The following is a 57,032-nucleotide window of genomic DNA, read 5'->3' as shown; positions in this document are numbered from 1 at the left end:
TTAATCGCCAGTCAAAATTATCTTTAGACATACATATGACCTCCTAATTCCGCATCCGGATTTAGGAGGTCAGTACACTTTGAGAGTCCTTTTTAATATTATTTATAAGTTTTCTTCCGTTTTTTACTATAGTTCTGAAAGAATTTTAAGTGTATCCAGCACTTGTCCTTCTACTCGGTTATTAAGATCATTTAATTCTGAACCCATGACAACCACTATATATTCTTTACCATCTTTTTCAGCTAAAGTGGCCCAGCATAAACCGGCTCCATAGGTAGTACCAGATTTGCCACCAGTAATCTCAAAACCGTCTTGATAAAATTCCCGCAATTTTTTGAAAACAGTACTTTCCATATAAACACCTGAGGGATGGGCATTAGTTGCCGTCGATAAATAGTCTTTACGTTTAAAGATTGCTTCAAAATGACCATTTTTTAAAGCTTCTTTCAATAACATAGCGATTTCCTTAGCAGTAGTTACTTGACCTGCTTGATCCATGCCATCCACGCTTTTAAACTTAGTTTTTTTTAATTTTAATTCTTCAGCTTTTTCATTCATCCACTTAATAAAAGTCTTTTTGGATCCGGCTACATTAAGTGCTAATGAATTTGCACTTTCAGCTCCTGAAGGAAGCATGGTGCCATAGAGCAAATCACGAAAAGTGGTTGACTCATAAGGATAATAACCCGCCATAGCTGCGCCTTCTTCTATGGCCTGATAGTAACTGGCTTCATCCACTGGAGCATAGGCTGATAGATTATCGATATGTTCTAGTGCAACAAGTGTTGTCATAATTTTTACTAAGGAAGCAGGTTTACGAGAGACGTTGGCTTTTAAAGACAACTCGGTTTTGTCTTCTGTTAAATTATAAACATAAATACTTTTAGAATAGTAAGCCTCCAAAGCCAGGACTTGATATGGATACAAAAGATTTACAAGACTGATCAGTGTAAGTATTATTATCGATTTTTTAAAAAAAGATAAATCTCGCATCCAAAACGCCCTCTCTATTTTATTATTTCTTTTTTAGAGTCTCATACTTTTCAAAGTCGGTCAAGTCAAGAACGGAAATTTCTATTTTAATTCAAAAACAGCCTAAACCAATATAAAGAGTAGAGCTGTTAGTTATTAATTTTTTTGAAATTTAACTTTGGCCTGAGCAATTTCTCTTTGAATAACTAGTCGCTCTTCATCAGATACTTTATCACAGGAACATCCTACTATATTGGTGGGTGTTTTAACATTCAATCCGGCCAAAGGACAATCCGTTACAGTGCAAGATGTCCACTTGTTCTTTCCGGCTTTAAAAGATTACCATTCTTTTTTAGGAGATAAATTAAACCTCCTACAATTATGAAAAGAATCATAAGGGTTTTAAAATTCATTAACAGAAATGAAAAGAACAACTTAATGAAAGAATTCTGATAAAACTATTGAATCTAATCCCATGCTTTTTTTAACTTATGCTGCCCTATTCACTACAATAGCCAGTGGGATTCCTAACTCTAATAATAGGATAGTTAAATAAAAACTTCTTTCAAATCTATTCCCATCTACTACATTTAAATCATATCAGCCTGCTCATCTAATAGATAGTCGTGTGACAAAGTTTCTTTTATATAGGAAGGTAAAAAATGCCTGGTAAATCAACGATGACCGTGGTAGGATTCGTTTAAAATTAGCCCTCTTTTTATCAATCGTCACGCCCGGCCAATTTCCGACCTTTTGATTAGATCCGGTGAGCAGATTAAAAAGTGTGGTCTTCCCACAGTTAAGATAAGCTAATAAGGTAATTTTACGCATGCTTCGCTCCTCCCGATAAAAGGGTTGTTTAAATTAATTCAGCTTCACTCTTACGAATCGAAAGTTGATAACCTCTCACTCGAATTTCGAGTGGATCTCCTAAAGGTGCCAATTTAACAAGCTCAATGATTGCATTTTTTGCAATTCCCATATCCCTAATGCACTTTCTAAATTAAGTTTCACTTTCTACTTTTATAAGCTTCGCTCTCGATTTGACTTTCAGCTGACTAAAAGCTACAAAATCTTCATTATCATAAGATAACATTTCGATCGTCACACTTTTAGCAAATTACAGACTGACTGCAAGACACATTCCTTATCAACATCACACTCTTATTTTATACTAAAACCATTCAATAAATAATAAAACAATGCGAAATGTAAAATTCGAGACAAAATGCTTGCATTTTCTGTTCATTCATGTTAAATTTAATTCGAATTCGAGATAACAAAATCGAATCTTATTAAATGCTTTGACTCTCTAAATTTAAAGGAGGAAATTTTATGAACAACTTATTAGGAATCCACCACGTGACAGCTATGACAAATAGCGCAGAAAGAAACTATGACTTTATGACAAAAACTTTAGGCTTACGTTTGGTTAAGAAAACAGTTAACCAAGATGATATCCATACTTATCACACTTTTTTTGCTGATGACCGTGGAAATGCTGGTACGGATGTAACTTTCTTTGATTTTCCTAACTTACCAGAAGGCGTTAAAGGAACAAACTCAATTTCCCGTATTGGTTTGCGTGTAAAATCTGATGAGGCTTTAGAATATTACTTAAAACGTTTTGAAGAAAAAAATGTTAAACATGAAGGTATTAAAGAATTATTCGGTAGCAAAGTATTAGCTTTTGAAGAAGAAGATGGCCAAGCCTATCAAATCTTCTCAGATGAAAATAATGAGGGTATCCCTGGAGGAATTCCTTGGAAAAACGGTCCTATTCCTGAAGAATTTGCTATTTACGGCCTTGGGCCTATTGAAATTACTGTCGGTTACTTTGAAGAATTCAAAGCTGCCTTAACAACTATCTATGAAATGCGTATTGTCGAAGAACATGACGATGTTGCACTCTTAGAAGTTGGTGAAGGCGGACACGGTGGTCAAGTTATTCTACGCAAAGACGTTGAAACTCCACAAGTGCAGCAAGGTTATGGACTTGTTCACCACGTATCCTTCCGAGTAGCCGATGACGAAGCGATTCAAGCTTGGGCAGATCGTTACCAAAAATTAGAAATTGGAAATTCTGGTTTGGTTGATCGCTATTACTTTAAGGCTTTATACGCTCGCATCGGTCACATTTTAATTGAAATCTCTACTGATGGACCTGGCTTTATGGGAGACGAATCTTATGAGAATCTGGGTGAAATCTTATCTTTACCACCATTCTTAGAAGGTCAAAGAGAATCAATCGAAAGTCAAGTTCGCCCATTTGATACTGTTTGGAAAGGGGAATAAATCATGGTTGATAAAATTCAAAGTATTCATCATATTAGTGCCATAGTGGGTAATGTGCAAGAAAACTACGATTTTTATACAAAAGTCCTCGGTTTAAAACTTGTTAAGCAAACTGTCAATTTTGATGACCCTTCTGTTTATCATACCTATTTTGCGAATTCGAAGGTTGATAATGGAACAATTATGACCTTCTTCCCATGGGATAATGACCATAAAGGGACAAAAGGCGGGGGGCAAGTCGGAAGAATTGCTTTTTCTATTCCTAAGGGCAGCCTCACAGCTTGGCAAAATCAATTAGAAAAACATGAGATTACTTATCATAAGAGTAATATGTTCTCTGCAGCCACTTTAGAATTTTCAGATCCTCATGATCTAGATATTGCTTTAGTCGAAGCTGAGACAAGCTCAGACAATAATGAAATTATCGGTTTCTATGGCTTGGTACTCCTATCTACCAACCCTCAAGGGACTCTTGACTTGTTAACACGTGAAATGGGGGCCAAATTGGTTGAAGAAGCTGACGAATACCTACACATCGAATTAAGCGGACCTGAAAAACACCGTGTGTTACTTTTAAAAAAGGCACAACCACTAGGACGTTTTGGCATAAGCACTGTTCATCATGTAGCCTGGTCAGTTGATCGATTGACTGACCTTCAAGCTTGGCATGACCATTTAAAAGAAGCGAATTATCATCTGACTCCTGTCAAAGATCGTAAATACTTTAAATCGATTTATTTAAGAGAAAAAGGTGGCATCATTTTCGAATTTGCTACTAAAGAACCTGGCTTCCAAGTAGATGAAGATTTCGATCATTTAGGTAGTCAATTAAAACTACCTGAACAGTTTGAGTCTAAGCGTTCAGAAATCGAGTCATCTTTACCTAAATTTATAGTGGATTAGGCGAGTAGATAATATGTTATCTTATAAAGTTACAGACTTATCACCTAAAGATCAGTATAAGGTTTTAATTGGTTCAGTCATCCCTAGACCTGTTACAATGATAGCCACACAAAATGACGATCAAAGCTTAAATTTAGCACCCTTTTCCTACTTTAATATGGTAGCTTACAATCCACCCATCCTCATGGTGTCCATTCAAAGAAAAGGTAAGATGAAGGATACCGCTCGAAACATCCTAGCTAATAAAGAAGCCGTTTTCCACATCGTAGACCAAGAAAATTTACAAGAAGTCAATTTGACAGCTAGCAATTTGCCAAAAAATAAGAGTGAATTGGATTTAACCCAATTCACTCTTGCTAGCAGTCAAACAATTCAAACGCCTGGTATAGCTGAGATGAAAGTAAGGTATGAAACAGTATTACACCAACACATCGAGATCCCATCATCAAATGGTAAAGAAGTTTCAGCTGACTTATTCTTGATGCGAGTAGTACATTTCCATCTTTCTGAGGAAGTTTACCAGAATTCTTATGTGCTTGCTGATCAGTTAAAACCGATCAGTCGTTTAGCGGGTAATGATTATGCAACTTTAGGACAGACCATTCAACTTGAAAGACCAAAGTAGGAGGTAATTATGGAATATATCTATCACGCAGCTGATAATGCTGAATACACTTTTGTCCTGTTACACGGTACAGGAGGAGACGAAACTAACCTTATTCCTTTAGCCAAAGAAATCTCATCTTCAGCTAATATTCTCTCTATAAGAGGAACTGTTAACGAAAATGGAGCCCTCCGTTATTTTAAACGGAAGGCCGAAGGTCTCTATGATTTAGAAGATCTAGCGGAAAGAAGTGATGAGCTTGTTGAATTCATCAAAAAGATGAGTAGTGAAAAAGGATTTGATTTAAGTAAAGTAATATTTATTGGCTTCTCAAACGGATCTAATATTGCTTTAAATATCTTAATTCACTATCCAGAAAGCTTTAATAAAGGAATTTTATTTGCCCCACTCTACCCTATGGCCATTGATCAGCAGAAAGATTTATCAAATCATCAACTCTTCTTATCCATGGGTGAGGCAGATCCAATCTGTAGTATGCAAGCAAACAATGACTTAATTAAAAAATTAACAAACATTCAAGCAGACCTATCCATTGAATGGGTACATACCCATCAAATTACGCCTCAAATTGTGCAAGATGCTAAAGATTGGGTGTCAAATTTAAAAGAGAATAATTAATTAATTTAAGCTCTACTTTCTTATGTCTAATTAGCATGAGACAGGTAGAGCTTTTTCCAATTCTTACGGGCTAATAAGTAAATAATTATTCCTTTTAAAGCAGTGGAAAGAGACATAGCAATCCAAACTCCAACCACACCATAATTAGGCATAAACAGCCAAGCAAATGGGATTCTCAACAAATTACAAACAGTATTCACAGTTGCAGGGGCTTGAGTATTTCCTAAACCGTTAAGGAAGCCACTTCCACCAATTTCAAAACTCATAAATAATTGGCTTAAACCAAAGACAAGTAAATAAACAGCTCCTAAAGCGATAGCTTGCTGGTCATCTGGTATAAATAGCTTGAAGAACTGCATTCTAAATACGATAAGAACTAAGGTCGCAAATGAACCAATGGCTAATAAGGAGCGAATGGTCGTTTGATAAATCCCTTCTACTCGTTCATAAAGTTTAGCTCCATAATTCTGCCCTACCATAGCCGTAATCGCTACTGCAAAACCTTCAGTGGTCATCCATGAAATGGATTCAATGTTTGACCCCACACTGGTAACAGCTAAAGGCATAGCGCCATAGGAAGCAACATAACGATTTAGTAACACACTGACTAAAGCGTGTGCATTCGACTGAATAGAAGGTGGTAGTCCTACTTTAATGATTTGCCCTAGATTCTTACTGTTAAATGACCACAAGTGGATGCGACTGCGGTAAAGTAAATCTCCTTGGCGATAAATAGCATAAAGATACAAAATAAGTACCATAAACTGAGCAAAAATAGTTGCCATAGCAGCCCCTTTAATCCCTAGGGCTGGAAGAGGCCCTAAGCCAAAAATTAAGATGGGATCTAAGATAATATTAATAACCAGTCCGAGAGTATTGACGGCAAAAGGTGTTTTACTATTACCTAAACTATTATAGGCTCCAGATATAACAGGGTTAATAAAAAATAAAAAAACACCCGAAGCAATCACAATCAAATATTCTTCAGTCAGTTGATTGACGTCATCTTCTAATTGGAAGAAATTAATAAAGGGATCTTTAAATAAAATTAAGAGGCCTCCAAAAGCAAGGCCCATTATAAGGGCTAACCAAAAACCATTGTTAATATAAGAGCGTGCTGTCTTTTCATCTCGTGCCCCATAGGCTTGTGCCGTCAGGACACTCATTCCAATTCGAGGGATCAACATCAAACTCGAAGCAATCCACAAAGCAAAGCCAACTTGTCCTGCTGCAGCTACAGCCTCAGTAGAGAGTCTTCCAATCCAGGCAATATCGGTTAAAGTGTAAGTCATTTGAATAAAAGCAGTTAACATTAAAGGCGTCGATAATTTCAACATTGTTTTAAATATCTTACCGTTTAATAAATCTAAATTTCTCATTGCTACTCCTCCATATCTCAATAAATAGTAACAAGTTGAAGCACTAATTACAATCACCAAAAACTTAGTGAAAGAAAAAGATCTTTCAATAAGTTTTAATGGCTTCATTTTATTCCTCTAAGGACGTTGGTAGTAGAAATCTTCGTATCCCACTGTTTTTGGCCCTTTTGATAAAGCACCCATCTTTTATCATACTTTTGATTGGTCTTTGCAATCATTTGTTCAATGTCTTTTTGTAATTCTTTTAAAAGGGGATTCTTGAATAATCTGTTCAATATTTCAAGATCACCGAGACGGTCGCTCTCAATCATCGCATGAGCCAAGCGATCACTTACTTGTGGATTATCCGGGGTCAAATGAGTCGTAACATAGGACATTGAGACGTCTTGGAAACCAAACTTTTCCATTGTTTGAGGCAATTCTTGCTCGTTTAATTTATACTTACCTAGTTGAAAAGTTTGGATACTATCATCTTGGCCGTTTGTTAAGACTTCAATCTGCTGCCAAAAGGTATTTTCATCTTCATTAAAAGAAAGCAAAGCCGGTGCTTGGTGAATGACCCCTTGAGCTTGACTGAGACAAAGACAGACTCCTCCGGATTTTAATAAATGATACTGTGTTTTAAAGAAAGTGTTTGTTTCAATGTGCTCAACCACTGTATTCGAAAGAATAACATCAAACTATTTTCCTCAAAAGGAAGCTTATAAATATCACCCTCTAAAAATTCAACTTCAGGAATATTTTCTTTAGCAAATTCTATAAAGTTGTGATCGCGGTCTAATCCAATTACATTGGCATTCGGGTACCAATCTTTTAATACCTGACATAAAGCACCCGGCCCACAACCTATTTCTAAAATTCTAAGAGGAAGTTTTTGATCGATATTAAAAATGGTTTGATAAGCATTGGCATTTTCCTTACTAAAACGTAGTTTACGACTAGAATAGAGCGTTTGAATTCCCTGTACTTGGTTAGACCAAAAATTTAACCTGTTCATTGTATCCCCCTCTTTTCGTTCCAACTTAACTTCAAACATGATATTTTGTGTTTTCAGTTTTTTTAACAGAGCCTATTATATCATTTATTAGTAATTTTTGATTAAATTTGCCCATCAAGGTCTTAAAATGGATGATAGGGTCATGTAAAACATCTTTTCCACTATTATTTTACGAATGTAAAAGACTTTCGCTAGACATATCAAGTGAAAATGCTAAATTTAAAACAGAAGGAGGCGACATTATGAGTCTTGGCCAACAACTCAAAACAGCACGCTTGCATGCAAATTTAACTCAAGAAGAAGTTGCAGAAAAAATTGGGGTTACTCGTCAATCCGTTTCAAATTGGGAAAACGAGAAAAATTACCCTGATATTCGGAGTGTCATAGACCTTAGCAATCTTTATCAAATCAGTCTGGATCAATTGATGAAAGGAGACGAAAAATTGATTAATCATTATCAAGAAAGTTCAAATGTAGTTCGTAGTAACAAACATTTATTTAAGATTATTTTAATTAGTTTAACTATCATCTTAGCACTATTCATACTCCATCACCTGATGCCTAACCATGTCGAGTGGCTACTTGCTATTTTTATTATAATGGCCATAACGGCAGGAATCATTATTCATGAAATCATTCAAAGAATATAGGAGGCGTAAAAATGAATGAAACTATCAAAATATTTATAATTGTAATTGTCGCTACCATTGCGCTGGCTTCTGGCAGCTTATTAGCTTACTTCATCTATAAAATGACTATTATTGATGCTAAGGCGCGAGGGTTAAAACATCCCAAATTTTGGGGTATTTTTAATATCGCTGGAAACAACTCTTCAAATATCTTACTCTATCTTATCGGCAGAAGGAAATTTCCTAAAGATAAACTCACTTCCTATGATCAACTCTTAATGAAGCAATATAAAAGAGAAGCTAGTATATCTCTTATTTGCCACCTTTGTGGGACGATTATCCTACTTATCTGCATTGTTTATTTCTATGCCTAACTAGTTCGCCTATCTTTATTAGAAAAAGTAGGGTTTTTGTTATTTTATTAATTAATAAAGTTTGGTAGGATAGATGTGATATAAAATTAAAGGAGATCTCTTTACATGAACTCAGTAAAAAATAAACTTCCAGGACTTCTTTTATGTTTCTTGATTGCTATTTTTGCTAGCCTTTTAGCTAGTGTATCGATTGGAAACTTTTCACTGGCGATTATTGGAGCACCCGTCTTTGCTATCTTAATAGGCATGATCATCAGTCTCATTCAGCCCCAATTAGCTAATCATGCCATTTTTCATCTCGGTATTCGCTTTTCAGCGAAAAACATCCTACAATGGGCAGTTGTTTTATTAGGTTTCTCCTTGAACCTCTCAATGATTATTAAAGTTGGTAGCAAAAGCTTACCTGTAATAGTTGCTACTATCTCGATTGCGCTACTGGTTGCTTGGTTCTTTCATAAGCAATTTAAGATGGAAACGAAATTAGCGACTTTAATTGGGGTCGGATCAGCTATTTGTGGAGGTTCTGCAATTGCAGCCACTGCTCCAGTTATTGAAGCAGATGATAAGCAAGTTGCTCAGGCTATTTCAATTATTTTTATTTTTAATGTACTGGCTGCTTTGATTTTCCCTACTTTAGGTTATAACTTAGGATTAGGAACAGAAGGTTTTGCTATCTTCGCAGGTTCTGCAGTTAATGACACTTCTTCAGTGACTGCCGCAGCAGCGACAGCAGAAAGCTTCTATCAAGTGGAAGGCATCCTATCTGCTGCAGTAACGGTCAAATTAACACGAACACTAGCCATTATTCCCATTACGATAGGTCTATCTTTGATGCAAGCTCGTAAGGAAAATGAACACGCAAAAGCCACTATTTTTCACTTACTTCCTACATTTATTCTCTATTTTATTTTAGCTGCCTTAGTCACTTCCATAGTGGACCTTCTTCCAACAAATGCATTTACCTATAGTTACGTCGAAAAGTTTATTCCCCTGATAAAAACTCTCGCTAAATTTTTTATCAGTATGGCTATGGCGGCTATCGGGTTAAACTCTCAATTAAGTGAACTAATTAGAGAAGGAAAGAAACCCATTTTACTTGGCCTCTCTTGTTGGATAGCTATCAGTCTCGTTTCACTAACCGTTCAAGCTCTAACCGCTACTTTTTATAGTAATCTTCCTTAATCAAAAACGGTTAACTAGTAGAATTATCTAGTTAACCGTTTTTTTCTATTTAATTAACTGCTTAATTTGAAAAGAACCATTTTTGATAGCCCTTATCAATCAATAGGCTCACGAGCATTTGAATAATCATAGAGATAAAAACTGTTAAGGGAATCCCCTTTAAAACACCCAAAAAAGCTTGGCCGTTTATGCCCGCTTCCATCCATACTCCAAGAAAGCCCATGACAAAAGAAAAGATCAAGGCGGGTGGGAATTGTCCCACTACGAATTTTAACCATTCTGGATGCTGGATACCTAGTAATTCATTGAATTGCTCAGACATTTTTGGTATATCAAGAAGATAAGCCCCAAGAATTACTGAAACGGGTAAAAGAACAGATAGTTTAACTAACATTTCAGGGAATACGACTTGCCCCTGCATGGCAGTCATAATTAAGGGCATGATAATTCCAAGATGAACGGGAAAAGCAAAGCGTTTAAATGTTTCAAAGTTTATCGAATGCAAAATAATGTCACCTTTCTAATTGTGTTTTTAACTTTTTTACTCTAACAAATACCTTAAGCCCTTTGCAAGTTGTTTTTAACGATTCACCACATACTTTGTCTTTAACACATCATTTTCTAGTTAAGTATGCTCAAAAAATAGAACAATTTTTGAAAAGATAATACTTCATTATTCATCCCTTAGCTCTATCCAATACCTTTGATCGACAGTGCCATCAGGATAAACTACTTCATTTTCTAAAACGCCACCATTTTTTTGAATGGATTTCGCGGACCCAATATTTTCTTTATTACAAATCATTAAAACCCTTTTTATACCGATTCGTTTACACTCTTTTAGTGCTAATCCTATCATTGCTGTGGCATAACCTTTGCGTCGCTCACTCGGTCGAATACCGTCTCCTATATGTCCACCCTTTAGTAAAAGATCATCATTTAAATAATGGCGAATATTCACTGCCCCTACCAAAACATTCCGATTGCGGTCGAGACAAAAAAAGGTCGAATCCGGTACACGGTCTGAGTGTACAGCTTCTTTATCTTCTATACTCTTAATATATCCTCCAAAATCATGTGGATCATGACGAAAGATGGCCGATGGCGAACCATCTGTTTGATTTTTTTCTATATCTTCTTTCCATTCTTCGATCATCTCCATTAATAGTAGCTGATGTTTTTTCTCTAACTTAACAAGTTCGATATTCATATTAGGCTTATCCCTTTCAAAGTGGTTTTATACTTTATAAATTTTGGCTTGCGTCCTAGCGATAACTGGTCCCATCTCTTCTTGTCGGATGGCTGATAAATCTATGACGGTTTGCCTAAGAAGTTCTTTTAAAGATTTAGCCATATGCTGAACTTCTTTTCTATCACAAATAATCTTATCCTCCCTTGGCCAATCACTCTCAAGTAAAATGTGATCTCCAGCTATTTGTTGAACATAGGCGCGTCCTTTTTTTGTATTTAACATCGTCGGATGAACAGATAGATAACCTCCTTGATCTCGATGTCTGGTTAATTGATCACTGGTTCCATTAAAGCGGTGTAAAATTGCCGTAATATTCTTAGCAGAATGACTTTCTATTAAGTCCAATACTTTTGAAGCTGATTGTACTGCGTGGATTGATAACACATAATGATTATTTAAACGCTCAGCTAATAGTGATAGAATGTTTGAGAAAACATAAATCTGTAAGTCCTCATCCGCTTTTTCCAATCCATTGGTCGAAAAATCTAAACCGACTTCTCCTATTAAAAGAGATTGGTCTAATTCCCCTTGAAAGATAGCTAACTCCTTATTCGCTTGTTCCTTAGACTTAATCCACCAAGGATGAAAACCTAAAGATAAATAAGGCAGAAACTTTTGATCACAATCCATTTTTTTGAGGCTATCCTTTAACTCAATAAAACCTGAGGGTGTGACAGTTTGAGCCACAATTTTAAGCTTTTCTTTAGCAATTGTTTCTAAAAATAACTGACGAGCCTGTTGGTCTTTTATAAAATCAAAGTGATAGTGACTATCTAATAAATTCATAGTCTCTCCTCTCCTTCTTACTTCGATTTACCAAACTTTATATTCTTCCTTCCCTGCCAAACGTCGGATCACTTTTCCTGCTAGCATCATTCCCATAATTGGTGGCATATAACTCATCGAACCTAAGGTTTGTGATTTTGTATTGCCAGTAGGATTTTCAACTTTGAAGGGTTGTTCATTAGAATAAAGAACCTCTAAATTTTTAATGTCTCTTCTACGGCACTCTAGACGTATAATCTTTGAAAGGGGACAATAAGAGGTCTTTTCTATTTTACTAAAGTTTAAGTAAGTCGGATCTAATTTATTCGCTGCCCCCATAGATGAAATTAAGGGCAATTTTTCTTTTTGACAAAAGGCTGCAATTTCTAATTTTTGAGAGATAGTATCAATACAATCAATTATATAATCCACTCCTGCTAGATCAGTTAAAATTTCCTCAATATTTTCTTTGGTTAGAAATATTTGACGGGCATCCACTTGGCAGTCCGGATTGATTTCAGCGATCATCGCTTTCATAACATCTGCTTTAACCTTACCCACGGTTGATGAAAAGGCTAAAGCTTGACGATTAATATTGCTTTCTTCAATAATATCTCCATCAATTATCGTTAAATAGCCTACTCCTCCTCGAGCTAACGCCTCAGCACAAGCAGAACCTACTCCGCCTAGCCCCAATACTACCACTCTTGATTGAGCTAACCGACTTAGGCCCTCTTCTTTTAAGAGCAGGCTCACCCTTGAGAGTCTTGTTGGTATTTTTGCTTCCATAACATCATCCTTAATCTTTTAAGTTTATTAGCTGCTTTTTTATTATAACACCATCGCTCTAATTAGATCTTATTAAAAGAGGTGGTCATAAAGATCACCTCTTTTAGGTCTATTAATTTTTACATTTGCTCTTTATGAAAACGACTTAGGAACAATTTAGTTCGCTCATGCTGGGGCTCATTAATCACTTGCTGGGCTAAGCCATCTTCCACAATTACACCTTTGTCCATAAAAACAACCCGACTAGAAACATCACGGGCAAAAGCCATTTCATGAGTCACTACTATCATTGTCAGACCCTCTCTTGCTAATTGGGTCATGGTATCTAATACCTCTCCTACCATTTCTGGGTCAAGCGCTGAAGTCGGCTCATCAAACAGTAATAATTCTGGATCCATTGATAAAGCCCGAGCAATAGCAACTCTTTGTTGTTGTCCACCTGACAATTGTTTAGGACGCGCATTGACATAAGGAGCCATGCCCACCTTAGTCAAGTTGGCCATAGCAATTTGCTCTGCTTCTTCTTTTGTCCGTCCCAAGATTTTAACTTGTCCAATGGTACAATTCTTCAAAACATTCATATTATTAAAAAGGTTAAACTGTTGGAAAACCATTCCCACTTCTGCTCGATAGTGATTCAAAGGGTAATGATTGGTCATCACTGACTTGCCTTTATAAATAATATCCCCTCCGCTCGGTTGCTCTAGAAGATTGAGACATCTCAGAAGGGTTGATTTTCCTGAACCTGAAGAGCCAATAATAGAGATGACCTCTCCTTGTTTCACGCTAAAATCAATGTCTTTTAAGACTAAGTTGTCCCCAAATTTTTTAGATAAGTGAGCAATCTCTAAGATTTTATTTTCATTAGTCATGTGTTTTCACCCCCTTGACCGCTTCTGTGGATGAAGACTGAACAACTGTATAAGAATGAGAACCTGACATCTTTCTCTCAATTAAATTTAAAATACGAGTGGTCGTAAACGTTAAAACAAAATAAATCACTGAGGTAATCAAGAAGGTCTGGAAAGTCTGATAGGTCGATCCTGCGACAGACTTGGAAACAAAGAACAATTCTGTCACTGCTATAACATTTAAAACGGAAGTATCTTTGATATTAATCACAAACTCATTTCCTAAAGTTGGTAGAATCGATAAGACAGCTTGCGGTAATACCACATGTCGCATGGTTTGTCCGTGGGTCATACCAATTGCTTTGGCTCCTTCATATTGACCTTTGTCAACCCCTTGAATACCTCCACGCATAACTTCGGAAAGATAAGCCCCCGTATTTATTGAAACAATAAATAAAGCTGCTGTCATTGAAGAAAGATCAATATCAAAGAAAAGTTTTAGACCATAAAAAATTAACATGGCTTGAACCATCATCGGTGTTCCTCTAAAAATTTCGATGTAGGTAACTAAAAGAAAATCAACTACTTTAAACAAATAATAAGAAGGGCGACCTTTTTGGAACAAGGCCTTCATTGAACGGATCACTGCAATCAAGAGTCCAATCACGGACCCCACAATGGTTGCAAACAGCGCAATGAATAGAGTGTTCAAGGCACCACGAATAAATTGATTACCGTAACTAGCCCACAAAGCCTGAACATCTTGCCAAAAGCTAAGGTTTTCTTGACCTTGATTGAGTTCTACCATTTCTTTCATCAATGCTATCCGTTCCTCTTCATCAATCTGACTTAAAGCTTGATTAATTGGTTCCACCAAAGGACTTCCTTTACGTAAACCAATCGCGATTCCTGTATCTACCTGACTCAGATCAAAGCCATTCTCTTTAGTAAATTTTACATAAGTTAAGTCGGTGTTAGCAGCTACAGCAGCCATGGCTCCTGGTTCTTCCGATAAATAAGCATCAATTTTACCTGATAGGACGGAAGAAATCATGGTTGGAAAAGAATCCAAAGCTGTCCCTTTCTGGACATTAGGTATTTGATCGATTAAGCCATAATGGAAGGTATTTAGCTGAGCGGTTACTTTAGCATTTGAAAAATCTTCGATGGATTGAGCATCGACAAAATCAGAATCTTTGCGAACTACCAGGACCATCTGACTTTCATAATAATTATCAGAAAAGTCAATTTCCTTCTTACGCTCTGGTGTGACCGACATGCCAGCAATGATAGCATCTACCTTACCAGAATTTAAAGCTGGAGGTAAACCATCCCACTCTAATTTTACAATTTCTAATTCCAAACCTAACTGTTGCGCTAACTCTTGTGCGATATGGACATCATAGCCATTGCCAAACTCTCCTTTAGAGTTAGAAATAGGGAGCGCTCCATTTACTAGAGAAGGTTGCGACCAGTTAAAAGGTGAATAATTAGCTTCCATTCCTACTTTTAAAACACCAGGATCTTCAAGTCCTTCTTGGATCTGTTCACTATTAATAGTTGATAACTTCTTGTCTTCAGCACCTACAATCATTTTAACAGGCAAAAGCAATATAAACATTAAGATTAAGACACTGAGCTTTTTAAACAGTCCTTGATTCTGTTCCATTCTGATCCTCCTCGTAATTTTTACTATAAAAAATAAATATACCTTTTATAGTAAATTTGGTCAAGTTTTGAATGTATAGACTATTATTAAAAATGTTGAATGTATAGACTATTATTAAAGCTTCTTAATGAGACAGATCGAAATGTTAATATTTTTTGTAATAGTATTTCTATTTTTTCTAAAAAAACAGATCAAAAAACTCCTTTGATTCATAATTACACATGTATAATGCTCTCTGCAAATTATACTGTCTTCATGATCTAAGGAGTTATTTGTTTATATTTAATTATTAAATTTAGGGGTTATTTTAAACTGGATCATCTTAGTTCCAATCAGCTAAAGATCCCATTGGATCCCATGGTTCTAATTCAATGACTGGTTGATTAAGAGCATCTAACCATTTTTGATCAAGGTATTTCTTATCAACAGTCACTTGATAGTTATACTCGTCAAACCATTGATCACTCATTGAGAAGATACCTTTATCGCCAGATTTTTCACCCCAACTGTTCTCAACCTTCCAATTGACTGGTTTACCATCAGCATCTAGGTCCACACCTACTAAAAGCATGGCGTGAGTTAATAAACTCTCCCCATAATCTAAGCGCTCAGCCTTATTTAATTGAGGCGCTTCAGCTAAGATAGCCTCATATTCGTATAAGTCTTTATCCATAATACCCAATTCACGATCACTCATCTTACCAACATCACAACCAAACCAAACTGGCTTGCCATCTTTGATTGAAGCAATTGCAGCTTCTTTAAGCACTTCAATTGGTGCATTAATATAAGTAATCGGGTGGCCTTCGGCTACAGAGGCTAAATATTTAACAGTGAACGCCCGTCCGAAAGGCTTATCTTCAGTCGGTGCGTTGATTACACTGACTTTACCTTCTAAATCCCAACCCACATACTTATTAAAGAAATCTTGTGGTGTGATGTCTTCAATACGGTGATATTTTCCATCCTTGTCGCGGTAACTGTAAGAGAACTTCTCTGGAACCTGTCCCAAGGCTTTAACTAAGATGTTATATATAACATACAGCATATCCTCTTTCATTGCTTTCAAATCTTCTTTTGAAGCCTTATTTTGATAAGCCGTTCTTAATTCTTTAGCAAAGGCTCTTAAACGTTTAGTAATGATTGCTACCATTTCATAAGTATTAGAAGAATGGTAAGTTTCTGGCATTACCGATTTAGGAACTGAACCATACTTTTGTAGTAAGGCTGTGAACATATCCCATTGTCCACCATCTTCGACCGGCGCTTGCAATAAATGTTGTACCACACGTGAATTTAAAGGTTCCTCTACCGTTTCAATGATAGAATCCAAGAAGAAGTTTGATTTTTCTAGCTTATCCCAGAAGAGGGTATAATTTTGCGAAAATTCAAAAGTTTCTAAATTTAACTCTTCCATTGTATTTACACGCGCACCGTTTAAGGCAGCAAACATCCAGCAACGACCGCTTTTCTTCTGATCGGTAATCTTGCCTCTTTTTGTTTCATCGGAGAAAACGAAGGTATGGTCTCTCACGGCCTCATTATTAAATGAAGATTGATTGAACCCAACTTTAGCTACCGCATTTTCTACTGCATGATTGATCGTTTCTGCTTGATATTTTGTTTTGAATGATTGTATTAATTCTTGATTGATTGTCATAGTCATTTCCTTTCTTTAAATAAGATTTTTTAGAGTCCATTCTAATAATAGAGAACTTCTTCATTTATTCTGGCTAGTCTTTAAATATTTTTCTAAAGAATAGCTTAAAAAATAATCACTACTATTCACACCACTTCCTTTAATAACTAATCATTTTAACTAATTAATAAGATATAGGACTGGCCTTCAAAGCTTAAATCCCTTAAGAATTTATATAGAATTAGCGATTAAATAGGCTTCTAAACTTACTATATAAAAACTCAGTGCCACCATTAAACTTAATTAATTATATAAAGCTACAGCCATTCCCTAATAATATTTTATAACAAAATTAGAGTACTTGCAATAAATTTTTAGGTTAACCTAAAATACCCTTCAGTCTATACCTTGCTAAGTCACAACATACTTTATGATCAGTCATCGAATATAGCTACAATTTAAAAATTCCAGCCAAAACCCCCCCACTTGATTAAAATGAACCTTAGATCAGATATATTGTACAAAAAGTGCTCCTGGATATCCACAATCGGGTCTTACTTGACATCTTAACCTATCACCAAAGAAAATTTAATTCTCAGTGGTCATTTTGCTGATATCATTATCAAAATCTTTATTGATAGTCGTTAAGTGAAGATTGCACCATTCTAACCATCCATTAGTCTTTTGATGAAAATAATTCAAATTTCCTGCTAAGACTTGCTCAAAATACATTGCAATTCCTTCGGTAAAGAGTAACCATAAAAAATAGTTTTCACCTTGCTCAAATTGGTCAAAATTACCATATTGTTGATGATAGACATGCCCTAATTCTTGAAAAATAAGTCCATACATACGGTCTTTACTCATCCAATCTCATTCGATCATTTTTTCAATTCCCACTAGAATATAAGTTCTTCTGTCCAGTTCTACCACCCAACCTGCCCCATTACATAAACCTAAATAAAGCATAATTGTAAAATCTAGCTCTTTGCCAAATGCTTGAATAACTTTTTTATTTAACCCCCCAGTTACTTGCCTAAATGAGTCTACTACTTTGAACCGCTTTTTGCTTTCTGAAAAAGTCCTTTTTTTAATGGGGAAATAATTGTTTAAAAGCTAAACTTCCCACCAACAAACACTCTTTTGGCGTCATCAGACAGTAAATCCTGATAGTTGGCTAACCATCTATCCATATATTCTTTCATAAACTGATTTGAAACTGCCCATTTACAAATAATGGATCAACTTCAGCAGTCACATTAATGATTTCCATACCAAGTCTCCTCTTATTACCTATGTCAGCATATCCTATAGATCGGATCATTGCCAAACAAAGACCAGGATAATTTAAGCTATTTACAATTAGTCATATTCAGCCAACTAGCAATTTCTTCAGCTATTTTTTCAGGTTGGTCTTGATAGATAGCATGACTCGCGTTTTCGATAATTTTCATGCTTATATTATCATTTAAATTTTTAGATCTTTTTAGCTTGGTCGGTAAAACCTCTTGAAGATCACTAATCAGAAGCAATGTAGGTGTTTTATATGCTTTACTAGTAATCGATAACTGAATCGAATGATTAAGACTCAAAAGATTCAAAACGCTCTCCTCGTTCATATATTTATAATTACCGCTAGATAGGATCTGTTTTGCATTGATCAGTTCATCTTCCAGTAATACTCCAAAATCTTCACTTGAGATAATCCCTCCATCAAGTAAAATGACGTTAGTAATATTACTTAAATGTGCAGCTAGAAAAGCAGCTATTTCACCCCCGATAGAATGCCCTATTATAACAGATGGTTTCTCCCCGATAGTATCCTTATAAAAGTTAATCAGGTCTTCTTTAGCTACTACATTGTCATTAAAGGCCTCTTCATGTCCGGGTAAATAGAGATAATTTACTCCTAAGCCTTTTTTAGACAATAATTTCAAAAAAATTTCACTCTCTTCCTTCATGCCACCAAAACCATTAATAAAATAGATACATTCTTCTAACATATTGCTCTCCTTAATCTTATCAAAAACAGATTGTTAAAGTGGTTAAATACATAAATTAATTATACAGCGATACTAAGACAACTTTCAAAGTGTTTTGAATGTTCCACAAACTTGCTCAATGGATAAAAATCATAAATTTATGGGGACTTTAACTCAACTTATAAACAAATAATAATAATTACATTTTAACATAGTAATAGTTGCTGTGTTTAGCTTGTTTATACCGTAGCTATTATCATTTATGTTGGTCTAGTAGCCTATTGATATACCAGTTATTCATCTTTGTACTCTTGTCGCAACAATCTTATTCTCTTTTGTACAATTTGGAGTCATTTCTTAATAAATTGTTGAAAATTTACCTTACTTTTACTTAGAATTTACTAAAAATTTACAATGCTCTGCTAACTTATATCTAGATGAATAAATCATCAATAAATTATAAAGAAGGATTGAGCCAATGAAAAAAACAGTAATTCTATCATTATGTGCTTCTGTATTAATGTCAGTATGTGCCCCTACAATGACTTCTGCTAAACAAGAAGAAGGTCAATGGTCGGAACTTCCAGTAGCAACCTTGGAAGAAGGCCGTGCGTTAACTGAAGATTTATCTCTTATTTCTAAAAACCGAGCAAAATATGTCTTCTTATTTATCGGAGATGGCATGGGAAATATCCCTGTTTCTGCGGCTGAATATTACTTAGGTCCAGATAATGGTGACGAAGGTAACGGTCAAGCAGTCGCTCAACCGTTAAATTTTGCTAAATTTCCTGTTGTTGGTCTGCAAAACCCAACCGATGCTGACCATTATGTTCCGGACTCTGCTGGTACTGCTACCGCATTTGGAAATGGCGTAAAGATTGATTCAAACGTCATTGGTCTAACACCTGGCTATACCGAACAAACAGAATCAATTGCTGAAAAAGCTCAAGCTCAGGGAAAAGCCGTTGGTATCCTATCGACAGTAACTTTAAATCATGCGACTCCTGCTGCCTTCTATTCAAACGTTGAACACCGTAGAAATTATTACGAAATTGGTGAACAAATGGCTGCTTCAAACTTTGAATATTTTGCAGGGGGTTCTCTTGGTAAGCGAACAGGTGCTGAAGATGATCAAAAAGACTTATACGAGGTATTAGAAGAAAAAGGATATATGGTAGCAGATACTCAAGAAGAATTCGATACTATTACTGCTGACACTGAGAAAGTTTATGCACCTGCATCTGTTCTTTCTGAATCAGATGGTTCTTCTATGAAATATGCGATTGATCGACAAGAAGGTGAACCTACATTAGCAGATATGGTCGCTAAAGGAATTGAAGTCCTAAGCGCTAACGAAGAAGGTTTCTTCATGATGACAGAATCTGGTAAGATTGACTGGGCAGAGCACGCTAATGATGCCGCAACAACTATTAAAGAAGTGATTGACTTTCAAGACTCTATCCAAGAAGCAATTGATTTCTACTATGAACATCCTGAAGAAACTTTAATCGTTGTAACTGCTGATCATCCTACCGGCGGTTTCACCATCGGAAACTCGGAAACAGGTTATAACTCTTACTTCCATTTACTAGACAATCAAAAAGTTTCTCAAGAACAATTTGATGTAATCTTTGCTAAGGCCAAAGAAGAAAATCCAGAAATGACTTTTGAAGATGCTGTTCCATTACTAGAAGAAAACTTCGGATTTATCTTTGACCTGGAAGCAGAAGAAGTTGTAAAGACTGCTGGCGAAGTCGAGAAAGCGGCTGAAGAAGGTGAAGAAGAAGCCAAAGACTTAATGTTAGTAACACCTTATGAATTAGCAGAATTACGTTATGCTTTCGAACAAACAATGAAACCATATGAAGAACGTAATCTGGGTCAAGCAGATATTATCAAAGGCTACCATGCATATGAACCATTATCAATCGCTGCTACACGTCTATTAGCACGTAAAGCTGGTTTAGCATTCACAACTGTTGACCACTCACCTGAGAAAGTTCCAGTTTTTGCAATCGGTGCTGGCGCTGCAATGTTTGAAGGTAATTTTGAAAATACAGATATTGCCTATAAGATTTTAGCAGCCATGGGATTATATGAAGGTGGCGATACTAAAATGGCTCCTTTAGAAGTAACAAAGAAGTTTTCTGGATCTATTAAGGAAAACGATAAAGAAGAAGCTTCTGAAGAAACAGTTGAAGTAGAAGAAGTTTCTGAAGAAAGTGTTGAAGAAAGTTCAGATTCTGAAACAAGTGAGGAAAGTTCTGAAGATTCATCGGCTGAAGAAAGCAGTAACTCTGAAGAAGAACCTGAAGAAGTAACTGAAAGCTCTGCTGAATAATTAATACATTAGTCACAAAAAGCACAGCTAAGATAAGTCTGTGCTTTTATTCTTTAAGGAGAATCTTATGCAACTTAAATCTATTTTAGCAAGTTTCCTTTTGTTTATTTCCCTACTCTCACCTTGTTCTCTTGTTAAAGCTGAAAGCTCAAGCATGAAAGAATTACCTTTCAGCGGATACTATCTAGCCCCTGAAGCAAGTAGTATTGAAGGATTGCTTTTTCAAGAAAACCAATTAATCATCTATATTAAAGATGAATCAAGGTATGCTCACCCTGTTTATGGACACGACCATGAAGATAACTATGATAATGAACAGCAAGATGTGGAAAAAGATATTAAATCAAACAAAGACCATCACGATGACACCATTGATCAAGAATTTATAGAATGGTTATTCGAATTTAATGCTTACCCTTATCCAGACCTTAAGAATTATTCTATATCTGTTCAAGAGAGATATAAGAAAGAAAATAATCTTCCAATTAACTTAAAAGAAGTTTATCTAGCCATTGTAGATCAGATAACACCTGAAATGACACAAAGAAATATCTTAGACTTGATTAATCAAACGATTCCTGACATTTCATATACACAAAAAAATGATTATAATTATTTCACTATTTCCTGCCCAACTATCACTGTAAATAACGATCATTGGACCGTCCAATTATTCGGTGAAGAAATTTTTTCTTTTGTGCAACAGTCTGGACAATTAATAGATAATCATGGAAATACTTATGAATACATTGACGGAATTAAACCCAACTAATTGCTGAAAGGTGTGAACTAATGAAAAGAATATTTATTACTTTATTAATTTTAACTGCCTTAACCCTTAATCTACTTTTTCCACACGCCACTTTCGCACAAGCAGAAGCTGATGTTAAAGAAACAAACCATATGAAAGTAGACGGTCATCACCAAGGACATCACATTAAGGCTAATTTTATCCCTGATAAAATTCTTAATCCTGACGATAGTCTATATGAAGCACCAGAAAAAATTGAAAAGTACGTTGGTATATATCAAGCACAAGCAACAGTTCCTAAATTGAATCTTAACTTAGATATCATTGTCTCAATCGAAGAAAGTGGCTTATTTAATATGGCCTACTATTTTACACAACGAGAAAAAGGAGAAAGTATACGTTTCTACGTAGATGAGAATGAAACAATTGAATCTATACCCGCTCCATATCAAGACCTCGTTATCTTGACAGGAGGTCTCAAAGAGTTTGAAGGTGGCTTAGGCTCAGGCTTAATTCGTAAAACGGTGTCACCGGTAGTACTATTAAATAATCAAGGCAAACCCGAAAGCTTATATCCTTATCAATCAATGGCATATGATCTGCGAGAAAATTATCAAAATGCTAGGGTTTATCAAGACCTTGGTCTTTATATAGTAAATGATGAAATTGTGATCGATGTAAACCATTTGATTGGTCTAGATGATGAACAAGAAAATAGAATCGCATTAAAAGCTACAAGTTTTAAAAATGAAGATGCTTTCCTAGTTGAAAAGAAAACATATGAAATTCTTCAAAAAGCTTTTGATCACTATCTTGATGATTATAATGATTTTAAGCTTCAATTTAAAAATAGTAATAACTTTGTTCAAGTCATTCAAGCAATGCATTTGAAGACCAACGCCAGTTTTCCTGCCGATACTAAATTTGAACTGATCGATCCTAGTCAAGTCAATAAAGATTCTGAAAGTGCCCATACATTTGCTTTGCTCATTAATGACCAAATCTTATATTTTTATGATGGACACAAATTATTTGTTGCAAATGAAATTGAAAATAATAATAGATGCTATTCTGCGAATGAATGGCAAACGAATTAATAGTTGAAGTCACCGAAAATTAAATTCTAAAATTTTCCATCCAGCCAAACCCTATTAAATAATCAACAACTACAAATAATCCCTTGTTAGATTGAGCAAATCGATTGAAGATAAATACCATCTTTGCTAATGTTTAAATAAAGGAGATGGTATGAATGTTTTTAGTTATGCAACATATAAAACCTAAAGTAGGCAAAACAGAAAGCATCATCAATAAATTATCGAATCGTGAAATCATAAATGATCAACCAGGTTTCATTAATTTATCAATCAGTAGAGGCATTGAAGAGGATTTAATTGTGGTTTTAGGCTCATGGAAATCACAAGAAGATTGGAAAAATTGGGAAAATTCAGAAGATCGAAAAAAATTAGACGATCCAGATGACAGTGAAATTGAATCGATGGAGTCACATAAATTAGAAATTCTAAAGGACGAAAAAATGCCTAAAAAATAATCCAAGTTATCTTAAATAATTCGATAGGATTAGGAAACAAAAGAGCAAGCAGCATGTGTGCTGTTTGCTCTTTATTTAGTTAATTGATTATAAACTATCTATCAAATCTAACATCTCACTATTTTCAGGGATATCTTTCATGGAATGACCGTAGTGAATATATCTCAACTCACCCTTTTTATCTACCAACATTTGAGCTGGCATCCGTCCCATCTTAAAAAGATTTACTTCTTGACCATACAATTTTAATACCGAATGGTTTGGATCAGGTAGACCATAAAATTCTAAGTCATTTTCATGCCAGTAGTCTGCGAATTTTTTATCGTTTTCAGGACCAATGACGACAATAGCGGTGTCTCTTTTTTCAAACTGATTATAATCTTTATGCAACTGCATCATGTGCTTGCGGCAGAAAGGTCATATAAAGCCTCTGTTTAATACAAGCATTACATTTTTACTTCCTCTGAAAGCTGAAAGCTTAACTGTCTTTCCTTCGAAATCTTCTAATTCAAAGTCTGGTGCCTTTTTATTGACTTCAATACTTGCCATAAAATTCATCTCTTTCCTTTCACTGATTAAACAATATACTATTTAAAAATCACTATCTTTCAGCTTTATTAAATCAATAAAGTGGTTTAATGATTAATCTTAAAGGATTAACTTTTTATATCCACTTTAATAAAACACTTTAAATAGTTGATACATACAACTTACCACTCATTGCTTAGTCATTTTAAATATTTACAAAGCTTATTGTTATAATGTTTTTGTTTAAAAATAAGAGACATGAATTTAATTTCATGTCTCTTATTTTTAATTTATATCAACACTTTTGACCTACTCATTAGCTTCAGTAAGAACTTTTTGAACAGCTGGATCTTCCTTAAGATGTTCTACCATACGCTTAACGTTTGGATAGTCTTTATACGTTTTTTCTAAATTCTTAGTCCAAGTTGCAAAAATGAATGCTAATGGATCAAGCACAGTACGTTTATTTTGGTAGAGGTGATTAGAATCACCAATAATATCATCAAGATGTTTGAAGTTCGCATCAATACGAGCAGGTGCTGCCGCACGAGCCATTTCAATTACATCTATGTCTTCAGATGTTGTATAACGCTGTGGGTTAAAGAACGGCCAGAATGATGGATGAATATCTGCAGAAAGGAATAGAGATGTTTCATCAAACTCAAAAACATTTTCTAACCCTTCATTAGGTCCTAAATCTTTTTCTGGAACGGAATTAGCAATGTATTGTAAAATTGCTCCTGCTTGAGTCATCGGACGATCGGCTCCAATTTCAAGAGCAGGAACCATTCCTAAAGGATTAATTTTACGATACTCAGGATCATTGTAATCCACACGAATGGTTTCATACTCAAGACCAGACCATTCTAAAGCGATCCAGCAAGCCAAGGAACAAGTACCAGGTGCATAGTATAATTTCAACATTTTATCAAACCTTTCTTTTTTTTATTGATTATATTATAGCATTAAAAAGTGTCATAGGAAATAATTGAGTGAATTCGATAGCATGCTTTTAAAATAAGAGTAAGCTAGTAACTAGCTAATTTTAAACAGCAGCTGTAACTCCTCCATCAATGACAAACTCAGATCCAGTTGAATATCTTGCTTCATCGGAAGCTAAGAATACAACTAAATTAGAAACTTCTTTAGGCTGAGCCACTCGGCGCATAGGAATAGTTTCTTTAAATTTATCAACCGCTTCCTTAACACCCGGTTGTTCTAACATTGGTGTGTGTACTACACCAGGATGGACAGAATTAACGGTTATATTATATGGAGATAACTCTCTCGCTGCTGATTTCGTCATTCCTCTAACCGCAAACTTAGTGTCTGTATATCCGATCGCCCCACCTACTAAACCATTCATAGAAGAAATGTTAATTATAGAACCATACTTTTGTTGCTTCATAATAGGTGTTACGGCTTTAATACCTAAAAAGACGGAAACTTGGTTGATATTCACAATTTTCATGTAATCGTCTAATGAAACATCTTCAATTTTCATATTATAAGTGATACCTGCATTATTAACGAGCGAGTCTATCCTGCCCCATTTATCCATTGTCGCATCAATTACCTTTTTCCAGTCACTTTCCTTGGTCACATCTTGTTTAACAAATAGAACATTTTGACCAAGTTCTTTAGCAACTTCATTCCCTTTTTCTTCATTAATATCAGTAATGACAACCTTAGCTCCTTCAGCTAAAGCGACCTCTGCATGCACTTTCCCCATCCCTTGAGCGCCGCCAGTAATAATTAAAACTTTACCTTCTAATCTTTCCATTTTGTTTCCTCCTAATATAATTTAATACTTCCTCCATCGACCATAAATGTTTGACCTGTGATGTAACGTGATTCATCACTTGCTAGAAAAACTGCGACTGGTGCGATATCTTTGTCAATATCACCAAATTTTTGGAGTGGAATACCTTGAACGACTTTTTCATAATATTCAGGGTTTTCAGCACGCCAAGCATCGACACCTTCAGAATAGGCTATAGGTGAAATGACATTCACATTGATACCATCTTTACCAAACTCATTCGCCATCACACGCGAAATCCCACGAATCGCTTCTTTGGCTGCTACATAAGCCCCTTGATGGTTATCACCCTTAATGGCTGCTCCTGAACCAAAATTAATGATATTTCCTTTAGTCTTTTTAAGATATGGAATAGCTAGTTGGCTCAAGAAAAAGGTAGCATAGAAACCAGACTCCATTGATAGAGCTAAATCTTCTTCTGTAATATCTAAGAAGCTCTTCATCCTTGAAGCATGAGCATTATTGACCAACACATCGATTTGATGATAGCGGTCAACAACCCCTTGAATGCACGTTTCTAAGGCTGATTTTTTAGTCAAATCAGTCTTGATAAAGAAGGTATTATATCCCTCCTCATTTAGAGAACGGCTTAAAGCCTCGCCTTTTTCTTGATTAAGATCGACGATTGCTACTTTTGCCCCTTCTCTAGCATAGGCGCGGACAATGGCTGAACCAATTCCACCAGCCCCGCCTGTTACTATTGCCACTTTATCTTTTAAGCGCTCCATTCTATTTCCCCCTTATAATTTATTTTTGAATCTGTAACATCTGCATATTTTAATCATACGCCACTTTAAGAAAATTGGCTAATAAAGCGACTCGTAAAAACGTCCTTAGGGTTGCTATAAATACATTTGTTAAAATTTTAAACAGTTAGGATAAAAAAATTTTAATCCTTTATATTTAAATTCCGTATAGGGCGGGTCATTCAGTTGAAGCATATCTTCTTGAAGCATTTCCTGTAATAAAGTGTTGATATATAAGTCACCGATCTCTGTAAGTTCTATAAAAGCTTGCAATTCTTTTTTAAAAGCATCTTGATAGCTATTCGGATCTTTTAAATAACTGATTACAAAATCTTTTTCTTCACGACTATATTCCATTTAACCCCCTCCTTCTCTATTAAAAGCATCCTCTTATCCATATTCGGTGGCAAACCAGACGGCTTATAAAAAACCTCCTGCTGATACAGGAAGTTTAAATAAGTCGCCCACTTAATCTTCATAAGATTTAAAGGGATCGTTTGAATTAGGTAATCGGTCTGGTGTAATGGTTAAGCCCATTTCTCTTTGTTCATGATTCAATTCTTTGATGAGGGATAAAATAACTAAAATAAGAATGAAAACAAAGGGTAAGGAAACGATTATTAAGACATTTTGAATAGCTAGTAAACCGCCAGACAATAGTAAGACAACCGCAATAATTGAAAGTGTAAATCCCCAAGTAATCTTAGTTCTATTATTAGGCTTGATATTACCTTCTTCCGACAACATGGCCAAAACAAAAGTCGCTGAGTCCGCTGACGTAATAAAAAATGAGACAACAAGAATAATCGCCACTAAAGAAAGAAGGCCGCTTAAAGGATAATAGTTAAAGGTTGCAAATAGCAACTGTTCGGGTTCAAAAGCTGTTAAGTCGGCTATATTCATTTGAACATTGGCTGCTAAAGTTCCAAAAGTAGAGAACCAAATAAAACTTAATAGCGTAGGAAGTAGAAGTACCACCGTTAAAAACTCACGTATGGTGCGTCCGCGCGAAATACGGGCTATAAAAATCCCCACGAAGGGCGACCATGAAGTCCACCATGCCCAATAAAACAAAGTCCAAGTATTAATCCACTCCCTCTTATCCCTATCAAAAGCGGCTGATCGAAAACTCATTTCAATAAAATTTTGTAAATAATTACCCAATGATTCTGTAAATGTGTTTAAAACACCGACAGTCGGGCCTACAATAGCGACAATGGCTAATAGACAGCCCGCTAAAAGCAGGTTTAAATTGGAAAGAATTTTAACCCCTTTTCCTAACCCTGAAATAGCAGAAAGTATAAATAAGATCGTTGTGATAATTATAATAATAATTTGGACACTATTAGAAATAGAGATATTAAACAAATAATTTAACCCACCATTAATTTGGGCTGCGCCAAAACCAATAGTAGTTGCGACCCCAATAACAGTGGCAACAATCGTTATTGTATCCACTACTGTTCCGATCCAGCCCGTTGCTTTATTTCCTAGTAAAGGTTTTAAAGTATGAGATAATAGGTAGTTTTCTTGCTTACGAAAACCAAAGTAAGCTAGGGCAAGTGCTACCACACCATAGATCGCCCAACCATGTATCCCCCAATGGAAAAAAGTAAAGCGAAAGGCATCCGCTAACGCTTCTTGACTTCCTGCTGGAGCAATCGGAGTCGAAATAGCAAAGTGTGACAAAGGTTCTGCCGCTCCGTAAAAAACAAGCCCAATTCCCATACCAGCGGAAAACATCATAGCTACCCAAGAAGTGGTCGAATATTCAGGTTTTGAGTCGGGTTCTCCTAAGCGAATCTGGCCTAAGGGACTAAGTATGAAATAAATACAAACTAATAATATTAGTGGAATGAGTAGAAGATAAAGCCAACCAAAATTGTTTGCCACCTGATCTTTTAAAATTTGTGTTCCAACACTTAATTCATTAGGAATAAAAATACCTAAAATAACTAATAAAAATGACGTTATAAGCGATGCATGATATACTGAAATTTCTTTTAACTTTTTCAAATTATTCCTCCTAAATTCATTTTAAAACAGGGCTTTTATACTATCAAAATTGACTTTGTTTGTAAAATTTACCCATTTTTCATCGTAAGACTTGTTGTTTTTGACAAGATTTTATATAGTTAATATTTATAAGTATTCAATAGAAAGGATGCCCTTATGACCAAAAAAATTATTGGTAAAATTACTAGTGCTTATTTTATCTTCACCATACTGACCACACTTTTTGTCCATTTAGGTTTAGAAATTAAAAAAAATGAATTGGTAACTTTCGATACTCCCATTCAAAGCTGGGTACGCGACCTTCAAAATCCCTTGATGGACAAAATCATGCTCTTTATTACCCACTCTTCAAGTGCCATACCAGTCTTAATTTTTTTCGCCATCATCCTTTTAATGCTTTTTAAAAAAAGAGCCTTTAATAAAATGCACTTCCTATTGATAGCTATTCCGGGAACTTTGGTTATTAATACAATTCTAAAGTTGATTTTCCAAAGAGACCGACCAGATTTGCTCAATCTTTTAGTTGAAGAAAACTTTTATTCTTTCCCATCTGGTCATGCTATGATTAGTTCTACCGCTGTCTTTGCCATAATGGTCTTATGTTGGCGTAGCAAGCACTTTTATAAAATTTTAACTTTAGGTTTAATTTATACTTTTCTAGTTGGTTATTCCCGCGTTTATCTAGGAGTACATTTCCCTTCGGATATTATAGGCGGCTGGATGATTAGTTTCGCTTGGGTGGTCTTAGCTCAAAAATTAATTTTAAACAAGAATGTGATTGAATAAAAAAGCCAGCTCAATTGTACTGACCCCTTAAACCCGAACAAGGTTTTAGGGGGTCGGTACATTGAGCAGGACTCTTTTTTTAATTAGCTTAAAATCTTAAAGATAAACACGTTAAGCTACCGTCAATTTTCTTAAATTCATCAGTATTTACTACTTTTACAGGATAACCTAAACTTTCAATATGTGCTTGTGTTTTAGGGTGACCTTCAGGAACCAGCACCGTCCCATTGATATAAAGACTGTTGATGGCATAGAGTTCTTCCGCTTCAACCACATATCGCTTATATTTTTGGAAATCCTCGACCTTATTCATCACCGAACTAACTAACATATTGTTATTTTCTAAATAAATAACAAAGTCTTTTAAGTGCAGTCCTTCTGTGACCGGCACCGTTGAAGAAGTATAGCCAAACTGGCGCACAATTTGGTCAAATTGTTTAGCCCCTTCTTGATTAGTTCGATCGGATAAGCCCACATAAAAATGCTTATCTACTAGCATCACATCTCCACCCTCCATAGTTCCGGGTGCCTCAATGTAAAAGATTTGATCTTCTTTATAGAAATCCTTAAGTACTTTTTTCATTTCATATTTTTCTCCATTACGCGATTCTTTGGGTGAATTAGTCACAATCGCAAACTCTGCCATAACCACAGCTGGATCTTCAACAAAACAAGAATCAGGGTATTCTTCTAAAGGCTCTAAAGCAGTGACTTTTACTCCTAATTCTTCCAATGCTTTGACATAGTTAGCGTGTTGCACCAAGGCATCTTCATAAACTGGTTGCTCTTTAGAGAACATTCCAGTCGTAATACCTTCTAACATTGATTGACTAGGTGTTCTAACGATGGCATGCGAAAATTTTAACATGTAATTCCTCCTGTTTTTTTAGTTATTGATGTGTTGGCACTATTGTATTTATTCAAGGACTTGTATTTATTTTATTTGTTCAATTAATTTGTTATCAATACTTAACAAATCAATTAGGACAATGTCTTCATGTTTGATTTCGTATAACTGATTTTCAGTCAAATCATCGATTGTTGAAGAAGAAAGAACAAATGATTCCTTGGTTTTTTCTATAATCCTACCTTGAAGTATAAAATCATTCTCGGTAGTTATAATTGATACTTGTTTATTCACTAAGATAGGCTCATTGATTGGGTCTTTTCCTTGAAATTGTTGTTCATAATCTTTGGTCAGTGAATATGGGTCGTAAAGATTAATTGATTTATTATAATCAATTATTTTTTTAAAATTTTTAAGATAGCAAGTTGAAGAAACGATATTGGATATAAATGCATTTTTCCTATATTGAAAACTCTCAATCATTCCATATTCATTAATTGAAATTAGAGTTGAGAAGTCGTCTTCAATTGCAATTAAGTATCCAAGTGAAAAATATTCTTCATTTTTGTTACTAAATTCAGAATAAATTTCTACTAATTGATTTGTTTTTAAAGTTAATTCTAATTCATTCATATAAATCAGCTCCTTAATTAGATTGCTAAATTCTCATGAAATTCACTCCCTTTTTTTAGTGTTTATAGGTGGGGTTAGTGAATGTCCGTTTGTAATCTTTCTATTATTTAGGCTTTTTAGTAAAACTTTGTAACCTATTGTCCTCCTATAAAATGAAAAAGTTCCAGCATAGGCTTTGGTTCTAGTAGGATACACTATTCCTCCAAAAACAAAGTGATGGTTTTCTAACAATGCATTATAATTCATAGCTTATCTCTTCAAATAAATCAGCTTGTTCCACTCCTGCTTTTGTCTTTTCATGCTCCTTTCTTTCAATAGATAATCTTTCAACTTTTTTCTCTAGACTCTTCCATTAATAAGTTGAACTGTCTTACACTTTCCTCTCGGAATATAGGAAGGGCAGATTATTTATCGATATATTTTACATTTCCACTGAAACTTTGCTTTAATCGAAAGGCTTCTCCTAAACGTTCACTATAGTCGAAAATGCTAATAGGTGTGTGTCTAATCGCATGCTTGATAGATAGTCTCCCAATTTTTATTTGTTCAATTTAAAGCTTTATTAAGCATCGGTATATTTAATTGGTTAAAAAGCTAGTGTCTTAAAACTATCCACCTGCAAGATGTTTGTATTTTCTTTTAATCGTTTAAGTATTGATTTATTGCCGATACCATTTAGCTCTTTGAACGATAAAATCAGCTTTGCAATCGCTCGATTCATTTTTTCCAATATTTTCACTCCAATTGATTTGTCTCATTAATTTTATCAAAAAAACGCTTTAAAGTCTTAGCTATTCATAGTTAATATTTAGAGAATCTAACTTCGGAATGACCGATATAAAAGACGCTCCTGCTGCTTAAACTCTATTTTTTTGACTTACAAGCTATGAGGAGTAAAACGAAGCCATAGATAGACAACCGTCTATATAGGAGAATGTAAATGAATTGAGAAGAACTTAGTTTATTACTAAAAGCAATCGCCGATCCTAATCGTCTCAAGATCTTAGAACTTATTTCATGTCAGGGAAAGAGAGCTAGTGAACAAACCACGACCTATTGCTGGCATTGAGAATTTAAAAGTAGCTAATTTCAGTCCTGAAATTTCCCCTTCAAAGGTAAATTGATTAGGATTAGAAACGAAGCCTCCTAACTGTTGGCTCCATTAAACATTACGCCTAAAAAAGAGTGCCCTTCACTGATTAAAATTACCCTTTAACCGGTTAAGATTCCATTGTTTTTAATAACTCATAATTGCTTGACTTCCTCATCCGTTAAAGTAACTCCTTTGCCCATCTTATCATGATCAGGTAAACAATCTCCAAGGCCCTATTTAGCAGGACACTTATTCCATGAAAGAAGATTGAATTCTTTAGACCATCCTTTATTAGCGGAAAGACTCCCAATGGTTTCAATATTTTTGTAAGTAATAGCTGCCCTTTTAAAGTAGTCTTATTTTTAAACGAATAGCCACCCTCTGTTTCTATCCATCTTATAGTCTTCATTACCGTCATTATTATCACTAATCCTTCCAGTTTAATTTACCATAAGCCTCGATGACTAAAAACTATTATAATCAAAAGCACTTATCTCTAAGAGACAAGTGCTTGATCGTATTACGGATATTCTTTTGCTTTTAAATTTCTTTCTAAATGGGTTTCTTTCACAAGAATTATTCATCTATAGTGAGTAGTGAAACCTGAGCTGAAATTTCTTTCTAAGTACTGCTTGCCATAATCCGTCATATATAACAAAAAAATTATGCAAAGATTGGCTTTTAATGATTATTTCCATTTTAGCAGTAACATTTAGCTTTTTAGTAGAGACGTAACCATTCTTGTAATATAGATAAACTCTTAAAGAATTGGGTTGCCTTCTCCTCCCTCCACCATTGGTTAATTGGCACTAAAAATTAAATCAATTCCGTTTGCTTAAAAGCTTTTATTTCTTGGACCATCATGGCTAAAGCAATAAGAATTACAATCAAATCAACTAGTGCTTCTGCCCACCAAACAGCCCCACTTCCAAACATTCCAGGTAAGATAAGCAAAGCTGGTACGAATAAAATAAGTTGTCTTAACAGAACAATAATCCCAGCTTTTTTACCATTGCCAATCGATTGGAAAAATGTGATTGCCATATTCATAGCTGCATAAAGTATATATACTGAGAAAAACAGTCTAAAATGCCCCACTCCACGTTGGATAATTTCTTCGCTCACATTAAATAAACCAAATATTCTTGCAGGGAAAAATTGTGCCGGTAGGTAGAACACTAAAGATAATATAGTACCTGATAGGATAAAAATCTTCATCGTTTCTTTAACTCTTGCATACTGCTTCGCTCCAAAATTAGCCCCTATAATAGGTTGAAGGGCTTGACTCATACCCCAAAGTGGAATAAATGAGAAGCCATAAAACCTCAAGGTCGCAGCCATTAGTGTTGCCCACTCATCACTTCCATATTGAAAGGCTTGTCGATATAACAAGCTTTGTTGAACCATAAATAAAATCTGCATGAGCATAGCTGAAATACCTACCCCCACCATTTCTTTAGAAAGTTCATTAGCCTTTTTGATTTTTCCTATCTTTACAACATCACTCTTATAACGGAAATAATACAAGGTAAACCCTGCTTGAACGGATTGAGCCAAGATTGTAGCTAAGGCTGCTCCTTCTATTCCATATTCTCCCATCGCAATCATGAAAATAGGGTCAAGAATTATATTGAGAATTGCTCCAAGCCCCATTATCAGCATAGCCTTTTTTACTTGGCCTTCGCCTCGCATGACCATATTAGATGATTGAACATAATTGATAAAAAATGACCCTGCGAAAATAATTCTCACGTATCGAAGACCTAGCTCTTTGATTGCTCCACTTGCTCCTAATAAATCTAAAAAATAAGGAGATAAAAAGATTCCAAATACTGTAATCAAAAGTGATAATACAATTACCCAATAAACTAAGTTCCCCATTATCTTATCGATTTTCTCCTGATCACCTTCTCCTAAGGCTCTTGATAAAATAGAAGCACTCCCTATTCCAATCAATGTCGATACGCCATTATTTACAAAAGTAATCGGCGCAGAAACAGAGCAAGCCGTCATGGCAGCTTCTCCTAAAATATTTCCAGCAAAAATTCCATCCATCAAAGGAAACAGTCCGATAACGAGCATACCGAGTACAGCTGGAACAGCCTGATGAAACATAAGTCGAACAAGATTATCCGTTAAAAGTCTTTCTTTCATTGTTTTTTCCATTTTGTTTTCTCCCTTCTTTGAAAAGTGCTACAAACATTTTTTCTATAATTTCTTTATTTTTTTTAAAATTATCTCTAGCTTCTAAAATATCTGCCCCTAAAATCATTGAATTAATAAAATCTGTCACAAAATCATAGAGTGCATCATTCAATAAAAATTTTGGAACATTCCTTTGAAGCTGACTAAATTCTTCCCTACTTTGTGCTTTTAACTGGTTAAAGATACTATTGAGCTTTTTGCTTCTCTTTTTTTCAATTAAAAATTGGACATAAATTTCCATATATAAATTATCATCCAGTATTTTTTCGACAAGTTGTTTTGCTATAAACTCTATTTCATACCCTTGCTTGAACTCACTTAAGTTGGATTTGATTACTTCATTTCTATAATGTATCCCATCAACCATTAGGTCATGAAGAATATCAATGGTGCTTTTATAATAATGATAGAAGCCTCCTTTAGACATGGTCGTTTCGTTAATAATATCTTCCATCGTAGTATTAGCGAACCCTTTACTAACAAATACTTTTCTGGCTGCTTCTTTAATTTCATTTTTTCTTTCTTCTGGCTTTAATCGCCTAGCCGAGCACATGCAACCCCCCCTTTTTTATATACCGACGGTATCGTCGATAATAGTTTATTATTCTTACTTTAGAGAGTCAAGAGTTTTTATAAAAAAGAATGCTCTAAATTTTACCCCCGTGCAAATCTCGTTCCATACAACGAAGTAAGAAAATATTAAATAGTTTACGTCTAAATTTTTTAACGGCTTCTGAGACACTTATTAGTCGTGTCCCTTAGAGTGCGTCCTTTAATTCATTCATTGAAACAATATGGGTTGTTAAAATAGGTTGAAATACAGCTTCCTTCGTTTTTAATCGGTAGGATTATAACGCTTGAGTAAGTTTGAGACGTTTCACTTTTTTAAGCTCCTAATTGAATTGCGAATTAGGGGCTTTAGATAATGCAAAAACTCATTAAACCTTTCTTCTTGACAAACTAAAAAAAATTAATATAATAATGTGTGTAAACGGTTACACATGGAGGTGTGAAGTTTTTGGTAACAATTCGTGATGTGGCAAATGAAGCAGGCGTTTCAGTCGCAACTGTTTCGCGCCTGATGAATAACAGTGGTTATGTGAGCGAACAATCCAAACAAAAGATTCTTTCGGCGATTAAAAAATTAGATTATATCCCTAATGAAATTGCTAGATCTTTAAATAAACAGTCGATGAAAATTCTTGGTTTATTGGTTCCGGATATTACTAACCCTTATTTTCCTTCTTTAATCAAGGGAGTCGAACAATGTGCCTTGCAACACGGCTATATGCTTTTATTAGGCAATACCGAAGGCCAAGAAACGATTGGTGAGAACTATCTTAATTTTTTTAAACAATATAAAGTCGCTGGATTAATCAAAATTGATGGGACTCATCTAGACACACCTGAGGACGTTCCAACCGTCTCATTAGACCGGATGAATGATCAAGACCAGTTTGCAGTAATCTCTGATGATTTTTATGGCGGAGAACTCATTGGACAAACTATTCTTGAAACTAATTATGGCTCTATTTTGATTATGACGGGTCCAATGGATATTCAAGTGTCTAAAATGCGTTTACAAGGAATACAGTCTGTATTTGATCAATATAAAATCGACTATCAGATATATTCTACTCCGTCCTTCCAGACAGAATTTGCAGATCAAGTTGCCAAGGAGATTATTCGTGACTATCCCAATATTGATACGGTGATTGCTCCTAATGATATCTATGCTTTAGCCCTTATCCAAGCTTGGAATCAATTAGGTTCTATTATCCCAGAAGATGTCCAAATCATTGGGTATGATGGAATTGTCTTTGGAGCCTATGCCCATCCGAGTTTAACTACCATTGAACAACCGGCTTATAAAATAGGTTATCAGGGAACAGAATTGTTACTAGCCATTATTAACCAACAAATAGATCCTGAAATGTCTAAAATCATCCAAGTCAAACCGCGATTATTAAAAAGAAATTCTTTAAGGGAGGTAAAATAATGGTAAAAATTGCAGTCATTGGAAGTATATCTACTGATTTTGTGGTGACTTCTAAACGAAGACCCCAAGCTGGAGAGACTATTTTTGGGGAATACTTTGAAACTTATTTTGGTGGCAAAGGAGCTAATCAAGCCGTTGCAACCAGCCGACTGGGTGCAGAAACTTATATGTTAGGAGCAGTGGGAGCTGATAAATTTGGTGAAAGTTTAATAGCCAATTTGCAAAATAATCGGATTGAAGTTTCACACATTAAAACAAAGAAGCAGCTTCCTTCAGGTTCTGCCATTATTAATGTTGTTGAAGGCGAAAATACGATCATTTATGTAGCGGGAGCTAATGATGCTTATTCAAGCGAACAAGTTCTAAAAGAGCAAGCATTTCTCACTACCTGTGATTTAATTCTAATCCAAAATGAAAGTCCCATCGAAACGGTTGAAACCCTTATACAACAAATGGCTGATGCCTCTTGTCAAATAATATATAACCCTGCGCCCGCTCGCTCATTTAATCCACAATTGATGGCAGCTATCGATTACATCACACCTAATGAACATGAATTTCGCTTAATGTTCCCAGATCAAGAAATGGCAGAAGTTCTGGCTCAATATCCGAACAAAATGATTGTAACCTTAGGAGCTCAAGGGGCCGTCTTTCATAATGGACATGAACTTATTGAAGTCCCTTCCTATAAAGTTGATCAAATTGTAGATACTACTGGGGCTGGTGATACATTCAATGGTGCGCTCGCCTTTGCTATTGGCAACCAGTTCGAACTCGAAGAAGCAATTCGTTTTGCCAACTTAGCCGCCGCGCTATCAATCGGAAAAGAAGGGGCTCAAAAAGGAATGCCTACTATCAAACAAATGAAGGAGAGTGTATATTTTGAAAAAACATGGGATATTAAATAGTCATATCTCCAAAGTTTTATCCGATATGGGCCATACTGATCAACTAACAATTGCAGATTGTGGTCTTCCTATCACAACGCATGTAGAAAAAATTGATTTAGCTATTCGCTTAGGTGAGCCTGATTTTATCAGTGTTTTAAAAACAGTAATGAGTGATATGAAAATTGAACGGATTGTTCTCGCCGAAGAAATCAAACAATATAATCCGAATTTGCTAGCTGAAATCCAGCAATTTGTAAATCCACTTATTGAGATTCAATTTATAGATCATGACTCATTCAAGAAGCAGACCCATAAAAGCAAAGCGATCATAAGAACAGGTGAGGCGACTCCTTATGCAAATATTATTTTGCAATCAGGCGTCATTTTCTAGGGGGGAGTATTATGGAAATTCAAATGACTAATATCCATAAACAGTTTGCAGCCAACCAAGTCTTAAGAGGAGTAAACTTCGACTTAAGAAGTGGAGAAGTCCATTCACTAATGGGTGAAAATGGAGCTGGAAAATCAACTTTAATGAACATTTTAACCGGTCTATTATCAGCTGACCAAGGAAAGATTACCATTAATGGAAAAGAATCATTGTTTGATAATCCCAAAGATGCTGAAAATAATGGCGTTAGCTTTATTCATCAAGAATTGATAACTTGGCCAAAGATGACCGTCTTAGAAAACATGTTTATGGGGAAAGAGCTTACCAAATATGGCCTTTTCTGTGACCAAGCTACCATGAAATTAAAAGCTAAAACTATTTTGCAAGAATTAGGTATTCAGATTGATCTTGATGCCTTGATGGGAACACTCAGTATCGGTCAACAACAACTAATTGAAATTGCCAAAACACTGATGAACGATGCTTCTGTTATTATCATGGATGAACCGACAGCTGCTTTGTCAGACCATGAAATTGATACACTCTTTTCTATAATCCAAAAACTTAAGCAACAAGGAGTCGCAATTGTATACATCTCGCACCGCTTGAAGGAAATATTTCAAATAAGCGACCGTATCACTGTCATGCGCGATGGCATTTCGATTATGACTAAAGATGTTACCAACACGGATGAGAAAGAAATTGTTCGTGCAATGGTGGGTCGAGACATTGGGGATTACTATCCGAGTAAACGTTCAGAAGTTGGCCGTACACTTTTAGAAGTTAACAAGCTAACGGTGAGTGAAAAATTTGAGGATATCTCTTTCACTTTGAAACAAGGGGAAATACTCGGTGTGTCTGGACTGATGGGAGCAGGACGTACAGAAATTATGTCGGCTATCTTCGGCTTGCTTCCGATTGAGCGCGGAACTATTAAAATTAATAATCAGCCTGTGCTTCTCTCTTCACCACTTCATGCTATTAAACAAGGAATTGGTTACTTAACTGAAAACCGTAAAGAGGAAGGCCTTATTTTAGACTTTTCGATTAAAGAAAATATTGGAATCACTGCTTTTAAAGAATTTTCTAAAAACGGTTTAATTCACACCAAGGAAGAAGAAGATTTTGTGCAGTTACTCATCGAACGTTTGGCTATAAAGACAATGGATATGCATCTACCAGTGACTTCCCTATCTGGTGGGAATCAGCAAAAAGTGGTCTTAGCCAAATGGATTGCTGCTGGAACTCAAATTTTAATTTTGGATGAACCTACCCGTGGAGTGGATATCGGTGCTAAACGAGAAATATACTTGTTGATGCGTGAATTAACCGATCGAGGTGTTGGTATCATAATGGTATCAAGTGATTTACCTGAAATAATTGGAGTCAGTGACCGTGTACTTGTTATTCATGAAGGAAAACTGAATGGCTGTCTGTCCCATGAAGAATTATCGGAAGAACGCATCATGACTTTAGCTACAGGAGGAAAATAATGGATAAAGTTGAAAAGAAATCATCGAAAAAGCAATTTGATTTAAGAAGATTAGGTCCAGTATTGGCCTTAATTGTTTTGTTTGTTCTCGTTACCCTCTTAAATCCAAATTTTATTAAAATAAATAATTTACTTAATTTGCTTAGACAAGTCTCAATTAATGCCTTTATAGCATTCGGTATGACCTTTGTCATTATCACTGGGGGGATTGACTTGTCGGTCGGCTCTGTCTTAGCTTTGTCAAGCGCGATAGTCGCATACTTAATGATGTATGGTATGAGCCCTATACTTGCTGTTTTAATTGGGGTCTTACTTGGGGGACTTTTAGGAGCAATTAATGGATTAATTATAACTAAGGGGAAGGTTGTTCCATTTATTGCTACCCTTTCAACTATGACTATCTATCGCGGATTAACTTTGGTACTAACGGGAGGAAATCCTCTCACTAAATTTGAAGGGGGGCAATTTTTTGAATCCATTGGAAGGGGGTATTTATGGAAAATTCCAGTGCCGGTTCTTCTAATGTTGGTTGTTTTTGGCATTCTCTACATGCTTTTGCATCGCACAACATTTGGACGGAAAACTTTTTCCGTTGGAGGAAATGAAAAAGCGGCTTATATTGCTGGAATTAATAGTCATCGAGTTAAACTTATTGTCTACACTATCTCCGGGGCTTTGGCTGCCACTGCAGGTTTAATCTTAACTTCACGATTAAACTCAGCGCAACCAACTGCTGGAGTCGCTTATGAAATGGATGCCATCGCCGCTGTTGTCATTGGTGGTACAAGTATGGCTGGAGGTCATGGCCGCATCATTGGAACCTTAGTCGGCGCTTTAATCATTGGTACGTTGAATAATGGTTTAAACTTACTTGGAGTATCTAGTTTTTATCAACAAATTGTTCAAGGTATCGTTATATTAATCGCTGTTCTATTAGATCGAAAAGAAAAATAACTATATAAAAGGAGCATTCAAATGAAATCTATAAAAAAAATTACTATCGCCTTGTTCGCTATTTTACCACTTGTTCTATCAAGTTTAACTGCTAACCTACAGGTTAAGGCAGAAGAAGAATATACAATAGGTCTAGCAATTTCCACTACCAATAATCCCTTCTTCGTCGATTTACAAGAAGGTGTTGAAGAGGCTGCAAAAGAAATGGGAGCCACTGTTAAAATTGTTGACGCACAAGATGATGCAACAACACAGCTTAATGGACTGGATGACTTAATCACTCAAGGAGTAGATATTTTACTCATTAATCCCGTTGATTCCGATGCTATAGTCCCAGCTATTAAAAATGCTAATGAAGCAAAAATTCCTGTTATTACCATTGACAGAAACGCTGCAGAAGGTGAAGTTGTTTCATTAGTAGCCTCTAATAACTTAGATGGCGGTAAGATGGCTGCTGAATTCATTATTGAAAAGATTGGAAAAGGTGCGAAAGTTATTCAATTAGAAGGTGTTCTAGGCGCTTCTGCAACAAACGAAAGAGGGGAAGGTTTTGAAGAAGGAGCCAAAGATCAATTAGAGCTTATCGCTAGTCAATCTGCTAACTTTAACCGTTCAGAAGGATTAACTGTTATGGAAAATCTTCTTCAAGCACACCCTGATGTTCAAGCTGTCTTTGCTCAAAATGATGAAATGGCTTTAGGGGCTATTGAAGCTATTAAAGCTGCTGGTTTAGAAGAAGAAATTCTCGTGATAGGATTTGATGGCAATGACGATGGCTTGGAAGCGGTCAAAGAAGGTGAGTTGGCTGCAACGATCGCTCAACAACCTAAAGAAATGGGACATTTAGCGGTTGAAGCTGCCATCAATCATTTAAAAGGAGAAAAAGTTGAAGAATCCATTGCTTCTCCGTTAGAATTAGTAATTAAAGACACATTAGAAGAAAAATAATTCACTTTTCATTTAATAGTTTTAAGACCTCACGACACTTATTTAGTGCCCTGAGGTCTTCATTATTTTTTACCCTCTTATATTAGTATCTGTAGCATAATCCCTAAAATCATTTTCCACTAACTCATAGTCAACACTGGATTGGCTACAACCAAGTTGGTCGACCCATGAGTCATCGTTAATCCGCAACTTTTTAAACCCTAGTAGCTCATATACATGTTGGGCCCTAGTATTTTGAAGATTAACATCTAAAATAATTTTTTGATAGCCTTGATTAAATAATTCTTTAATCAATAAACTCAGAATAATTCGACCCAGGCCTTTATTGCGATAAATTGCTTCACAAATCTTTATATGTATTTCTGTGACTTGATTCCCCAAGTTATCATAAAACATTTCACCAATTGATTGACCTTGATACTCAATGAGTAGGAGCCGACCTTTTTCATCGGTATAATTTTCAATCTTATCTTCGATTTCTTCGACTGATTTGCCTAATCCATTGGGAAAACCCAAATATTTCATTAGTTCCCCATCATTCCACCATTGACAGAGTTTGGCAGCATCTGCTATTTCTGCATCACGTATCCATAAATTTTTATACCTTACTTTCATAGAAATCCCCCATTTTAATACAGGGCTGCTTTATATTAAACAGGCATTACAATTGATATTCAGGTTTAACTAGGATAAGGCAAAGTAAATCTACCAGCTTTTTTAAGAGAAAGCGAATACTGGATTATTCCTTTTATCTTTTAAAACCTGACATACTTCTTAAAATTATGCCAGTCGTTGTCAAATTATGTAGGATTGATAGGGAACTTGGTGATAATAAATCAAAAACACCTAATAAAATGAGCCCACTATTAATCGCAATGGTTTGTTTAACATTTTTCTTTATTCTTTTATCTAATAAATGGCTAATTTCAGCCAATTCCATTAGACTTTCTAATTGATTATTTGATAAAACAAGATCACTTGTTTGTTTGCAAATATCAGCAGCATCATTCATAACTGCCCCTATGTCTGCAAGCGATAGTGCAGCAGAATCATTGAGCCCATCTCCAAGCATCATGACTTTTTTACCTGAACGTTTTTGTTCTTCAATGAACTGATATTTATCATTTGGTGACACTTCTGTTTGTAAATATTGAACGGATATATTATTCATAAGATTTTGAGTTCGCTCTTTGGTATCACCAGTAAGAAGCGCAACTTCTTTGCCCTTACTTTGTAACCATTGAATGACTTTGGCCGCTTGCGGACGAAGCGGGGTATCAATTAGAAAAAGACCAATTAATCTTCCGTTGTAACCAAGATAGAGTAGGTTGTATTGCTGTTCATAGTTATTAATAACGGCTTTTTGTTCTTCAGAAATAGCAATTTTTTTATCCGTCATTAAAAGATAACTACCAATGACTACTTCTTTTCCATCAATGGTTGATAAGATCCCGCGCGACGCAATATGATGGAGCTTTCCATGCATTTCATCATGGACAATAGCTTTTTCTTGGGCTTCGTTCACTACGGCTTTAGCCAATGGATGATGAATGTGTTCTTCTAAGCAAGCGCCCATTCGTAAAACATCTTCAGTTTCATAATCATCAAAAGAGACGGTTTTATAAACCTTAGGATCGGATACAGTTAAAGTCCCGGTTTTATCAAAGACAAACAGATCGATGTCATTATACTTTTCCACGACATCCATACTTTTAATTAATATTTCTTTCTCAACTGCTTCTTTAATTGCCGTTAAGTAAGAAATAGGAACCGAAAGCTTCAAAGCACAAGAGAAATCAACTAATAGAAACGATAGGGCTCTTCGCAAGGATCCAGTGAATAAATAGGTAAGAATGACACCTAAAAAATTGTACTTAACCAGATTGTCAGCTAGAGCAATATATTTAGTTTGTTGAGTGCCTTTTTGATTTTCTGATTGACGCATTAGAGACATCAATTCGTGGATACGGTAATTTAACGTGGTATTTGTAACGCGAATAGATAATTCTCCCGATTCGATCACTGTATTTGAAAAGACTTGATCTTCTTCTTGCTTAAGGATAGGGAAAAATTCTCCGGTAAGCGAACTTTCATTGACCATGGCTGAGCCAGCATCCACTACCCCGTCAAATAAAATTTCCTTTCCTTCAGACACGATTATAATGTCATTCAACTGAACTTCTTTAGCATTACGCTCAAGCTTATTCCCTTGACTGTCTAACAACCATACCATTTTAGTAGGATCTTTCATACTGCTTTCCAAATCTGCAATTGACTTTTTATTGGTCCAGTCATTTAATTGATCACCCAATCCCATGATAAACATAATGGAACTAGCGGTTTTAGGCTGTCCAATCAATATGGCAGTTAAAATAGCAGCGCCATCTAAAACTTCCATATTTATATCCTGCGATACTAACGATTGAAGCGCTTTTTCTATATATTTAGTGGATAAATAAAGGGTATAGAGATACTGAATAGGTTGAGGTAGAAATAGACGTCTCAGCACAAACAGGCTCAGTTCCTTCGAAACAATCGCATAAGGCGTCTTTTCTTTGCGATAGGGCTCTTGTAAACATCTAATGACTTGATCTTCAGTCAAACTATTTAAAAATTTGAGGGCGTGTGCCATCGAGTAATCTTTATGAACAAAGACAGCCATTGTCCTTTCATCATGATAGAAAACTATTTTTTGAATAGCTGGTTGGAGTTGAGCCTCCTCCTTAATCATTTCTCTAACGGATAACGTTAGTAAAAAAGAACACTTAACTCTTACTCGACTTTTGTTTTGATGACAAATTTTAAACTTCATTAGCGCCTGCTATATCCTCAATGCTATCGGCTTGCTCTTGCTGTTTTTGGGCAAGATAAATTTCTTGAGCATCTGACAAAACGTCATCGGTATGTTGTTTAATTGTTGATACATTCGCATCAAGCTCATCTTTTAATTGGTAAGATTTTGCGATTACATGAGCATAAGTTTCTTTAGCTTTTTTACTCGTTAAAACTTTTAACCCTAGTGTTCCAAATAGAGCTCCTCCGAGGAATAAACCAGATGATTTGCTGATTTTTGTGGCCTTTTTTAAATTCTTTAACATTTTAAATCCTTCTTTCTATTTATATTTAAATAATTATAGCACTGATAAAAGTAAGTTTCAATTAATGGGTCCAAGGCTCAATTCTTATCGTGTCCACAAGTGATAATGTTTGCTTTTCGTTTTGAAAAAACTCGTTCCCATACGCTCTAATGTTAGACATAAATAATTGTTAAATCAAACAGATGCGCAATCATTTTATAGTAAATCAGCTTAGATTCAAATTGAGAAGTTAAAAATAGAATGACTTATCGAAAGAACCAGCCATTAATAGGAGCGTTATGATGACCTTGGGGCTTTTGATTCGATCTTTTAAATTATGGCCACTGCAATGGATGGGTGTGTTTTTCCTTAGATTAGGTAGTGACTTGTCCCTTAGTGGATTATTATTTTGTGGAGTAGTTTTAGCAAAACAGACCCATTCTTTGTTTAAATTCAAATAGATATACAGTTTAATTGTTAAGTACTGTTTCTTTCCTATTTTATTCACTTTTTATTTCGTTACGCTACCCTAAAATTGCAATTAGGCTTGCTGAAGTAAGCTTTGTCAATTGATCAATCTTTCACAAAAACACTTTTATTTCATTTGAATTTTTGCTAATTTTTTTTAATTCGAAAAAAATGGTTTCGTTTTCATAAAAATCATTGACTTGCTATACCCTTTTATCATACAATTTAGTTAAATAAAAATTTAGGAGGGGAAGAGATGAATTCTTTAGCCAGTTATTTTGTGAAAAATATCACTCATTTGAGTGATTTAATGTGGTCCAGTGTTCTTTTGTATATTCTTATAGCGGTCGGTATTTTTTATACTTTTTATCTTGGCTTTCCGCAATTTCGTTATTTTGGAACAGCGTTTAAAGAGACTTTTGGCGGCGTTTTTGGTAAAAAGGAAAAAGAAGAAGCCGGTACCATGTCTTCATTCCAAGCCCTAGCAACAGCCATTGCTGCTCAAGTCGGAACAGGTAATGTTGCTGGGATTGCTACAGCTATTATGGCAGGAGGACCTGGTGCTATTTTCTGGATGTGGATGTCTGCTTTTGCTGGCATGGCTACAATTTTTGGCGAGGCCGTTTTAGCTCAGAAATATCGTGAAGTGCGTGATGATAACTTTGTGGGAGGGCCTGCCTTTTATATCAGTAAAGGGATAAAACAAAAAACCTTAGGCAAATTCTTAGCCGGCTTCTTCTCAGTAGCAATTATTATTGGCTTAGGATTTATTGGGAACTTAGTGCAATCAAACTCGATATCTGCCGCTGTCAATGAGGCTACCGGTATTAACCCAATTATCGTTGGTGTTTTGATAGCAATTGCAGCTGCTTTAGTTTTTATGGGTGGTATGAAACGAATTGCTAACTTTGCCGAATTAGTTGTGCCATTCATGGCTGCTTTATATATTATCGGCGTCATCGTCGTAATGGTTCTCTATAAAGAACAAGTCGGTCCTGCTTTTAAATCGATTTTTGTGGAAGCTTTTAAACCTACATCTATGATGGGTGGAGCGATCGGTGTCACCGTTAAACAAGCCATTCGATACGGGGTCGCAAGGGGTCTCTTCTCAAACGAAGCAGGTATGGGTTCTACACCACATGCCCACGCAGTGGCCAACGTAAAACATCCTGCTGAACAAGGTTTAGTAGCGATTGTTGGTGTTGTCATTGATACGCTCGTTGTTGGAACCGCTACTGCAATGGTAATTCTCGTTACCGGCGCTCATGAAAAAGGGTTAGAGGGGGCTTTAGTCACGCAAGAAGCTTTTTCTTCCGCTTTTGGTACGTTAGGTACATCCTTTCTAGCTCTTTGTTTAACCTTTTTTGCCTTTACCACTATTGTAGGTTGGTACTATTTTGGAGAAACCAATATTCGTTACTTATTTGGTAAAAAAGGGCTTTTACCTTATCGTATTATCGTCATTTTCTTTATCGTTTTAGGATCATCACTCACTAAGAAAATCGACTTTGTTTGGACCATGTCAGACTTCTTTAACGGGCTGATGGTCTTTCCAAACATGATTGCTCTCCTTTTATTAGCGCCTCAAGCTAAACGGATTCTAGATAGCTATAAAGCGCATCAGCTCTATAATCGGGAGGATTTAAGTTAGTTTTATTAAAGTATAAAAAGGCCTCTGAAGTTGAATTCAAATCAACTTTAGGGGTCTTTAAATATAATCCAAATATCAATTCTTGTAATATTCGCAAACTATGTGTAATAAAAATCCCACTAATTTAAAAAATAGATAGGACCAGTTCTTTAAAAAAATAATTGAAAAACTCTAGCTCTCCTACTCTTTAGGATGCGGCTAGAGTTTTTAACGCGGTGCTGCCATTAAAGTTAAACCCTCACTATTTTCTCCAAGTATTTAGCAATCTAGGGAAAACATTTTAAGCTACTGATGATTTTCTTTACAAATAAATAGAATATATCCGTTATTTTACCATATGCATTTCTTCTAGTTGTGCCTCGATATTTTCTTGATCGACACCGGCTTGTAATAAAGTTGCAGCGGTATATGCTCCTTCTACGACTGGAACATCATATATTTTGATTGTTTTATCACTCATTTCCATAGCCATTTCTAGATTCATTTTTGCACTACCTAGATCATAAAAAGCCAATAAATTTTCAGCTGAGTTTTTATTGATGGCTGCTAAAGCGGTATCAAAGTTCGTCCCTATTTCGTTTTGATCAATACCACCTACTACTTGCACATCAACATCTGCTGCTGCTTGTTGAATCAAACGATGAATTCCTTCCGCAATCTCATGAACATGTGAAACAATCACAATTCCAGTTTTTTTCATTATTCTGCCTCCGCTTCTAGCATTGCGTGAAATAATAAGCCTGAGGAGTAAGCTCCTGGATCAATATGGCCAATAGATCGATCTCCCACATAAGAGGCTCGTCCTTTTTTAGCTTTTAATGGTTGCGTTGCTTCCACTGCTTCATCAATTAATTCGTGGGTTAATTGATGAGTCTCAACTGCTTCTACAACAGCTATCCATAAATCTACCATTGTTTTGTCGCCTTGTTCTGCTTTTCCACGCTTTTGAATCGTTTCTAACCCAGCTTTTAAAACACTTGCCCAGTCTTCAGCTGCTGATTCAGCTTTCATCATGCCCATAAAGGCTGACCCATATAGTGGCCCAGAGGCTCCACCGACTTTACTTAGCATATTTTTCATCATTAATTGAAGCAATTCATTCAACGTTTTTGGGTTTTCGTCTTCAATCGCTTTAATTACATGGGTCATGCCACGAGACATATTATTTCCATGGTCACTATCGCCAATAGGTGTGTCTAATTGTGTTAAATAGTCTTTTTCGTTTTGAATTTTTTCATTGAATAATTCCATCCAACGAATTCCAGTCTCTAGATTCATTTAAAAGATTCACCCTTTCATTTTATAAAATAATCTTACCAATTAATGGTATCAACTGGTGCTTCAATAGCTTTCAAATAGAATGCTTCATCTAAGCGAAGCAAAGTTAAGGATAAACCTTGCATATCTAACGAAGTCATTAAATTGCCTACTTTCGAAAACGCAATCGTCAGATTCTTTTCTTTCATTATCCTTTGCACATCATTTGCAAATACATATTGTTCCATTAATGGCGTTCCACCTAAACCATTCACGATTATTGCAAAGCGATCATTGGCTTTGGCATCAAACTCTTTTAGTAATTTTGTAAGTAATTCTTGGGATAAATCCTGTGAACTCTGCAATTTTTCTCGTCGATATCCCGGTTCGCCATGAATACCTACGCCATACTCGATTTCATCATCCGCTAAGGTAAAACTTGCTTCATCGCTCCCAGGCGTAGTGACCCCTGTTAATGCGACTCCAATCGTTTTTATATTTGGGATAAGATTTTCCGCTAATTTTTTAATCTCTTCAATGGTTTGCCCTTGTTCAGCAGCATGCCCTAATATTTTGTGAACAAAGACCGTTCCTGCAACGCCACGTTTTCCCTGGGTGTAGAGACTATCTTCGACAGCAATGTCATCATCAACTACGACACTCTCTACTTTTATTCCTTCCATCTCAGCTAATTCCTGAGCCATCTCAAAGTTCATAATATCCCCTGAATAGTTCTTTATAACGAGAAAGACACCTGCCCCCTCATCCGCTTCTTTAATTGCTTGTAAAATTTGATCGGGCGTTGGAGAAGTAAAGACTGCCCCACAAACAGCTGCTGATAACATTCCTCTTCCAACAAATCCAGCATGTGCAGGTTCATGTCCGCTTCCTCCACCAGAAATAATAGCCACTTTCCCGGTTTTTTCTAAAGTTCGTTGAATAATTCCTGTTTCAGGAATTCTTTTAAGCAATTTTGAATGACTTTGTACCATTCCATTAATCATCTCATCCACAATATTTTCTGGTTTATTTATTATTTTTTTAATCACGCTAGATTCCTACCTTTTTAAATTTATTTTGCTTGTTTTCTTGCTTTATAATCGCGACCCATCGCATCCGCTGCAATAATTGCATTTGCAACGGCTTCTTCTGTGATTTCAAAAGGCATTGAATGAATGGATTCTTCTGGGATACATGCTTTTTTAGCTACTTTTAGAATTTCTTGGTAATTAACTTCTTCGACATCTAAGTCCGCTAGAGATACTGGTAACCCAACAGAAATATTAAAGTCTAATAATTCTTCGACTTCTGATTTTGGTGCGTCTTCGAGCACTAATTGAACAAAGGTTGTAAAAGCAACTTGTTCCCCATGGTAATAATTTCCTGGTCCTTCTAAAACAGTTAAGCCGTTGTATATTGCATGAGCAGCTGCTAATCCTCCCGATTCAAAGCCTAAGCCAGATAATAAGGTGTTTGCTTCTACGATATCTTCTAAAGCTTGTGTAACAACGTTCTGATCAGCCGCAATTTTTGCATCGTATCCTTTTTCTAGAACCACTTTTAAACTTTTTTCAGCTAGTGTCATGGCTGCAATTGTTCCTTTAGCAGGTCCTGTAGCCCCAGTACGATAACCATTTGGCAAACCAGCATTCACATTTGAATTGGATTGACGAGTCGCTCGAGCTTCATAATAAGTTGCCAAAGTATCGCCCATACCAGCTACTAGGAATCGACTCGGTGCCTGTGCAATAACGGTAGTATCCATCAAAACAACATCTGGGTTTTTGCTAAAGTAAGCATAATCATCAAATTGATGATCGGCCGTATATAAGACAGCAGAGTGACTAGTCGGCGCATCTTGCGCTGCAATCGTCGGGCAAATAATAATATTCTGTCCTTCCGCTACAACTTTGGACGTATCGATTGCTTTTCCTCCCCCCAATCCTACAATAACATCAGTGCCTTTTTCTTTTGCTAATTTTTTCAATCGTTCGACTTCTTCGCGTGTGGCTTCGCCACCAAAATCTCCTCGATGTAATTGAACCTTATAGGTTTCAGCTGTTTGATCCAGTTTGTCTTGTACACGATCAATATCTGCTTTATTTCCTATAACGAGGGCAGATTCACCTAAAGACTGAATATAAAATCCTAAATTCAATAATTCATCTTCACCTTGTACATACTTACTTGGACTAATAAATGCTTTTCTCATTCTTATTCCTCCTGTATCTTTTAAGCTTCTTCTTCTCCACTAAATTAATGGTAACAAGTAAGCGCTATCAATTCAACAGACAAAAACCTTCGTCTGTCCGTTTGGTTTCAGATTTGCTCTGTCGTATACTGATACTATCAAATACTGTTTTATTTTTAATAAAAGGAGTTTGCCTGGATGAAAGAAAAAACAGATACACAAGAAATCATCGCTCAATCATTTCGAGAATTAACACTAAAAAAAGAAAGGGATAAAATTTCAATCACCGATATAATGAAACAAGCAGATTTTCGTCGTCAAACTTTCTATGATTATTTTGATGACAAATATGATTTAGTTACCTGGATTTTTTCGCATGAACTCTATCAATCCATTCAATCAATAATGGATTGGCAAAATTGGGAAGAAATCTTATGGCAACTATTAACTTATCTTGAATCAAACAATAAATATTATCGAAAAATCTTCCTCGATATAAAATTAGATTCTTTTAAAGAATATTTTATTTACTCCATTAAAAAAATAATCAAACAATTAGTAGATGATTATTTCAAAGAGCAGTTTCTTTCGTTAGAAAAAAAGCAAATGATTCAAACAGCTACAGATTTTTATAGCTATGGTCTCTCTGAAAGCCTCTATCATTGGGTCTTAGAAAATTGTGAACCAAATAGTAAACACTACCATGCGATGCTCGTAAAGCTTGTAAACTGTCGAAGCAAATCGAATGAACACACTACTATTTTATCAGGGAAAGGAAAGGATAAGTAATGGCAGAATATATATTATCAATTGATCAAGGAACAACGACGACACGTGCTTTTATTATTGATCGCAAAGGAAATTATATTGGAACTGCGAGTCGAAAATTCCAACAAATTATCCCACAAACTGGATGGGTAGAACACGATCCGAATGTTATTTGGGAAACTGTATGTCATGTTATTGAAGAAGTTATCCAAAAATCTGGGGTTAATTACTCTCAAATCAAAGCACTTGGACTAACGAATCAACGTGAAACAACTGTTGTTTGGAACAAGATAACAGGTGAGCCGATATATAATGCCATTGTTTGGAGTTCTAACCAATCATTAGCTACAATTAATCAATTGAAATCCAGTAAAAATGAAGAATATATCCATAAAACCACCGGACTGATTATGAGTCCCTATTTCTCAGCCAGTAAGATTCGTTGGATTCTAGATTATCATACTGGAGCGCAGGTTGATGCTGAAAAAGGAGCATTACTTTTTGGGACCATCGATAGTTGGATTGTTTGGAAATTAACTAAAGGAAAGTTACATATCACTGACCATACGAATGCTTCAAGAACCATGCTCTTTAATATTCATCGTTTAGAATGGGATGATGAATTGCTTAAGCTTTTTAATATTCCAAAAGCAATGTTACCCAATGTTTATCCCAGCTCTCATTACTATGGCGAAACAAGTTCTGAACTTTTCCATGGAGTAAAAATACCCATTACAGGGGTAGCTGGGAATCAACAGGCTTCTTTAGTTGGTCAACTTGCTTTTCAATCTGGACAAGTTAAAAGTACTTATGGTCAAGGGACATTTATTGTTATGAATACCGGGACTGAAGCCAAATTATCAAACAATCATTTACTGACAACCATTGCCTATTCGATCGATGGTCAAATTAATTATGCTTTAGAAGGGGCTGCTTTAATTTCTGGAAGTGCCATTGAATGGTTAAAAGACGGTTTAGAATTATTTGAAACGATTGAAGATTCAGAAAAGCTAGCTCTCATGGCAAATCCAAAGTCTTCCGTCTATTTTCTTCCAACTTTTAAAGGAATTGAAGCTCCTTATTGGGAAACGAATGTCAGAGGGGCTATTTTGGGCATGGATGACTATACGACTAAAAGGGAACTTGTCCTTGCTACTTTTGAATCTTTAGCTTACCAAGTCCATGACATTATTGATTTAATGGAATCAGATACTGGAATTGCACTGGATGTTTTACATGTTGATGGTGGCGTTGCTCAAAATAACTTACTCATCCAATTTCAAGCCGATATTCTTAATAAAACAGTTGAACGCGTTGAACGTTTAGAAACAACCGGTTTAGGTGCTGCATATCTGGCTGGATTAGCTGTAGGTTACTGGAAGGATTTAGATGAATTGAGAGCTTTAGTATCCGAGAACGAAGTTTTCCACCCAAACATGAGTCAAACCGATCGCTTTAAAAAACTGAATGGATGGCACAATGCGCTTAAAGCTGTTCGATATTATTCTCAGTTAACTCAAGATTTCTTTTAATAAAGAACACGAATGAATTTAAGTGGATTTCAAAAATAGCTAAGAAAAAGTTCTTAGCTATTTTTAGAAAGTTCTTAATCTTATGTAAAATACTTTATTATTATTTCTATCCTCTCCGACTGATTGAACACCTCTAAAATTTATGGTGTCGATGGAGCCATTCGATTCATTGACACCATTTTTTATTTTTTTAATAAAAAAGTCATGAATCGCTACCATTAAGTTTCCACAAATAAAGCTAGGAGCATTCACAAAACTCATTCTTATATACGAATGATTATGGAATTAATGTAGCGGTTATCTATATGCTGCATCAATTTCCAGAAATCTACTGATCACTAATAAAAAGTTCATCAACCATTGTATCTAAATGCTTTGCCATATTAAAAGCAAGTTGTAGACTCGGATCGTATTTGTTATTTTCAATTGCATTAATTGTTTGTCTGGTAACATTGCACTTATCCGCAAGTTGGGCTTGAGACCAACCCTTCTTAATTCTTAGTTCTTTGATTTTATTATTCATAGATTAACTGAACTTTCTAATTTTTAGTCTTAAATCTATTAAAAATATAATGCAGATTACTGCTAATTCAATTAACGGGTTAGAATGGTAATTGTTAAATCCAACATTATTTTGATAAATCATATACATTGATTCAAAAAACAATATCACAATCCCAATAATGAATGTCTCAGTCGATGCTTCATGTATAATTTTTTGCCTTCTTTCATCCCCTTGCTTAAACACTTCTAGCATCGTCCATATTATTGCTAAAATACACAGAATAAAAACAATTATAAATAACCATAAACCCCAAAAAGTATTTCCCATTTCCATTATTATCTCTCCTTATATGTAAAATTGTTTTGACATATATAGCTTAATTCATTTATCCAAAAATGTCAAATTGTTTTTACATTTATAGTTCGTTTAATAACTACCCATAGAGCAATCATCAAGCTAACTATAGCTAATAGTACAATAAAAGCATTATTGCTCTTATTTTCTTCTACTTTAACAAAGGTTTTTGTTTCTTCAATTTTCTGTTTCGGATTCTTTCTATCAGATGGTTTAGGTGACAATTCTGTAATCTCAGAGTTTTCTCCTAAGCGAATGTCACTTTCTAACTTATCAACCATGTCCCCATTTTCATTAACTTCTCGTCCAGCTAATAATTTCTTATTCAATTCTTCAATACTTAATTGATTCTTTGCTAATGCAGCAATATAACGATTCTTTCCAACAAAAATAGTAATGGTAGTTGGAGCTGAATCTGAGTATTTATTTTTGACAGTTAATTCATAAATACCTGGTTTATCATACGTGTTTTTTCCATTGCCTACTGTATTTGAACGTACACTACTTGAAACACTGCCGTCATCATTTTTAGTGATTTCTTTTCTTACAACATCTAAAGTTAAATACTTTGATTGAGTAAAATCAACCGTAAAACCGTTATCTGTATAGGCGCCATCCTTTAATTCAGCCCCAGATTCTATATCTCTTGGAAATGCCATTGTATTTCCATTTCTAATTGAGAAGGCAAAATTAATTTTATAATTAGTATAAGAAGGTAGAACATCCACCGATAAAATTTTTCGTGGATTGTTAATAATTTCATAATTCAAGGTAACTTCGTAGTCACCTTCTTGATAAATTTGAATTGGATAGAGGGGTTCTTTTTATGTCTAAATATTCAAAAGGATTTAAAATCAAATTAGTGAATGAATATCTTGATGGAACGACCGGTGGTCGTGATTTAATAGCAGAAAAGTATAGAATTCCATCTTCTACAGTTAGAAATTGGATAGAGATGTATGAAAACCATGGCTTCGAAGGATTTAATAAAAAGCTCAATAAAATAGAATATAGTGGCAAATTTGAGTTGTCTGTCATAAAATATAGGCAAATACATGAATGTTCCTATCAAGAAGCTGTTGAAAAATTCGATTTGCCTAACGGATTGCTGATATGTAATTGGAATCGAATTTATCAAAAAGAAGGTTTCTCAGGCTTGAACAAATAAAGCGGAAAGCCGAGAAAAAATATGACTGATAAAAGAAAAAAGAAGAACCCGAAGCAAGGAAAAGACGCAGATCATTTAGACTTACTTGAAAAATACCCTCAAACTCAAATAGTTGAATGGCTTAAGATTAGTAGTTTACCTAAATCAAGCTTTTATGAGTGGAAGAAAAAGTTCAAGCTAATGATTGATCCGGATACTCAAATCAAGCTGGAAATTAGAAAGATTATTAAAGCGTCCAAAGAACGTTACGGATACCGTCGAGTCAGTTTAAAGTTAAGAAAACTGGGTTATATTGTTAATCACAAGAAAGTTTTGCGAATGATGAGAGAAGAAAATGTGCTTGGTAGTAAGTTTAATACTCGAAGCAGAAAATACAGCTCATATAAGGGAACTGTCGGTAAAATCGCAGACAACATCGTTGCTCGTCCATTTAATGTTTCGGCAGCCAATAAATTATGGTGAACTGATGTCACCGAATTTCGTTTACCGGTTCAGGAAAAAAGACGGTATCTTTCACCTATTTTAGATGCGTTTAACGGCGAAATAGTCACTTATAATTTAAGTTATAGACCTGATATCCGCATGACAAATACGAAGTTCGATCAAGCTCTTCAAACAAGAAACATTGAATCTAATTTAATCATTCATTCGGATCAAGGCTTTCACTACCGGCATAAATCATGGATGTCAAAGCTCACAAAAAATGGCGTCACTCAAAGCATGTCTCGAAAAGGAAATTGTTTGGACAATTCTCCAATGGAGAATTTCTTCGGAATTCTTAAACAAGAGATGTTCCATGGTGTCACATTTAACTCTTATGCTCATTTAGAGAAAGAAATTAAAAGTGATATCCGTTGGTATAACGAAGAAAGAATTAAAGCAAAATTAAACGGCTTGTCTGCTGTTGAATACAGGTTACAAACCGCTTAATAATTAAATATTAAATTTTTGTCCGTATTTTGGGGTGCACATCATTAATAGAAGTCTTTTCTAAGTTATATTGAAATGATTAGTATAATTATAAATCCTCTATCATTTTCAGCTGTATTTGCACCTTCTTGACCTTTTCTTAATAATTGATAATCTAAAATTCTCTGTATTTTGATATGACTTTGTAGTTAAATATGAATTTATCCATTCTTAAAAAGTTGTATTATTGAATGAAGTCGTTTAGATTTAATTAACATTATCAATGCTATCAGAAAAAGATTAACTATGCTTACTAGCAAGAGACCATTTTGATAAGTAATGGCTTGGTTCACATTCTCATAAGCAAGTTGTTGGGTAATGACACGGGTAGCGAAGAAATAGGTGGTTGGAATAAAATGCATGACCTTAGCCAAAGGCGCAATATTTCCTGTTAATAAGATTCCCCCAATCAATGTCAAGGCAGAAACGAAGAGGGTAATTAATTTTTCCTTAGTCAATATAGCAATCAGATAGACCCAGATAACCGTCATAAGGATAGTAAGAGCATGAATGACACTTGTCTGTGCGATTAAACGCCAGACTGGAAGGGTCTCTCTGTATGTGTCTGTATAGATTGAAATCGGATATTGATAGGATGAAAAACCATTAACTAGACCAGCTACAATGAAGAACAATCCGAAGCTTACTCCATAAACCAAAAGGGAAATTAAGTAGATTTTAACTAATTTATCTAATTGCCAAGTAACTTGGTTTACCGGAAATAAGTCTTCGAGATCTATTTGATCATAAAATTGACGGGTGAAGCTGTCACTTAATAAAGTAATCAAACATAAGATAAAAATAATTGGAAAGATGGTATCAAGCATTCTGTAAAGAAAGGTATAACCACGACTCTCTCCTCCTTCAAATTCAGGAGGTAAATTAAGTCCTTGCAATATTTTGTAGCGCTGATACTTCCCGTAGATATAACGAATATAATTTTCATCAAAATTATGAATTTTTGACTCTATGTCAGCTAATTCATTCCTTTCCATTAAGTCAATTTGAATCGCAAGGGCTTCCGACCAATCACCGACCTTCGCTCGTTCAATTGCTTTTAGGTTTTGAGCGATATTTTGTTTTAGGGACTCTTGTGCTTCAAAAATTTTATTTCTATCTTTGGAATCTAGGTCACCGGATAGAGTATCCTCATAATCACTGCTAATATATTGCATTATTTCATTGTTATCATCTAGTGAGGCAATAAATCCTACTTTACTTTCTGAAGAAGTATTCATTACCAGTAAAAAAGCCATTACCAAGATACTGACAGACAAGGGCAACCAGTTAAGTCTAGCCTTAAAGATTTGTTTCAAATAAAGGTTAAATGGTTTCATGACGGACTAACCTCTCTTTCTTCTAATCGATGGCCTTGGATAGAGTATATCTTGTCGCAAAGATTAAGAAAATCCACTTGTTCATGGGTCGCTATTAAAAAAGCCTTTCCTTCATCACGTTGTGTTTGGAGATAGCTTTTAAATTGATTAAGACTCTCATAATCTAAACCATTAGTTGGTTCATCCATTAGCCAATAAGTAGGATTGGTTACTTCATATAATGATAATACTAACTTTTGTTTCATACCGAGCGAGTACTTATAAATCGGTTGTTTGATGTAATCGTGACTTTGCCATCGATTAACCGCCCTTTCGATTAGGTCTGGATCAGCTTGCCAGACTTTATTATAAAGCTTTAAGTAATCCATTCCCGATAGATTTTTATCCAACCAATTGACCGACTCAAAATAAAAAACTGCCTGCTTAAAGCCTTTACCCTTAAGTTGTCGATCTTCAATGTCGAGACTAATCTGCCCTTGAGACTCTTCCCTTAAACCTGCAATCGTCCTTAACAAGGTCGATTTTCCACTACCATTAGGACCCGTAAGAGCTACCAATGAGTAAGGAAAGATTGTAAAATCCGCAGTAAATAAGGGGATCTGATGATTTTTGATTGTTAGATTGTTTATGCTTAACATAATAACTCCTTTTGATTTAGTAAAAGTCTTATTTACAAAAGTATCTAAACTCTATTTTAAATTATTTATTCCAATTAGTGTACTCAAGTTCTCAATATAATTTATAAGCTAAATTTTACACCATTTAGTTTGTAGTTTGATTGAGTCAAGTCCATATAATTGTGTAAAAGTAAAAAAGGTCATGAAACGTCCTTTTACGGTA

61 protein-coding genes and 3 pseudogenes (1 of these 64 running past the window's edge) are annotated in these 57,032 nt (G+C 35.3%); 24 read left to right on the top strand and 40 right to left on the bottom strand.

Features of this window, described 5'->3' with window-relative positions; genetic code table 11:
• From ACQV2X_RS03660 to ACQV2X_RS03645, 4 genes and pseudogenes are all read right to left on the bottom strand, one after another.
• Positions 1-31, bottom strand: the beginning of a protein-coding gene (locus ACQV2X_RS03660) for a hypothetical protein (protein WP_428875785.1). The gene continues 116 nt to the left of window position 1, outside the view; the window shows 31 of its 147 coding nt (coding positions 1-31); the start codon lies at positions 29-31; its stop codon lies off the left edge, out of view.
• Between the two features lie 95 nt (positions 32-126).
• Positions 127-993 carry a D-alanyl-D-alanine carboxypeptidase family protein gene (locus tag ACQV2X_RS03655; RefSeq protein WP_428874910.1) on the bottom strand — a complete coding sequence of 289 codons (867 nt, stop codon included), beginning with the start codon at positions 991-993 and terminating at the stop codon, positions 127-129.
• 588 nt (positions 994-1,581) lie between these two features.
• Complete coding sequence (locus ACQV2X_RS03650; RefSeq protein ID WP_428894246.1) at positions 1,582-1,803, bottom strand: FeoB small GTPase domain-containing protein; 222 nt, start codon at positions 1,801-1,803, stop codon at positions 1,582-1,584.
• 28 nt (positions 1,804-1,831) lie between these two features.
• Positions 1,832-1,972, bottom strand: a pseudogene (locus ACQV2X_RS03645) (FeoA family protein); the annotation flags it as partial.
• A 335-nt stretch (positions 1,973-2,307) separates the two neighbouring features.
• On the opposite strand from ACQV2X_RS03645, the gene ACQV2X_RS03640 reads away from it, so the two are divergent.
• From ACQV2X_RS03640 to ACQV2X_RS03625, 4 genes are read left to right on the top strand one after another with little or no spacing between them, the layout of a single operon-like run.
• Positions 2,308-3,267, top strand: coding sequence for a VOC family protein (locus tag ACQV2X_RS03640; protein ID WP_428872715.1), 960 nt, complete (start codon positions 2,308-2,310; stop codon positions 3,265-3,267).
• Between the two features lie 3 nt (positions 3,268-3,270).
• A complete protein-coding gene (locus tag ACQV2X_RS03635) occupies positions 3,271-4,170 on the top strand; it encodes a VOC family protein (protein ID WP_428872714.1) in 900 nt (299 codons plus the stop codon).
• A gap of 13 nt (positions 4,171-4,183) precedes the next feature.
• On the top strand, positions 4,184-4,795 hold the full coding sequence (locus ACQV2X_RS03630) for a flavin reductase family protein (RefSeq protein WP_428872713.1): 612 nt from the start codon (positions 4,184-4,186) through the stop codon (positions 4,793-4,795).
• Positions 4,796-4,804: 9 nt separating this feature from the next.
• Positions 4,805-5,413 carry an alpha/beta hydrolase gene (locus tag ACQV2X_RS03625; RefSeq protein ID WP_428894245.1) on the top strand — a complete coding sequence of 203 codons (609 nt, stop codon included), beginning with the start codon at positions 4,805-4,807 and terminating at the stop codon, positions 5,411-5,413.
• Between the two features lie 26 nt (positions 5,414-5,439).
• Here the strand turns inward: ACQV2X_RS03625 and ACQV2X_RS03620 are convergent, their stop codons facing one another.
• From ACQV2X_RS03620 to ACQV2X_RS03610, 3 genes are all read right to left on the bottom strand, one after another.
• On the bottom strand, positions 5,440-6,792 hold the full coding sequence (locus ACQV2X_RS03620) for an MATE family efflux transporter (RefSeq protein ID WP_428894244.1): 1,353 nt from the start codon (positions 6,790-6,792) through the stop codon (positions 5,440-5,442).
• 104 nt (positions 6,793-6,896) lie between these two features.
• The gene (locus tag ACQV2X_RS03615) at positions 6,897-7,448 is read right to left on the bottom strand and encodes a hypothetical protein (protein ID WP_428872710.1); all 552 of its coding nucleotides are present in this window, start codon (positions 7,446-7,448) and stop codon (positions 6,897-6,899) included.
• Entirely contained in the window at positions 7,394-7,789 is a 396-nt protein-coding gene (locus ACQV2X_RS03610) for a class I SAM-dependent methyltransferase (RefSeq protein ID WP_428885323.1), read from the bottom strand. Before ACQV2X_RS03610 ends, ACQV2X_RS03615 begins: the two co-directional genes overlap by 55 nt.
• Before the next feature lie 242 nt (positions 7,790-8,031).
• Between ACQV2X_RS03610 and ACQV2X_RS03605 the strand changes: the two genes are divergently transcribed.
• The 3 genes from ACQV2X_RS03605 (at position 8,032) to ACQV2X_RS03595 (ending at position 9,974) form a co-directional block, all read left to right on the top strand.
• The gene (locus ACQV2X_RS03605) at positions 8,032-8,439 is read left to right on the top strand and encodes a helix-turn-helix domain-containing protein (RefSeq protein ID WP_428872707.1); all 408 of its coding nucleotides are present in this window, start codon (positions 8,032-8,034) and stop codon (positions 8,437-8,439) included.
• An 11-nt stretch (positions 8,440-8,450) separates the two neighbouring features.
• A complete protein-coding gene (locus ACQV2X_RS03600; RefSeq protein WP_428881657.1) occupies positions 8,451-8,792 on the top strand; it encodes a hypothetical protein in 342 nt (113 codons plus the stop codon).
• Positions 8,793-8,897: 105 nt separating this feature from the next.
• A complete protein-coding gene (locus tag ACQV2X_RS03595; RefSeq protein ID WP_428891674.1) occupies positions 8,898-9,974 on the top strand; it encodes a YeiH family protein in 1,077 nt (358 codons plus the stop codon).
• A 61-nt stretch (positions 9,975-10,035) separates the two neighbouring features.
• Here the strand turns inward: ACQV2X_RS03595 and ACQV2X_RS03590 are convergent, their stop codons facing one another.
• From ACQV2X_RS03590 to ACQV2X_RS03550, 9 genes are all read right to left on the bottom strand, one after another.
• Positions 10,036-10,479: a hypothetical protein gene (locus ACQV2X_RS03590; protein WP_428894243.1), complete on the bottom strand. Its 444-nt coding sequence runs from the start codon at positions 10,477-10,479 to the stop codon at positions 10,036-10,038.
• 168 nt (positions 10,480-10,647) lie between these two features.
• Positions 10,648-11,184 carry a GNAT family N-acetyltransferase gene (locus ACQV2X_RS03585; RefSeq protein WP_428894242.1) on the bottom strand — a complete coding sequence of 179 codons (537 nt, stop codon included), beginning with the start codon at positions 11,182-11,184 and terminating at the stop codon, positions 10,648-10,650.
• Between the two features lie 27 nt (positions 11,185-11,211).
• Complete coding sequence (locus ACQV2X_RS03580; RefSeq protein WP_428874916.1) at positions 11,212-12,012, bottom strand: TatD family hydrolase; 801 nt, start codon at positions 12,010-12,012, stop codon at positions 11,212-11,214.
• Positions 12,013-12,039: 27 nt separating this feature from the next.
• On the bottom strand, positions 12,040-12,780 hold the full coding sequence (locus tag ACQV2X_RS03575) for a tRNA threonylcarbamoyladenosine dehydratase (protein WP_428881653.1): 741 nt from the start codon (positions 12,778-12,780) through the stop codon (positions 12,040-12,042).
• Positions 12,781-12,899: 119 nt separating this feature from the next.
• Positions 12,900-13,652: an amino acid ABC transporter ATP-binding protein gene (locus ACQV2X_RS03570; protein ID WP_428894241.1), complete on the bottom strand. Its 753-nt coding sequence runs from the start codon at positions 13,650-13,652 to the stop codon at positions 12,900-12,902.
• The gene (locus tag ACQV2X_RS03565; RefSeq protein WP_428894240.1) at positions 13,645-15,300 is read right to left on the bottom strand and encodes an ABC transporter substrate-binding protein/permease; all 1,656 of its coding nucleotides are present in this window, start codon (positions 15,298-15,300) and stop codon (positions 13,645-13,647) included. Before ACQV2X_RS03565 ends, ACQV2X_RS03570 begins: the two co-directional genes overlap by 8 nt.
• Positions 15,301-15,622: 322 nt before the next feature.
• On the bottom strand, positions 15,623-16,960 hold the full coding sequence (locus ACQV2X_RS03560; RefSeq protein WP_428885248.1) for an aminopeptidase C: 1,338 nt from the start codon (positions 16,958-16,960) through the stop codon (positions 15,623-15,625).
• A gap of 567 nt (positions 16,961-17,527) precedes the next feature.
• Positions 17,528-17,806, bottom strand: coding sequence for a hypothetical protein (locus tag ACQV2X_RS03555; RefSeq protein WP_428891676.1), 279 nt, complete (start codon positions 17,804-17,806; stop codon positions 17,528-17,530).
• A 485-nt stretch (positions 17,807-18,291) separates the two neighbouring features.
• Positions 18,292-18,942 carry an alpha/beta fold hydrolase gene (locus ACQV2X_RS03550; protein WP_428894239.1) on the bottom strand — a complete coding sequence of 217 codons (651 nt, stop codon included), beginning with the start codon at positions 18,940-18,942 and terminating at the stop codon, positions 18,292-18,294.
• Between the two features lie 457 nt (positions 18,943-19,399).
• Between ACQV2X_RS03550 and ACQV2X_RS03545 the strand changes: the two genes are divergently transcribed.
• The 4 genes from ACQV2X_RS03545 to ACQV2X_RS03530 all read left to right on the top strand — a co-directional run bounded on the left by ACQV2X_RS03545 (position 19,400) and on the right by ACQV2X_RS03530 (position 23,565).
• Positions 19,400-21,262 carry an alkaline phosphatase gene (locus ACQV2X_RS03545; RefSeq protein WP_428894238.1) on the top strand — a complete coding sequence of 621 codons (1,863 nt, stop codon included), beginning with the start codon at positions 19,400-19,402 and terminating at the stop codon, positions 21,260-21,262.
• Between the two features lie 67 nt (positions 21,263-21,329).
• Complete coding sequence (locus ACQV2X_RS03540) at positions 21,330-22,034, top strand: hypothetical protein (protein WP_428894237.1); 705 nt, start codon at positions 21,330-21,332, stop codon at positions 22,032-22,034.
• 20 nt (positions 22,035-22,054) lie between these two features.
• Positions 22,055-23,110, top strand: coding sequence for a hypothetical protein (locus tag ACQV2X_RS03535; protein WP_428894236.1), 1,056 nt, complete (start codon positions 22,055-22,057; stop codon positions 23,108-23,110).
• Between the two features lie 155 nt (positions 23,111-23,265).
• On the top strand, positions 23,266-23,565 hold the full coding sequence (locus tag ACQV2X_RS03530) for an antibiotic biosynthesis monooxygenase family protein (protein ID WP_428874925.1): 300 nt from the start codon (positions 23,266-23,268) through the stop codon (positions 23,563-23,565).
• Between the two features lie 87 nt (positions 23,566-23,652).
• On the opposite strand, the gene ACQV2X_RS03525 is transcribed toward ACQV2X_RS03530, so the two are convergent.
• The 6 genes from ACQV2X_RS03525 to ACQV2X_RS03500 all read right to left on the bottom strand — a co-directional run bounded on the left by ACQV2X_RS03525 (position 23,653) and on the right by ACQV2X_RS03500 (position 28,677).
• Positions 23,653-24,114, bottom strand: a complete 462-nt coding sequence (locus ACQV2X_RS03525) for a peroxiredoxin family protein (RefSeq protein WP_428874926.1) — start codon at positions 24,112-24,114, stop codon at positions 23,653-23,655.
• Between the two features lie 288 nt (positions 24,115-24,402).
• The gene (locus ACQV2X_RS03520; RefSeq protein WP_428874066.1) at positions 24,403-25,017 is read right to left on the bottom strand and encodes a glutathione S-transferase family protein; all 615 of its coding nucleotides are present in this window, start codon (positions 25,015-25,017) and stop codon (positions 24,403-24,405) included.
• 121 nt (positions 25,018-25,138) lie between these two features.
• Positions 25,139-25,876 (bottom strand): SDR family NAD(P)-dependent oxidoreductase, encoded by a 738-nt coding sequence (locus ACQV2X_RS03515; RefSeq protein ID WP_428874065.1) that lies wholly within the window; start codon positions 25,874-25,876, stop codon positions 25,139-25,141.
• 11 nt (positions 25,877-25,887) lie between these two features.
• Complete coding sequence (locus ACQV2X_RS03510) at positions 25,888-26,643, bottom strand: SDR family NAD(P)-dependent oxidoreductase (RefSeq protein WP_428874064.1); 756 nt, start codon at positions 26,641-26,643, stop codon at positions 25,888-25,890.
• A 129-nt stretch (positions 26,644-26,772) separates the two neighbouring features.
• Complete coding sequence (locus tag ACQV2X_RS03505) at positions 26,773-27,018, bottom strand: hypothetical protein (RefSeq protein WP_428894235.1); 246 nt, start codon at positions 27,016-27,018, stop codon at positions 26,773-26,775.
• A gap of 111 nt (positions 27,019-27,129) precedes the next feature.
• Positions 27,130-28,677 (bottom strand): BCCT family transporter, encoded by a 1,548-nt coding sequence (locus ACQV2X_RS03500; protein ID WP_428874927.1) that lies wholly within the window; start codon positions 28,675-28,677, stop codon positions 27,130-27,132.
• Positions 28,678-28,833: 156 nt separating this feature from the next.
• Here ACQV2X_RS03500 and ACQV2X_RS03495 point away from each other — a divergent pair, with 156 nt between their 5' ends.
• Complete coding sequence (locus ACQV2X_RS03495) at positions 28,834-29,463, top strand: phosphatase PAP2 family protein (protein WP_428874061.1); 630 nt, start codon at positions 28,834-28,836, stop codon at positions 29,461-29,463.
• Between the two features lie 88 nt (positions 29,464-29,551).
• On the opposite strand, the gene ACQV2X_RS03490 is transcribed toward ACQV2X_RS03495, so the two are convergent.
• From ACQV2X_RS03490 to ACQV2X_RS03465, 6 genes and pseudogenes are all read right to left on the bottom strand, one after another.
• Positions 29,552-30,331, bottom strand: a complete 780-nt coding sequence (locus ACQV2X_RS03490) for a dimethylarginine dimethylaminohydrolase family protein (protein WP_428874060.1) — start codon at positions 30,329-30,331, stop codon at positions 29,552-29,554.
• A gap of 66 nt (positions 30,332-30,397) precedes the next feature.
• Positions 30,398-30,943 (bottom strand): hypothetical protein, encoded by a 546-nt coding sequence (locus tag ACQV2X_RS03485; protein WP_428874059.1) that lies wholly within the window; start codon positions 30,941-30,943, stop codon positions 30,398-30,400.
• A 586-nt stretch (positions 30,944-31,529) separates the two neighbouring features.
• A complete protein-coding gene (locus tag ACQV2X_RS03480; RefSeq protein ID WP_428874058.1) occupies positions 31,530-31,673 on the bottom strand; it encodes a hypothetical protein in 144 nt (47 codons plus the stop codon).
• 515 nt (positions 31,674-32,188) lie between these two features.
• Positions 32,189-32,371: pseudogene (locus ACQV2X_RS03475) on the bottom strand (YdbC family protein).
• 481 nt (positions 32,372-32,852) lie between these two features.
• Positions 32,853-34,202: an MATE family efflux transporter gene (locus ACQV2X_RS03470; RefSeq protein ID WP_428881641.1), complete on the bottom strand. Its 1,350-nt coding sequence runs from the start codon at positions 34,200-34,202 to the stop codon at positions 32,853-32,855.
• Positions 34,165-34,794 carry a TetR/AcrR family transcriptional regulator gene (locus ACQV2X_RS03465; RefSeq protein ID WP_428894234.1) on the bottom strand — a complete coding sequence of 210 codons (630 nt, stop codon included), beginning with the start codon at positions 34,792-34,794 and terminating at the stop codon, positions 34,165-34,167. The genes ACQV2X_RS03470 and ACQV2X_RS03465 overlap by 38 nt, the downstream gene beginning before the upstream one ends.
• A 465-nt stretch (positions 34,795-35,259) precedes the next feature.
• Between ACQV2X_RS03465 and ACQV2X_RS03460 the strand changes: the two genes are divergently transcribed.
• From ACQV2X_RS03460 to rbsB, 6 genes are read left to right on the top strand one after another with little or no spacing between them, the layout of a single operon-like run.
• Positions 35,260-36,240 (top strand): LacI family DNA-binding transcriptional regulator, encoded by a 981-nt coding sequence (locus tag ACQV2X_RS03460; RefSeq protein ID WP_428894233.1) that lies wholly within the window; start codon positions 35,260-35,262, stop codon positions 36,238-36,240.
• Positions 36,240-37,148 carry a ribokinase gene (gene rbsK, locus ACQV2X_RS03455; protein ID WP_428874054.1) on the top strand — a complete coding sequence of 303 codons (909 nt, stop codon included), beginning with the start codon at positions 36,240-36,242 and terminating at the stop codon, positions 37,146-37,148. Before ACQV2X_RS03460 ends, rbsK begins: the two co-directional genes overlap by 1 nt.
• The gene (gene rbsD / locus ACQV2X_RS03450; protein ID WP_428894232.1) at positions 37,123-37,521 is read left to right on the top strand and encodes a D-ribose pyranase; all 399 of its coding nucleotides are present in this window, start codon (positions 37,123-37,125) and stop codon (positions 37,519-37,521) included. Before rbsK ends, rbsD begins: the two co-directional genes overlap by 26 nt.
• An 11-nt stretch (positions 37,522-37,532) precedes the next feature.
• Positions 37,533-39,014 carry a sugar ABC transporter ATP-binding protein gene (locus tag ACQV2X_RS03445; RefSeq protein ID WP_428874933.1) on the top strand — a complete coding sequence of 494 codons (1,482 nt, stop codon included), beginning with the start codon at positions 37,533-37,535 and terminating at the stop codon, positions 39,012-39,014.
• A complete protein-coding gene (locus ACQV2X_RS03440; protein WP_428874051.1) occupies positions 39,014-39,967 on the top strand; it encodes an ABC transporter permease in 954 nt (317 codons plus the stop codon). The genes ACQV2X_RS03445 and ACQV2X_RS03440 overlap by 1 nt, the downstream gene beginning before the upstream one ends.
• A 21-nt stretch (positions 39,968-39,988) precedes the next feature.
• Positions 39,989-40,915, top strand: coding sequence for a ribose ABC transporter substrate-binding protein RbsB (gene rbsB / locus ACQV2X_RS03435; RefSeq protein ID WP_428894231.1), 927 nt, complete (start codon positions 39,989-39,991; stop codon positions 40,913-40,915).
• A 69-nt stretch (positions 40,916-40,984) separates the two neighbouring features.
• Here rbsB and ACQV2X_RS03430 read toward each other — a convergent pair whose 3' ends face one another.
• The 3 genes from ACQV2X_RS03430 to ACQV2X_RS03420 all read right to left on the bottom strand — a co-directional run bounded on the left by ACQV2X_RS03430 (position 40,985) and on the right by ACQV2X_RS03420 (position 44,013).
• Entirely contained in the window at positions 40,985-41,530 is a 546-nt protein-coding gene (locus ACQV2X_RS03430; protein ID WP_428894230.1) for a GNAT family N-acetyltransferase, read from the bottom strand.
• A gap of 133 nt (positions 41,531-41,663) precedes the next feature.
• Positions 41,664-43,727, bottom strand: coding sequence for a heavy metal translocating P-type ATPase (locus tag ACQV2X_RS03425; protein ID WP_428881636.1), 2,064 nt, complete (start codon positions 43,725-43,727; stop codon positions 41,664-41,666).
• On the bottom strand, positions 43,717-44,013 hold the full coding sequence (locus ACQV2X_RS03420) for a DUF6110 family protein (RefSeq protein ID WP_428874047.1): 297 nt from the start codon (positions 44,011-44,013) through the stop codon (positions 43,717-43,719). Before ACQV2X_RS03420 ends, ACQV2X_RS03425 begins: the two co-directional genes overlap by 11 nt.
• Before the next feature lie 703 nt (positions 44,014-44,716).
• Between ACQV2X_RS03420 and ACQV2X_RS03415 the strand changes: the two genes are divergently transcribed.
• Positions 44,717-46,111, top strand: coding sequence for an alanine/glycine:cation symporter family protein (locus ACQV2X_RS03415; protein ID WP_428894229.1), 1,395 nt, complete (start codon positions 44,717-44,719; stop codon positions 46,109-46,111).
• Positions 46,112-46,436: 325 nt separating this feature from the next.
• Here the strand turns inward: ACQV2X_RS03415 and dhaM are convergent, their stop codons facing one another.
• From dhaM to ACQV2X_RS03395, 4 genes are read right to left on the bottom strand one after another with little or no spacing between them, the layout of a single operon-like run.
• The gene (gene dhaM, locus ACQV2X_RS03410; RefSeq protein WP_428874045.1) at positions 46,437-46,811 is read right to left on the bottom strand and encodes a dihydroxyacetone kinase phosphoryl donor subunit DhaM; all 375 of its coding nucleotides are present in this window, start codon (positions 46,809-46,811) and stop codon (positions 46,437-46,439) included.
• On the bottom strand, positions 46,811-47,389 hold the full coding sequence (gene dhaL / locus ACQV2X_RS03405; protein WP_428874044.1) for a dihydroxyacetone kinase subunit DhaL: 579 nt from the start codon (positions 47,387-47,389) through the stop codon (positions 46,811-46,813). The genes dhaM and dhaL overlap by 1 nt, the downstream gene beginning before the upstream one ends.
• Positions 47,390-47,424: 35 nt before the next feature.
• Positions 47,425-48,414, bottom strand: a complete 990-nt coding sequence (gene dhaK / locus ACQV2X_RS03400) for a dihydroxyacetone kinase subunit DhaK (RefSeq protein WP_428874078.1) — start codon at positions 48,412-48,414, stop codon at positions 47,425-47,427.
• Positions 48,415-48,440: 26 nt separating this feature from the next.
• Entirely contained in the window at positions 48,441-49,580 is a 1,140-nt protein-coding gene (locus tag ACQV2X_RS03395; RefSeq protein WP_428874043.1) for a glycerol dehydrogenase, read from the bottom strand.
• A gap of 177 nt (positions 49,581-49,757) precedes the next feature.
• Between ACQV2X_RS03395 and dhaS the strand changes: the two genes are divergently transcribed.
• Both dhaS and glpK read left to right on the top strand, forming a co-directional pair.
• Positions 49,758-50,348: a dihydroxyacetone kinase transcriptional activator DhaS gene (gene dhaS, locus ACQV2X_RS03390; RefSeq protein ID WP_428874041.1), complete on the top strand. Its 591-nt coding sequence runs from the start codon at positions 49,758-49,760 to the stop codon at positions 50,346-50,348.
• Entirely contained in the window at positions 50,348-51,859 is a 1,512-nt protein-coding gene (glpK, locus tag ACQV2X_RS03385; protein ID WP_428894228.1) for a glycerol kinase GlpK, read from the top strand. The genes dhaS and glpK overlap by 1 nt, the downstream gene beginning before the upstream one ends.
• A gap of 328 nt (positions 51,860-52,187) precedes the next feature.
• Here the strand turns inward: glpK and ACQV2X_RS03380 are convergent, their stop codons facing one another.
• The 3 genes from ACQV2X_RS03380 to ACQV2X_RS03370 all read right to left on the bottom strand — a co-directional run bounded on the left by ACQV2X_RS03380 (position 52,188) and on the right by ACQV2X_RS03370 (position 53,488).
• Positions 52,188-52,382, bottom strand: a complete 195-nt coding sequence (locus ACQV2X_RS03380; RefSeq protein ID WP_428874039.1) for a helix-turn-helix transcriptional regulator — start codon at positions 52,380-52,382, stop codon at positions 52,188-52,190.
• Positions 52,383-52,385: 3 nt separating this feature from the next.
• Complete coding sequence (locus ACQV2X_RS03375) at positions 52,386-52,697, bottom strand: hypothetical protein (RefSeq protein ID WP_428874038.1); 312 nt, start codon at positions 52,695-52,697, stop codon at positions 52,386-52,388.
• Between the two features lie 65 nt (positions 52,698-52,762).
• A complete protein-coding gene (locus tag ACQV2X_RS03370; protein ID WP_428885265.1) occupies positions 52,763-53,488 on the bottom strand; it encodes a hypothetical protein in 726 nt (241 codons plus the stop codon).
• 56 nt (positions 53,489-53,544) lie between these two features.
• Between ACQV2X_RS03370 and ACQV2X_RS03365 the strand changes: the two genes are divergently transcribed.
• The 3 genes and pseudogenes from ACQV2X_RS03365 to ACQV2X_RS03355 form a co-directional block, all read left to right on the top strand.
• On the top strand, positions 53,545-53,886 hold the full coding sequence (locus tag ACQV2X_RS03365) for a helix-turn-helix domain-containing protein (protein ID WP_428875518.1): 342 nt from the start codon (positions 53,545-53,547) through the stop codon (positions 53,884-53,886).
• Positions 53,887-53,907: 21 nt separating this feature from the next.
• Positions 53,908-54,348, top strand: coding sequence for an IS3 family transposase (locus tag ACQV2X_RS03360; protein ID WP_428894227.1), 441 nt, complete (start codon positions 53,908-53,910; stop codon positions 54,346-54,348).
• A gap of 12 nt (positions 54,349-54,360) precedes the next feature.
• Positions 54,361-54,816 (top strand): annotated as a pseudogene (locus ACQV2X_RS03355) (IS3 family transposase); the annotation flags it as partial.
• A 200-nt stretch (positions 54,817-55,016) separates the two neighbouring features.
• Here ACQV2X_RS03355 and ACQV2X_RS03350 read toward each other — a convergent pair.
• Positions 55,017-56,192, bottom strand: a complete 1,176-nt coding sequence (locus tag ACQV2X_RS03350; RefSeq protein WP_428894226.1) for a hypothetical protein — start codon at positions 56,190-56,192, stop codon at positions 55,017-55,019.
• Positions 56,189-56,830, bottom strand: a complete 642-nt coding sequence (locus ACQV2X_RS03345) for an ABC transporter ATP-binding protein (protein WP_428894225.1) — start codon at positions 56,828-56,830, stop codon at positions 56,189-56,191. The genes ACQV2X_RS03350 and ACQV2X_RS03345 overlap by 4 nt, the downstream gene beginning before the upstream one ends.
• Positions 56,831-57,032 lie beyond the last annotated feature (202 nt).

The sequence above is a fragment of the Facklamia sp. P12945 genome (assembly GCF_050409485.1).
Classification (GTDB): Bacteria; Bacillota; Bacilli; order Lactobacillales; family Aerococcaceae; genus Facklamia.
This window is presented reverse-complemented; position numbering and strand designations above follow the sequence as displayed.

Excerpts from the sequence above, each read along its gene's own strand:
- ACQV2X_RS03655 (WP_428874910.1), bottom strand. The coding sequence starts at position 993 with ATGCGAGATTTATCTTTTTTTAAAAAATCGATAATAATACTTACACTG.
- ACQV2X_RS03650 (WP_428894246.1), bottom strand. The coding sequence starts at position 1,803 with ATGCGTAAAATTACCTTATTAGCTTATCTTAACTGTGGGAAGACCACA.
- ACQV2X_RS03640 (WP_428872715.1), top strand. The coding sequence starts at position 2,308 with ATGAACAACTTATTAGGAATCCACCACGTGACAGCTATGACAAATAGC.
- ACQV2X_RS03635 (WP_428872714.1), top strand. The coding sequence starts at position 3,271 with ATGGTTGATAAAATTCAAAGTATTCATCATATTAGTGCCATAGTGGGT.
- ACQV2X_RS03630 (WP_428872713.1), top strand. The coding sequence starts at position 4,184 with ATGTTATCTTATAAAGTTACAGACTTATCACCTAAAGATCAGTATAAG.
- ACQV2X_RS03625 (WP_428894245.1), top strand. The coding sequence starts at position 4,805 with ATGGAATATATCTATCACGCAGCTGATAATGCTGAATACACTTTTGTC.
- ACQV2X_RS03620 (WP_428894244.1), bottom strand. The coding sequence starts at position 6,792 with ATGAGAAATTTAGATTTATTAAACGGTAAGATATTTAAAACAATGTTG.
- ACQV2X_RS03610 (WP_428885323.1), bottom strand. The coding sequence starts at position 7,789 with ATGAACAGGTTAAATTTTTGGTCTAACCAAGTACAGGGAATTCAAACG.
- ACQV2X_RS03605 (WP_428872707.1), top strand. The coding sequence starts at position 8,032 with ATGAGTCTTGGCCAACAACTCAAAACAGCACGCTTGCATGCAAATTTA.
- ACQV2X_RS03600 (WP_428881657.1), top strand. The coding sequence starts at position 8,451 with ATGAATGAAACTATCAAAATATTTATAATTGTAATTGTCGCTACCATT.
- ACQV2X_RS03595 (WP_428891674.1), top strand. The coding sequence starts at position 8,898 with ATGAACTCAGTAAAAAATAAACTTCCAGGACTTCTTTTATGTTTCTTG.
- ACQV2X_RS03585 (WP_428894242.1), bottom strand. The coding sequence starts at position 11,184 with ATGAATATCGAACTTGTTAAGTTAGAGAAAAAACATCAGCTACTATTA.
- ACQV2X_RS03580 (WP_428874916.1), bottom strand. The coding sequence starts at position 12,012 with ATGAATTTATTAGATAGTCACTATCACTTTGATTTTATAAAAGACCAA.
- ACQV2X_RS03575 (WP_428881653.1), bottom strand. The coding sequence starts at position 12,780 with ATGGAAGCAAAAATACCAACAAGACTCTCAAGGGTGAGCCTGCTCTTA.
- ACQV2X_RS03570 (WP_428894241.1), bottom strand. The coding sequence starts at position 13,652 with ATGACTAATGAAAATAAAATCTTAGAGATTGCTCACTTATCTAAAAAA.
- ACQV2X_RS03565 (WP_428894240.1), bottom strand. The coding sequence starts at position 15,300 with ATGGAACAGAATCAAGGACTGTTTAAAAAGCTCAGTGTCTTAATCTTA.
- ACQV2X_RS03560 (WP_428885248.1), bottom strand. The coding sequence starts at position 16,960 with ATGACAATCAATCAAGAATTAATACAATCATTCAAAACAAAATATCAA.
- ACQV2X_RS03555 (WP_428891676.1), bottom strand. The coding sequence starts at position 17,806 with ATGAGTAAAGACCGTATGTATGGACTTATTTTTCAAGAATTAGGGCAT.
- ACQV2X_RS03550 (WP_428894239.1), bottom strand. The coding sequence starts at position 18,942 with ATGTTAGAAGAATGTATCTATTTTATTAATGGTTTTGGTGGCATGAAG.
- ACQV2X_RS03545 (WP_428894238.1), top strand. The coding sequence starts at position 19,400 with ATGAAAAAAACAGTAATTCTATCATTATGTGCTTCTGTATTAATGTCA.
- ACQV2X_RS03540 (WP_428894237.1), top strand. The coding sequence starts at position 21,330 with ATGCAACTTAAATCTATTTTAGCAAGTTTCCTTTTGTTTATTTCCCTA.
- ACQV2X_RS03535 (WP_428894236.1), top strand. The coding sequence starts at position 22,055 with ATGAAAAGAATATTTATTACTTTATTAATTTTAACTGCCTTAACCCTT.
- ACQV2X_RS03530 (WP_428874925.1), top strand. The coding sequence starts at position 23,266 with ATGTTTTTAGTTATGCAACATATAAAACCTAAAGTAGGCAAAACAGAA.
- ACQV2X_RS03520 (WP_428874066.1), bottom strand. The coding sequence starts at position 25,017 with ATGTTGAAATTATACTATGCACCTGGTACTTGTTCCTTGGCTTGCTGG.
- ACQV2X_RS03515 (WP_428874065.1), bottom strand. The coding sequence starts at position 25,876 with ATGGAAAGATTAGAAGGTAAAGTTTTAATTATTACTGGCGGCGCTCAA.
- ACQV2X_RS03510 (WP_428874064.1), bottom strand. The coding sequence starts at position 26,643 with ATGGAGCGCTTAAAAGATAAAGTGGCAATAGTAACAGGCGGGGCTGGT.
- ACQV2X_RS03505 (WP_428894235.1), bottom strand. The coding sequence starts at position 27,018 with ATGGAATATAGTCGTGAAGAAAAAGATTTTGTAATCAGTTATTTAAAA.
- ACQV2X_RS03495 (WP_428874061.1), top strand. The coding sequence starts at position 28,834 with ATGACCAAAAAAATTATTGGTAAAATTACTAGTGCTTATTTTATCTTC.
- ACQV2X_RS03490 (WP_428874060.1), bottom strand. The coding sequence starts at position 30,331 with ATGTTAAAATTTTCGCATGCCATCGTTAGAACACCTAGTCAATCAATG.
- ACQV2X_RS03485 (WP_428874059.1), bottom strand. The coding sequence starts at position 30,943 with ATGAATGAATTAGAATTAACTTTAAAAACAAATCAATTAGTAGAAATT.
- ACQV2X_RS03470 (WP_428881641.1), bottom strand. The coding sequence starts at position 34,202 with ATGGAAAAAACAATGAAAGAAAGACTTTTAACGGATAATCTTGTTCGA.
- ACQV2X_RS03465 (WP_428894234.1), bottom strand. The coding sequence starts at position 34,794 with ATGTGCTCGGCTAGGCGATTAAAGCCAGAAGAAAGAAAAAATGAAATT.
- rbsK (WP_428874054.1), top strand. The coding sequence starts at position 36,240 with ATGGTAAAAATTGCAGTCATTGGAAGTATATCTACTGATTTTGTGGTG.
- ACQV2X_RS03445 (WP_428874933.1), top strand. The coding sequence starts at position 37,533 with ATGGAAATTCAAATGACTAATATCCATAAACAGTTTGCAGCCAACCAA.
- ACQV2X_RS03440 (WP_428874051.1), top strand. The coding sequence starts at position 39,014 with ATGGATAAAGTTGAAAAGAAATCATCGAAAAAGCAATTTGATTTAAGA.
- rbsB (WP_428894231.1), top strand. The coding sequence starts at position 39,989 with ATGAAATCTATAAAAAAAATTACTATCGCCTTGTTCGCTATTTTACCA.
- ACQV2X_RS03430 (WP_428894230.1), bottom strand. The coding sequence starts at position 41,530 with ATGAAAGTAAGGTATAAAAATTTATGGATACGTGATGCAGAAATAGCA.
- ACQV2X_RS03425 (WP_428881636.1), bottom strand. The coding sequence starts at position 43,727 with ATGAAGTTTAAAATTTGTCATCAAAACAAAAGTCGAGTAAGAGTTAAG.
- ACQV2X_RS03420 (WP_428874047.1), bottom strand. The coding sequence starts at position 44,013 with ATGTTAAAGAATTTAAAAAAGGCCACAAAAATCAGCAAATCATCTGGT.
- ACQV2X_RS03415 (WP_428894229.1), top strand. The coding sequence starts at position 44,717 with ATGAATTCTTTAGCCAGTTATTTTGTGAAAAATATCACTCATTTGAGT.
- dhaM (WP_428874045.1), bottom strand. The coding sequence starts at position 46,811 with ATGAAAAAAACTGGAATTGTGATTGTTTCACATGTTCATGAGATTGCG.
- dhaL (WP_428874044.1), bottom strand. The coding sequence starts at position 47,389 with ATGAATCTAGAGACTGGAATTCGTTGGATGGAATTATTCAATGAAAAA.
- ACQV2X_RS03395 (WP_428874043.1), bottom strand. The coding sequence starts at position 49,580 with ATGAGAAAAGCATTTATTAGTCCAAGTAAGTATGTACAAGGTGAAGAT.
- dhaS (WP_428874041.1), top strand. The coding sequence starts at position 49,758 with ATGAAAGAAAAAACAGATACACAAGAAATCATCGCTCAATCATTTCGA.
- glpK (WP_428894228.1), top strand. The coding sequence starts at position 50,348 with ATGGCAGAATATATATTATCAATTGATCAAGGAACAACGACGACACGT.
- ACQV2X_RS03380 (WP_428874039.1), bottom strand. The coding sequence starts at position 52,382 with ATGAATAATAAAATCAAAGAACTAAGAATTAAGAAGGGTTGGTCTCAA.
- ACQV2X_RS03375 (WP_428874038.1), bottom strand. The coding sequence starts at position 52,697 with ATGGAAATGGGAAATACTTTTTGGGGTTTATGGTTATTTATAATTGTT.
- ACQV2X_RS03365 (WP_428875518.1), top strand. The coding sequence starts at position 53,545 with ATGTCTAAATATTCAAAAGGATTTAAAATCAAATTAGTGAATGAATAT.
- ACQV2X_RS03360 (WP_428894227.1), top strand. The coding sequence starts at position 53,908 with ATGACTGATAAAAGAAAAAAGAAGAACCCGAAGCAAGGAAAAGACGCA.
- ACQV2X_RS03350 (WP_428894226.1), bottom strand. The coding sequence starts at position 56,192 with ATGAAACCATTTAACCTTTATTTGAAACAAATCTTTAAGGCTAGACTT.
- ACQV2X_RS03345 (WP_428894225.1), bottom strand. The coding sequence starts at position 56,830 with ATGTTAAGCATAAACAATCTAACAATCAAAAATCATCAGATCCCCTTA.